This is a genomic window from Promicromonospora alba (assembly GCF_042654905.1).
Classification (GTDB): Bacteria; Actinomycetota; Actinomycetes; order Actinomycetales; family Cellulomonadaceae; genus Promicromonospora; species Promicromonospora alba.
Window position 1 is genome coordinate 280406 of the sequence record NZ_JBHSFI010000001.1, and the last position, 56506, is coordinate 336911.

The 56506-nt window shown below is 72.2% G+C and carries 50 protein-coding genes (2 of these 50 cut by a window edge); 17 read left to right on the top strand and 33 right to left on the bottom strand.

Annotated elements, in window-relative coordinates:
- A protein-coding gene (locus ACFO6V_RS01355) for an NlpC/P60 family protein (RefSeq protein ID WP_377131368.1) crosses the window boundary here: on the top strand, window positions 1-89 show its final stretch. 889 nt of this gene lie to the left of the window's left edge; only the last 89 of its 978 coding nucleotides appear in the window; the start codon falls outside the window, past its left edge; the stop codon is at window positions 87-89.
- A 124-nt stretch (window positions 90-213) separates the two neighbouring features.
- On the opposite strand, the gene ACFO6V_RS01360 is transcribed toward ACFO6V_RS01355, so the two are convergent.
- The 4 genes from ACFO6V_RS01360 to ACFO6V_RS01375 form a co-directional block, all read right to left on the bottom strand.
- Window positions 214-1941 carry an RICIN domain-containing protein gene (locus ACFO6V_RS01360; RefSeq protein ID WP_377131370.1) on the bottom strand — a complete coding sequence of 576 codons (1728 nt, stop codon included), beginning with the start codon at window positions 1939-1941 and terminating at the stop codon, window positions 214-216.
- A gap of 157 nt (window positions 1942-2098) precedes the next feature.
- Window positions 2099-4171: a family 43 glycosylhydrolase gene (locus ACFO6V_RS01365; protein WP_377131372.1), complete on the bottom strand. Its 2073-nt coding sequence runs from the start codon at window positions 4169-4171 to the stop codon at window positions 2099-2101.
- A 411-nt stretch (window positions 4172-4582) separates the two neighbouring features.
- Window positions 4583-5839, bottom strand: a complete 1257-nt coding sequence (gene dinB, locus ACFO6V_RS01370) for a DNA polymerase IV (protein WP_377131374.1) — start codon at window positions 5837-5839, stop codon at window positions 4583-4585.
- Window positions 5840-5903: 64 nt separating this feature from the next.
- Window positions 5904-8444 (bottom strand): DUF1963 domain-containing protein, encoded by a 2541-nt coding sequence (locus ACFO6V_RS01375; RefSeq protein ID WP_377131376.1) that lies wholly within the window; start codon window positions 8442-8444, stop codon window positions 5904-5906.
- A 101-nt stretch (window positions 8445-8545) separates the two neighbouring features.
- On the opposite strand from ACFO6V_RS01375, the gene recQ reads away from it, so the two are divergent.
- The 6 genes from recQ (at window position 8546) to ACFO6V_RS01405 (ending at window position 16222) form a co-directional block, all read left to right on the top strand.
- Complete coding sequence (gene recQ / locus ACFO6V_RS01380) at window positions 8546-10402, top strand: DNA helicase RecQ (protein WP_377131378.1); 1857 nt, start codon at window positions 8546-8548, stop codon at window positions 10400-10402.
- A 118-nt stretch (window positions 10403-10520) separates the two neighbouring features.
- A complete protein-coding gene (locus ACFO6V_RS01385) occupies window positions 10521-11183 on the top strand; it encodes a GntR family transcriptional regulator (protein ID WP_377131380.1) in 663 nt (220 codons plus the stop codon).
- A gap of 140 nt (window positions 11184-11323) precedes the next feature.
- The gene (locus ACFO6V_RS01390; protein ID WP_377131382.1) at window positions 11324-12670 is read left to right on the top strand and encodes an MFS transporter; all 1347 of its coding nucleotides are present in this window, start codon (window positions 11324-11326) and stop codon (window positions 12668-12670) included.
- Window positions 12667-13608, top strand: a complete 942-nt coding sequence (locus ACFO6V_RS01395; RefSeq protein WP_377131384.1) for a dihydrodipicolinate synthase family protein — start codon at window positions 12667-12669, stop codon at window positions 13606-13608. The genes ACFO6V_RS01390 and ACFO6V_RS01395 overlap by 4 nt, the downstream gene beginning before the upstream one ends.
- On the top strand, window positions 13605-14741 hold the full coding sequence (locus tag ACFO6V_RS01400) for a mandelate racemase/muconate lactonizing enzyme family protein (protein ID WP_377131386.1): 1137 nt from the start codon (window positions 13605-13607) through the stop codon (window positions 14739-14741). Before ACFO6V_RS01395 ends, ACFO6V_RS01400 begins: the two co-directional genes overlap by 4 nt.
- On the top strand, window positions 14732-16222 hold the full coding sequence (locus tag ACFO6V_RS01405) for an aldehyde dehydrogenase family protein (protein ID WP_377131388.1): 1491 nt from the start codon (window positions 14732-14734) through the stop codon (window positions 16220-16222). Before ACFO6V_RS01400 ends, ACFO6V_RS01405 begins: the two co-directional genes overlap by 10 nt.
- 4 nt (window positions 16223-16226) lie before the next feature.
- Here ACFO6V_RS01405 and ACFO6V_RS01410 read toward each other — a convergent pair whose 3' ends face one another.
- On the bottom strand, window positions 16227-17216 hold the full coding sequence (locus ACFO6V_RS01410; RefSeq protein WP_377131391.1) for a bacteriocin fulvocin C-related protein: 990 nt from the start codon (window positions 17214-17216) through the stop codon (window positions 16227-16229).
- Window positions 17217-17416: 200 nt separating this feature from the next.
- Between ACFO6V_RS01410 and ACFO6V_RS01415 the strand changes: the two genes are divergently transcribed.
- Both ACFO6V_RS01415 and ACFO6V_RS01420 read left to right on the top strand, forming a co-directional pair.
- Window positions 17417-17719, top strand: coding sequence for a hypothetical protein (locus tag ACFO6V_RS01415; RefSeq protein ID WP_377131394.1), 303 nt, complete (start codon window positions 17417-17419; stop codon window positions 17717-17719).
- A 19-nt stretch (window positions 17720-17738) separates the two neighbouring features.
- A complete protein-coding gene (locus ACFO6V_RS01420) occupies window positions 17739-18392 on the top strand; it encodes a hypothetical protein (RefSeq protein ID WP_377131397.1) in 654 nt (217 codons plus the stop codon).
- A 2-nt stretch (window positions 18393-18394) separates the two neighbouring features.
- Here the strand turns inward: ACFO6V_RS01420 and ACFO6V_RS01425 are convergent, their stop codons facing one another.
- Together ACFO6V_RS01425 and ACFO6V_RS01430 are read right to left on the bottom strand one after the other, a co-directional pair.
- A complete protein-coding gene (locus ACFO6V_RS01425; RefSeq protein ID WP_377131400.1) occupies window positions 18395-19687 on the bottom strand; it encodes a hypothetical protein in 1293 nt (430 codons plus the stop codon).
- 79 nt (window positions 19688-19766) lie between these two features.
- A complete protein-coding gene (locus ACFO6V_RS01430; RefSeq protein WP_377131403.1) occupies window positions 19767-20498 on the bottom strand; it encodes an SDR family NAD(P)-dependent oxidoreductase in 732 nt (243 codons plus the stop codon).
- 177 nt (window positions 20499-20675) lie between these two features.
- Here ACFO6V_RS01430 and ACFO6V_RS01435 point away from each other — a divergent pair, with 177 nt between their 5' ends.
- Window positions 20676-21317 (top strand): RICIN domain-containing protein, encoded by a 642-nt coding sequence (locus ACFO6V_RS01435; RefSeq protein ID WP_377131405.1) that lies wholly within the window; start codon window positions 20676-20678, stop codon window positions 21315-21317.
- Window positions 21318-21341: 24 nt separating this feature from the next.
- Here the strand turns inward: ACFO6V_RS01435 and ACFO6V_RS01440 are convergent, their stop codons facing one another.
- The gene (locus tag ACFO6V_RS01440; RefSeq protein ID WP_377131407.1) at window positions 21342-21830 is read right to left on the bottom strand and encodes a heme-degrading domain-containing protein; all 489 of its coding nucleotides are present in this window, start codon (window positions 21828-21830) and stop codon (window positions 21342-21344) included.
- A 123-nt stretch (window positions 21831-21953) separates the two neighbouring features.
- Here ACFO6V_RS01440 and ACFO6V_RS01445 point away from each other — a divergent pair, with 123 nt between their 5' ends.
- Entirely contained in the window at window positions 21954-22373 is a 420-nt protein-coding gene (locus ACFO6V_RS01445; RefSeq protein ID WP_377131409.1) for an ANTAR domain-containing protein, read from the top strand.
- A 48-nt stretch (window positions 22374-22421) separates the two neighbouring features.
- On the opposite strand, the gene ACFO6V_RS01450 is transcribed toward ACFO6V_RS01445, so the two are convergent.
- Entirely contained in the window at window positions 22422-24347 is a 1926-nt protein-coding gene (locus tag ACFO6V_RS01450) for a glycoside hydrolase family 76 protein (RefSeq protein ID WP_377131412.1), read from the bottom strand.
- A gap of 265 nt (window positions 24348-24612) precedes the next feature.
- On the opposite strand from ACFO6V_RS01450, the gene ACFO6V_RS01455 reads away from it, so the two are divergent.
- Window positions 24613-26484 (top strand): HNH endonuclease signature motif containing protein, encoded by a 1872-nt coding sequence (locus ACFO6V_RS01455; RefSeq protein ID WP_377131414.1) that lies wholly within the window; start codon window positions 24613-24615, stop codon window positions 26482-26484.
- A 54-nt stretch (window positions 26485-26538) separates the two neighbouring features.
- Here ACFO6V_RS01455 and ACFO6V_RS01460 read toward each other — a convergent pair whose 3' ends face one another.
- The 13 genes from ACFO6V_RS01460 to ACFO6V_RS01520 form a co-directional block, all read right to left on the bottom strand.
- The gene (locus tag ACFO6V_RS01460; protein ID WP_377131416.1) at window positions 26539-27633 is read right to left on the bottom strand and encodes a GntR family transcriptional regulator; all 1095 of its coding nucleotides are present in this window, start codon (window positions 27631-27633) and stop codon (window positions 26539-26541) included.
- 88 nt (window positions 27634-27721) lie between these two features.
- A complete protein-coding gene (locus tag ACFO6V_RS01465) occupies window positions 27722-28765 on the bottom strand; it encodes a glycoside hydrolase family 76 protein (protein WP_377131418.1) in 1044 nt (347 codons plus the stop codon).
- Between the two features lie 58 nt (window positions 28766-28823).
- Window positions 28824-30077, bottom strand: a complete 1254-nt coding sequence (locus ACFO6V_RS01470) for an ABC transporter substrate-binding protein (protein WP_377131420.1) — start codon at window positions 30075-30077, stop codon at window positions 28824-28826.
- Between the two features lie 40 nt (window positions 30078-30117).
- Window positions 30118-31065, bottom strand: a complete 948-nt coding sequence (locus ACFO6V_RS01475) for a carbohydrate ABC transporter permease (protein WP_377131422.1) — start codon at window positions 31063-31065, stop codon at window positions 30118-30120.
- Window positions 31062-31937, bottom strand: coding sequence for a carbohydrate ABC transporter permease (locus ACFO6V_RS01480; RefSeq protein WP_377131424.1), 876 nt, complete (start codon window positions 31935-31937; stop codon window positions 31062-31064). Before ACFO6V_RS01480 ends, ACFO6V_RS01475 begins: the two co-directional genes overlap by 4 nt.
- Window positions 31938-31945: 8 nt before the next feature.
- Window positions 31946-33280, bottom strand: coding sequence for a glycoside hydrolase family 125 protein (locus tag ACFO6V_RS01485; RefSeq protein ID WP_377131426.1), 1335 nt, complete (start codon window positions 33278-33280; stop codon window positions 31946-31948).
- Complete coding sequence (locus ACFO6V_RS01490) at window positions 33277-35217, bottom strand: glycoside hydrolase family 76 protein (RefSeq protein ID WP_377131428.1); 1941 nt, start codon at window positions 35215-35217, stop codon at window positions 33277-33279. The genes ACFO6V_RS01485 and ACFO6V_RS01490 overlap by 4 nt, the downstream gene beginning before the upstream one ends.
- Before the next feature lie 145 nt (window positions 35218-35362).
- Window positions 35363-36469 carry an NAD(P)-dependent alcohol dehydrogenase gene (locus ACFO6V_RS01495; RefSeq protein ID WP_377131430.1) on the bottom strand — a complete coding sequence of 369 codons (1107 nt, stop codon included), beginning with the start codon at window positions 36467-36469 and terminating at the stop codon, window positions 35363-35365.
- Window positions 36466-37974, bottom strand: coding sequence for an aldehyde dehydrogenase family protein (locus ACFO6V_RS01500; protein WP_377131432.1), 1509 nt, complete (start codon window positions 37972-37974; stop codon window positions 36466-36468). Before ACFO6V_RS01500 ends, ACFO6V_RS01495 begins: the two co-directional genes overlap by 4 nt.
- Window positions 37971-38909: an alpha/beta hydrolase gene (locus ACFO6V_RS01505; RefSeq protein WP_377131435.1), complete on the bottom strand. Its 939-nt coding sequence runs from the start codon at window positions 38907-38909 to the stop codon at window positions 37971-37973. The genes ACFO6V_RS01500 and ACFO6V_RS01505 overlap by 4 nt, the downstream gene beginning before the upstream one ends.
- Window positions 38910-38953: 44 nt before the next feature.
- A complete protein-coding gene (locus tag ACFO6V_RS01510; RefSeq protein ID WP_377131437.1) occupies window positions 38954-40177 on the bottom strand; it encodes an FAD-dependent monooxygenase in 1224 nt (407 codons plus the stop codon).
- Window positions 40161-42236, bottom strand: a complete 2076-nt coding sequence (locus ACFO6V_RS01515; protein ID WP_377131439.1) for an acetate--CoA ligase family protein — start codon at window positions 42234-42236, stop codon at window positions 40161-40163. The genes ACFO6V_RS01510 and ACFO6V_RS01515 overlap by 17 nt, the downstream gene beginning before the upstream one ends.
- Window positions 42233-43105: a fumarylacetoacetate hydrolase family protein gene (locus tag ACFO6V_RS01520; protein WP_377131441.1), complete on the bottom strand. Its 873-nt coding sequence runs from the start codon at window positions 43103-43105 to the stop codon at window positions 42233-42235. The genes ACFO6V_RS01515 and ACFO6V_RS01520 overlap by 4 nt, the downstream gene beginning before the upstream one ends.
- A 103-nt stretch (window positions 43106-43208) precedes the next feature.
- On the opposite strand from ACFO6V_RS01520, the gene ACFO6V_RS01525 reads away from it, so the two are divergent.
- A complete protein-coding gene (locus tag ACFO6V_RS01525; RefSeq protein ID WP_377131443.1) occupies window positions 43209-44156 on the top strand; it encodes a PaaX family transcriptional regulator in 948 nt (315 codons plus the stop codon).
- 100 nt (window positions 44157-44256) lie between these two features.
- Here the strand turns inward: ACFO6V_RS01525 and ACFO6V_RS01530 are convergent, their stop codons facing one another.
- The 7 genes from ACFO6V_RS01530 to ACFO6V_RS01560 all read right to left on the bottom strand — a co-directional run bounded on the left by ACFO6V_RS01530 (window position 44257) and on the right by ACFO6V_RS01560 (window position 50579).
- A complete protein-coding gene (locus ACFO6V_RS01530) occupies window positions 44257-44511 on the bottom strand; it encodes a hypothetical protein (protein WP_377131445.1) in 255 nt (84 codons plus the stop codon).
- 343 nt (window positions 44512-44854) lie between these two features.
- On the bottom strand, window positions 44855-45226 hold the full coding sequence (locus ACFO6V_RS01535) for an acyl-CoA thioesterase (protein ID WP_377131447.1): 372 nt from the start codon (window positions 45224-45226) through the stop codon (window positions 44855-44857).
- Entirely contained in the window at window positions 45210-46142 is a 933-nt protein-coding gene (locus ACFO6V_RS01540; RefSeq protein WP_464720274.1) for an SDR family oxidoreductase, read from the bottom strand. The genes ACFO6V_RS01535 and ACFO6V_RS01540 overlap by 17 nt, the downstream gene beginning before the upstream one ends.
- On the bottom strand, window positions 46139-46639 hold the full coding sequence (locus ACFO6V_RS01545; RefSeq protein WP_377131450.1) for a MaoC family dehydratase: 501 nt from the start codon (window positions 46637-46639) through the stop codon (window positions 46139-46141). Before ACFO6V_RS01545 ends, ACFO6V_RS01540 begins: the two co-directional genes overlap by 4 nt.
- A gap of 71 nt (window positions 46640-46710) precedes the next feature.
- Window positions 46711-47901 (bottom strand): thiolase family protein, encoded by a 1191-nt coding sequence (locus ACFO6V_RS01550; protein ID WP_377131452.1) that lies wholly within the window; start codon window positions 47899-47901, stop codon window positions 46711-46713.
- Entirely contained in the window at window positions 47898-49571 is a 1674-nt protein-coding gene (locus ACFO6V_RS01555; protein ID WP_377131454.1) for an AMP-binding protein, read from the bottom strand. The genes ACFO6V_RS01550 and ACFO6V_RS01555 overlap by 4 nt, the downstream gene beginning before the upstream one ends.
- 135 nt (window positions 49572-49706) lie before the next feature.
- The gene (locus tag ACFO6V_RS01560) at window positions 49707-50579 is read right to left on the bottom strand and encodes a PaaX family transcriptional regulator (protein WP_377131457.1); all 873 of its coding nucleotides are present in this window, start codon (window positions 50577-50579) and stop codon (window positions 49707-49709) included.
- 97 nt (window positions 50580-50676) lie between these two features.
- Between ACFO6V_RS01560 and ACFO6V_RS01565 the strand changes: the two genes are divergently transcribed.
- The 4 genes from ACFO6V_RS01565 to ACFO6V_RS01580 are packed head-to-tail and all read left to right on the top strand — an operon-like array spanning window position 50677 to window position 54065.
- Entirely contained in the window at window positions 50677-51648 is a 972-nt protein-coding gene (locus ACFO6V_RS01565; protein WP_377131459.1) for an ABC transporter substrate-binding protein, read from the top strand.
- Window positions 51645-52421 (top strand): ABC transporter permease, encoded by a 777-nt coding sequence (locus ACFO6V_RS01570; protein WP_377131461.1) that lies wholly within the window; start codon window positions 51645-51647, stop codon window positions 52419-52421. Before ACFO6V_RS01565 ends, ACFO6V_RS01570 begins: the two co-directional genes overlap by 4 nt.
- An 11-nt stretch (window positions 52422-52432) precedes the next feature.
- Window positions 52433-53218: an ABC transporter permease gene (locus ACFO6V_RS01575; protein WP_377132134.1), complete on the top strand. Its 786-nt coding sequence runs from the start codon at window positions 52433-52435 to the stop codon at window positions 53216-53218.
- Window positions 53211-54065 (top strand): ABC transporter ATP-binding protein, encoded by an 855-nt coding sequence (locus ACFO6V_RS01580; RefSeq protein ID WP_377131463.1) that lies wholly within the window; start codon window positions 53211-53213, stop codon window positions 54063-54065. Before ACFO6V_RS01575 ends, ACFO6V_RS01580 begins: the two co-directional genes overlap by 8 nt.
- An 83-nt stretch (window positions 54066-54148) precedes the next feature.
- Here the strand turns inward: ACFO6V_RS01580 and ACFO6V_RS01585 are convergent, their stop codons facing one another.
- The 4 genes from ACFO6V_RS01585 to ACFO6V_RS01600 form a co-directional block, all read right to left on the bottom strand.
- Complete coding sequence (locus ACFO6V_RS01585; protein WP_377131465.1) at window positions 54149-54649, bottom strand: MarR family winged helix-turn-helix transcriptional regulator; 501 nt, start codon at window positions 54647-54649, stop codon at window positions 54149-54151.
- Between the two features lie 115 nt (window positions 54650-54764).
- A complete protein-coding gene (locus tag ACFO6V_RS01590; protein WP_377131467.1) occupies window positions 54765-55568 on the bottom strand; it encodes a maleylpyruvate isomerase family mycothiol-dependent enzyme in 804 nt (267 codons plus the stop codon).
- 3 nt (window positions 55569-55571) lie between these two features.
- Entirely contained in the window at window positions 55572-56408 is an 837-nt protein-coding gene (locus ACFO6V_RS01595; RefSeq protein WP_377131469.1) for a fumarylacetoacetate hydrolase family protein, read from the bottom strand.
- Window positions 56405-56506, bottom strand: partial view of a cupin domain-containing protein gene (locus ACFO6V_RS01600; protein ID WP_377131471.1) — the end only. Its footprint extends 990 nt past the window's final position; 102 of the gene's 1092 nt are visible here — the last part of the coding sequence; the start codon falls outside the window, past its right edge; it ends in the stop codon at window positions 56405-56407. Before ACFO6V_RS01600 ends, ACFO6V_RS01595 begins: the two co-directional genes overlap by 4 nt.

Below are 56506 nucleotides of genomic sequence, written 5' to 3' on the forward strand. Positions count from 1 at the left end.
ACGAGGCCTCCGGGGTCGGGTACAACCCGGTGAACTGGGCACCCATCCGGGGTGATGGCTCCTACTACCGCATCGTCGGCGTGCGCTGATCGATCCTGGATCGAACCAGCAAACCAGCACCGAGAATGACCCCGCCCCGCGCCGCTCCGTGCCGCGCGGGGCGGGGCGGGGTCATCTCCGAGCACCTGCTGAGGGGCCCGACCGGTGTCGGGTTCAGCTCCTGCCGGCCAGGCGCCAGACCTGGTTCTTCTTGGTGGCCTGGGCAGCGGCGGAGTCACAGGTCCACTGATGGACCAGTGCTCCGACGGCGGTGGAGATCCCGCTGACGTCCACGCACTTGCCGCTGTGCACCGCGACGAGCTGGTAGTCGTTGCCGGCGACGTGCCGCAACGTGAACTGCTGGTTCGTGCCGCCGTGGCAGGTCCAGTGCTGGACCGCCGCGCCGTCGGCGGTGGAGACGCCTCCGACGTCGAGGCACTTGCCGCTGTGCTGGTTCACCAGGGAGTAGGTGTTCGCCACCCCTGACACCGGGCGGAAGTCGAACCGCTGTTCCGCACCGGCGCCACAGGTGTGCTGCCGGTACTGGGTGCCGTCGGCGGTGCTCCGGTCGGGGTCGTCCAGGCAGTGCCCGCTGTGCTGGGCGACGGCGGTGGACGAGAAGGCGGTCTGACCGGTGGCGAACTGCCACCAGTTCATGTTGAACAGGAACCCGCTGCCACCGGCGAAGCGCAGGTACAGGTCGTGGGTCCCGGTCGCACCGGTGACAGGGCACGAGACCGTGCTCCAGGTCTGCCAGCCTCCGGTGCCCTGCACGGTGCATGTCCCGACCGTCGGCCCGGTAGGACTGTCCAGGTGCAGCTCGACCCGGCCGCCACTGGTGCCTGATGCCACCCTGGTGGTGAACGAGCTGGCACCGGCGCCGAAGGCCACGCCCTTGACCTTGATGTAGTCGCCGTTCTCGATCCAGCTGACGTTCATCCCGCCCTCGCTGGAGGGTTCGGTCTCGATGCCGCTGCCCCACGCGATGGTCTCCGCCTCCTGACGGACATAAGGATCGAGCGTGCCGACCTGCGGCGGCCCCTCCGTCGTCATGGTCATCGTCGGAATGGTGCCGTCGGCGTTGTAGCTGAACTTCTCCACCGCGACCGACCGAGTGAAGCCGCCACCGCCCGGGAGGGCGCCGTTGTGGTAGAAGAAGTACGAGCTGCCCTTGAAGTCGGTGATGCCGGCGTGGTTGGTGAAGCTGCTGCCCTGCGAGGGCATGACGGTGCCGCGATACGTCCACGGTCCGGTCGGGCCGGGCGAGGTGGAGTAGGCGATGAACTCGGAGCAGCACTTCGCCGCGAACACGTTGTAGTAGAGGCCGCCTCGCTTGTAGACCCACGGGCCTTCCTCGTACAGCGTGGGGCGGGCCGTATCTCCCGTGCGGGTGCCGAACCCCGCGGTGGTCAGCGGTACCTGCGTCGGGCTGCCGGAGTACGAGATCATGTCGGCGTTGAGCCGCACGTACCAGAGATTCGGGTTGCCGTAGTAGAGGTAGGCCTGGCCGTCGTCGTCGATGAAGACGGTGGGGTCGATCTCGGAGTTCTGGATCAGCGGACCGCCGATCGCGTCGCGGAACGGCCCGGTGGGGCTGTCCGAGACCCCGACCCCGATGGCTCCCGCTCCGTTGGACATACGCACCGGCACGTACCAGTAGAACTTGCCGTTGCGCTGGATGGCTTGTCCCGCCCAGGCGTCCGAGCTGGCCCAGCTGAAGGTCTCCAGGCTCATCGGCGAGCCGTGATCGGTCCAGTTGACCATGTCCGACGAGGACGACACCCGCCAGTCGCGCATCGTGAAGGACGTCGGGGCCGAGTTGTCCTCGTCGTGCCCGGTGTACAGGTAGACCCGGCCGTCGTGGACCAGCGGTGACGGGTCAGCCGTGTAGATGTGTTGCACGATCGGGTTGTCCGCCTGGGCTGCGGGCGAAAGAAATGCCGCCAGGCACAGGAGGCTCAACGTCAAGGCGAGGACGCGTCTCGACGACCGCTGAAGTGTGAGTTTCACTGTTCGATCCCCTCATTCGGATGGATGTGCTGCTGCAGTCGAAAATCGATCAGGGCGTGGTGAGGGAGAACCGATTGACGGTGACGGACCCGCCGAGAGCGACGGTGGCGTGGTTGAAGATCGCAAAGCGGTAGCCCATGAAGAAGTGCGGGCGATCGTCGAGCGTGAACGCAGGTCCGAGCGGCTGGAAGGTCGCACCGTCGGTGCTGTACGAGAAGGTCGCCTGGCGTCCTGAGCCGGGCCGGATGTCCGCGGTGGCGCGCAGCCAGACCCGGCCGCCGGCGCTGCCGCCGCTCCCGCCGTCGACCCGGACGAGCTGCCACTGCTGGTTGCTGCCACCCCAGTCGCCGTACTGCACGACGCCGGCACCGTCATTGGTCGCCGCGTTCTGGACCTCGACCGCCTTGTCGCTGTTGCGGTTGATCAGCCGCACGTAGCCCCCGTCCGAGTCGGCCAGGCGGAACTGCTGGTTGACGCCGCCGTGGTCGGCCCACTGGTGGATGGCGGCGCCGTCGGCCGTCGACCAGCTGGACACGTCGAGCACCTTGCCCGAGTGCCGCGCCTTGATCCGGTAGTAACCGTCACCCGCGTCCACGAACTGGAACTGCTGGTTGTTGGCGTTGGTGCGGGTCCACTGGTGGAGCAGGGCCCCGTCGGCCGTGGATACGCCGCTGACGTCCAGGGCCTTGCCGCTGGTGCGGTTCAGCAGCACGTACCAGGCAGCGGGGGCGAGCCTGGCGGACAGCTCCGCACTCGCGCGTTCGGTGCCGGTGCTGATGGTGCTCCAGTCATCCAGGTCCATGGTGAGGCCGTCGGTCATGGACACCCGGGTGACGCCGTTGTCGCGCCGCAGGCCGATCCAGGCGGAGGTGTTGCGGAGCATCGCGAGTCCGGCCCTGTCACCGTGCGCCATCGCGGACGGGTCGAGCTCGACCGTGGCCGTGGAGCTCGGGCCCTGGATGCGGTGGGTGACGGTGTTGCGGGCCGCGTACAGGTCGTCCGTGACCGTGGCGGTCTGGAGCCTGAGGCCGCTCCCGGTGGACCACTTGGTGTTGTCGGGGTTGTGGTTCCATTCCCACTTCGCGGCCAGGGTCGCGGCGGTGAACGTGTCGGCGCCGGTGAGCGGCGGAACCAGGTGCGGGGTGAGGTTCGGGAACGGGTACGTCTGCCCCCAGGTCCCGTTGACGGTGGTGACTTCCGGCCAGCCGTCCGAGGTCCAGGTGATCGGCGCGAGGGCGGGCATTCGCCCGCCGGGGTAGGCGTCGATAAACCCCATGTAGTGCCAGTCGCCGTTCGGGGTCGAGACGAGTCCGCCCTGGTGCGGGATGCCGCCGCCGGGGATCGGGCCCGGCATGTCGAGCAGCACCTCCCGGACCTCGTACGGCCCCCAGGGCGACGAGGACTTGAGGATGTACTGGCCGTTGGGCGGCCGGGTGGCGAAGATGTAGTAGCTGCCGTTGATCTTGTAGAACCGGGCGCCCTCCAGGACGCCGATGTCCGACGGGGTGGAGAAGACCTCCTGGTTGCGGACCTCGGTCCTGCCGTCGGTCGAGAGCTGCGCGACCGAGATCTGGGTGGCGCCGTAGGCGACGTACATGGTGTTGTCGGTGTCGACCAGCATGCCCGCGTCGTAGTAGGAACGGGGGAACTCGGCGTGGCGGGTCCAGGGTCCGGCGGGGTTGGTCGCCGTGTACATGAACGAGCGGTGGAAGTCGATCTGCCCGAGCCAGTAGAAGCGGTTCTCACTGGCGCGGTAGGTCAGCGAGGAGGCCCAGATGCCGCCCCTGTAGCGGTGGCCACCGTTCAGGTCGTACGCGTCGTTGAAGTCGAGCCTCGGCACGGAGTGCCCGATGAACTCCCAGTTGACGAGGTCCCGGGAGTGCAGGACCGGGGCTCCGGGCGAGTAGTGCATCGTGGACGCGGTCATGTAGAAGTCCGCGCCGACGCGGACGATCTCGAGGTCGGCGAAGTCCTGCCAGATGACGGGGTTCGCGTACGGCGACTCCAGGGCTTCGGCCTGCGTGAGCGGGCCGAAGGTGGTAGCGGCGGTGACCCCGGCGAGCGCGCCGGCTCCGCCGATGAGCAGCCGCCTGCGGCTGATGGGGAACTCGATCCAGGACATGACTGTTCCTTTCGTTGGTCGGGGGCCGGCGTGGTCCGCGCCTGTGCGGACGTCGCGGCGCCGACGACGGTGTCCGCTCTGCGAGTGGCGCCCACGACAGGCCGGCCACTCCCCTGCGGCCCCTGGGGTTGAGCGCACGCTCGTAGAACTCGGAGCCGGACGCCCCTGCGGGGGCCGGCAGCCGCAGTGATCCTCCTTGATCAAGGCCGAACGGTTCACCCGAGAGAGGGCACACCGCGACGCCTGTCCGCACGCGGATGTGAGCGCTAACATTCGCGGGCGGAGCAGACGGTCTTATCCACGTTCCGATGAGGGTGACTCTGCCCGGTAGGTCAGGCTTGCCCCGATTGTGAGCGCTAACAACGTCATACGTCAAGGGTCGAACGTCATACGTCAAAGGTCGACGGCCGGTCACAGATCGTGCTCGGCCAGCTCCCGGAACTCGTCGGGTACGGCGCCGCCGCGGCGCAGCACAACGGGCAGGTAGCCGACGGCGTCCCCGCCGAACCGCGTGCGGATCGCGTCCATCGACTCGTCGACGGCGCGCCGCGCCGCCCCCTGCGCGGACCCTGGCCGCCACGGGTCAGGGGGCTCCAGGTCGAGCTCGAGCTGGATCGCGCGCTGGTCCGCGAGGTTCGAGACGGAGACGCCGAGCAGCGTGATCTCGCACGGTGCGGCGTCCTCGATCGCCGACCAGGCCAGCCGCTCGGCGACCTCGGTGAGCGTGAGCGTGGCCGCGATCGGCACCGGCAGCGTGAGGGATCGCGTCGCCCGGTGCATACCAGCGAACCGCACCGCGACCGTCACGGTGCGGCCCGCGCGCCCCTTCGCGCGCAGCCGCCGCGACACCCGGTCGGACAGGTGCGCCAGGACCGCCCGGACGTCGTCAGGCTCGGGCCGGCGCCGGCTCAGGGCGGACTGCGCTCCGACGGAGCGTGCACTGCGGCTGGTGACGACCCGGCGGGGGTCCTCGTCGTGCGCCATCGCGCTGAGCTTGTGCCCGACGACCTGCCCCAGGATGTGCTCCACCGCCGACGACGGGGTACGCGCCAGCTCACCGATCGTCCGGATGCCCAGGTCGGCGAGGCGCTGCTCGTTCACGGGGCCGACGCCCCAGATCAGGCCCACCGGCAGGGGGTCGAGGAAGGCCCGCTCGGTGCCGGGGTCGACGACGACCAGACCGTCCGGCTTGGCCACCTGGGAGGCGATCTTCGCGAGGTGCTTGGTCCGCGCGGCGCCGACCGAGATGGGCAGCCCCACCTCGGTCCGGACGCGCGCGCGGATCCGCGCGCCGATCGCGGCGGGCGGGCCGAACAGGTGCGTCGCACCGGCCACGTCGAGGAAGGCCTCGTCGATGGAGATCCGCTCGACCGTGGGCGTCACGTCCGCCAGGACGGCCATCACGGCGTCGCCCAGCCGCTGGTACTCACGGAAGTGACCCCCGACGAACACGAGGTCAGGACAGAGCCGGGCCGCGCGCCAGCCGGGCATCCCGCCCTGCACCCCGTGCACCTTGGCCTCGTACGAGGCCGCGAGGACCACTCCCCCGCGCGGCCCGCCGCCGACGGCGACCGGGCGTCCGCGCAGGGCGGGATCCAGCAGCTGCTCGACCGACGCGTAGAACGCGTCGAGGTCGGCGTGCAGGATCGTGGCGCCGGGCCCGGACATGACAGCATTATACTCGAACACATGTTCTATGCCCAGGGTTTCGCCGAGCCCGGCACCCGGTGGATCAGGGATTCGCGTACATCTGCACGACGACCCGGTCGAAGCGCCGCACCTCGAGGTCCCGGCGGTTGATGGTCCAGTACAGGATCCCCATCGGCACCCCTACCCACTGCGCGAGCACGACCCAGTCCTCCGGGCGGGAGAAGTTCTCGCCGGGTTCCTGGTCCGCAGACTCACGGGCCGGGTCGCCCATGCCGTCGAAGTCGTAGGCGTGGCCGCCGAGCTGCCATTCGCCGCCCTCGTCGGACTGCTCGGACCAGACCTCCTGCAGCGTGTCCGCGTGAGGGTGTGCCGCGCTGGTCTCGTCGTCGAGCGGGCAGGACGGCAAGGAGACGCCGGGGACGAGACGGAGATCAGGGCTGCGCCGCAGGGACTCGTCGAGGTCCTCGGGAGAGTCGTAACCGTAGGCCTCGTACTCGACCGAGTTCTCCCGCTCCTCAACTGGCGTCCCCACCGGGACGTACACGGCGCCGCCCGGCAGGAGCTCGTCCTCCAGCTCGACGTTCGCGAACAGGACCACGTGGCCGTCGGGCGGCAGCGGCAGATCGGTGGCGTCCGGCGGCACCGCCGCCAGGTCGAGCGTCACGATGAGCTGGTACTCGTTGCGATAGTCGGGCTCGAACACCGTGGCAGGGGTGGGCACGTCCGGCGGGAGCAGCAGCGGGCTGCCGAGCCGGCCGACAACGGGGCCGCCGCCGTCGGGCGCCGTGCGCAGTGCCGGGCGCGCCAGCCCGAGCCACCGGTCGACGTCGCCCGCCGGGACGCCCCGCTCGCGCGCCTGCTCCCGGAACCGGTCCAGCCACCACAGCGTGGACGCGGGCAGGTTCCGGACGGACGCGGGCAGCACCCCCTCCCCGAACTCCCAGCCGGGCTCCGGCGCGACCGCTCCGGGCTCGCCCAGCTCCGCGAGCCACTCCGCGGCGGACGAGCGCGTGCTCGCGTCGCCGTCGGACGGCTCAGACAGCACAGCCCGCGCGGCGGCCCGGGCGGCCGGGTGGTCGCCGAGCACCCGGCGGGCGGGCAGCCGGTGGCGGTCCGCACCCAGCGCGAACGAGATGAGGCGCGGGACCAGCGCCTCGGGCGTCGCGGGGAACCGTTCGAGGATCGTCAGGATCATCGTCCTCGTGTCGACGGCGTAGTGGTCCGGGTGCCGCTTGCCGTCGCCGCCGTCGAGGTACTCGTCCGCGAGGTGGAGGCGTTCGGCGAACAGCGGCCACCAGCGCTCGGCGCCCTCGGGCGTCAGGGTGGCGCCGATCTTCCGGCCCCAGCCGTCCACGCGGGTGACGAGCAGCTCGGCGGTCCAGCGGTCCGCGTCGTCCGCTCCGGCGGCACGCCGTGCGTCCAGCAGGGCGCGCACGTCGGGCAGCAGCGCGAGCTTGCTCTCGGCGACCTGCCAGGCACGGTCCTCGTCCTTCCCGCTCCCAGGCCGTAGCCCGCGCAGGGCGCGCAGCTCCTCCGCGAGCGCCGCGTCCTGGGGCGCCGCGACGGGAGGCACGGGGACGGCGGCCTCCGCCGAGCGCAGTACCCGCACCCGGAAGACGGCTCGGCGCAGGAGCCGCTCTCGGTCCGGGTCCAGCGGCCCGGTGTCGCTGTCGCCGTCGGCCAGGGCTTCCTCGATCGCGACGACGCCGCCGTCGAGGTCGCCCAGGCGGGCGAGGGCATCCGGGAGCCGGTCCGGCGGCGCGGTCCGCAGGTGCTCTCTGAGCGTGTCGATCTGCCTGGGCCCGTCGAGTCTGGACAGCGTGGCCAGCGCCTGGGCGCGAACGCCGGCGTCCGCGTCGACGGCGAGCTCGGCGACCAGGCTCACGTGCGCTTCGGGACTGCGCGCGCACTGGGCCGCCACGTAGTTCCGGACGTGGAACTCGGACCCCGCGGCGACCTCCGCGAGCGTGTCGGTGTGCCGGGCGAGGTACGCGATGCCCGCGTCGCTCTCCAGCATGTGGTGCCGGCTGCGCGCCCAGTGCTGGTGGTCCACGTACAGCAGTGCCGACAGGGTGGCGTGCGCTGCCGACCGGCCGGGTGCGTCGGCGGCCCGGGCGATCTCCTCGACGAGGTCCGGGTTCCACCGCAGCCGGACGTCTGCCGCGTCGGCCGCGTCCGTGGCGGTGCTCGCCCGTCCCACGTCGTGGGCCAGCGTGCGCAGCCACGACAGCTCGCCGTCCTCCGCCCCCCGGCCCCAGGCCGCGTGCAGCACCTGCCCGAGCCGGGCGAGCAGGTCGACCGGCGCGCCCTTGTAGACCGTGAGCCGCGCGGCCTCGGCGCCTCTCCGGGTCCACCCGGGGTGCAGGTCGACGACGGCGTCCGTCAGCTCGGCCGGTTGGTAGCCGTCCGGCTCGGCGACCATCTTCGTGCCGCGCGGCAGCTCGCGCAGCAGCCCCAGGACACCCGGTCCGGTGCCGCGCAGGACGTGGTCCACCGCGGGGTCGAAGATCTGCGCCACCTTGAGCGGCGCGAGGACCTCCCGCACCGCGGCCGCCAGTTCGGGCGCACCCCCTGTGCCAGTGCCATCGCCCAGACCGGCCACTTCCTCGTCGAATGTGTACATATCGGGATTTTATGGGCGAGGTCTGACACGCCCGTCCGGGACCGCGGCCGGTACCGCCGGCCGTTCGGCCAGTGTCAGCGGTCCCTGGCACACTGGCGGCCATGACCCTTCCGGACGTCGCCCCCACCCCGACCGCCACCGCGCTCGACGTGCTGCGTGACGTCTTCGGGTACGACGCCTTCCGTGGCGAGCAGCAGGACATCATCGACACCGTCGCCGGCGGCGGCGACGCCCTCGTGCTCATGCCCACGGGCGGCGGCAAGTCGCTGTGCTACCAGATCCCGGCGCTCGTCCGGCGCGGTACCGGCGTGGTGATCTCGCCACTGATCGCGCTCATGCAGGACCAGGTCGACGCGCTGGACGCGCTCGGCGTCCGGGCCGGCTTCCTCAACTCCACGCAGGACCCGGGCCAGCGCCGGGCGGTGGAGCAGGCCTACCGCTCGGGCGAGCTGGACCTGCTGTACCTGGCCCCGGAACGGCTCGGCGTCGAGTCCACCGCACGGCTGCTCGACCAGGGCACCATCGCCCTGTTCGCGATCGACGAGGCGCACTGCGTGTCCCAGTGGGGCCACGACTTCCGGCCCGACTACCTGCGCCTGAGCGAGCTGGCCGAGCGCTGGCCAGGGGTCCCCCGCATCGCGCTGACCGCCACCGCCACCCACCAGACCCGCGAGGAGATCGCCACCCGCCTCGGGCTGACCGAGGCCAGGCACTTCGTCGCGAGCTTCGACCGCCCCAACATCACCTACCGCGTCGCGCCGAAGGACAACCCGGGCAAGCAGCTGCTGGACCTGCTGCGCACCGAGCACCCCGGCGACGCCGGGATCGTCTACTGCCTGTCCCGCGCCTCGGTGGAGAGGACCGCTCAGCAGCTGACCGACCAGGGCATCCGCGCCCTGCCGTACCACGCGGGCCTGCCCGCGCACGTGCGGTCGGCCAACCAGTCGACGTTCCTGCGCGAGGACGGCGTCATCATGGTCGCGACCATCGCGTTCGGCATGGGCATCGACAAGCCCGACGTCCGGTTCGTCGTCCACCTCGACCTGCCCAAGTCGGTGGAGGGTTACTACCAGGAGACCGGCCGTGCCGGACGCGACGGCCTGCCGTCCACGGCGTGGCTCGCGTACGGGCTGGCCGACGTCGTGCAGCAGCGCAAGATGATCGCCGAGTCCGACGGCGACCTCGCGCACCGCCGCAAGCTCTCGGCGCACCTCGACGCGATGCTCGCCCTGTGCGAGACCGTCGAGTGCCGCCGCGCCCAGCTCCTGCGCTACTTCGGCCAGAGCCACCCGGGCAGCTGCGGCGCCTGCGACACGTGCCAGAACCCGCCCGAGGCCTGGGACGGCACCGTCCCGGCGCAGAAGCTGCTGTCCGCGGTGTTCCGCCTGGACCGCGAGCGCAACCAGCGTTTCGGTGTGGGGCACGTGGTCGACATCCTGCGCGGTAAGGCGACGCCGAAGATCACGCAGTGGGGGCACGACAGCCTCACGGTGTTCGGGGTCGGCGAGGACCTGTCCGACGGCGAGTGGCGTTCCGTGGCGCGCCAGCTCCTGGCCCAGGGGCTGCTGGAGGTGGACTCGAACCACGGCACGCTCGTGCTCACGGAGGCCAGTGCGGAGGTGCTGGGTCGCAAGCGCGAGGTGCGGATGCGGCGCGACCCGGCCCCGACGGCGCGCAGCGCACGCAAGCCCGCGCGCTCCGGCGGCGCACGCCCGGAGGCGGCCCCGCTGTCGGACGTCGACCAGCCGGTCTTCGAACGCCTGCGGGCCTGGCGCGCCGCGGCGGCCAAGGAGCAGGGAGTGCCGGCCTACGTCGTGTTCCACGACGCGACGCTGCGCGCGGTGGTCGCCGAGCGGCCGGCGGACCTGGACGCGCTGAGCGGGATCAGCGGCGTCGGCCAGGCGAAGCTGGAGCGCTACGGCGAGGGGCTCCTGGCGGCGCTGCACGCGACGGAGTAGTTGCACCCGACGGAGTAGTTGCTCGCGACGGAGTAGTTGCTCGCGACGGAGCACCTGCCCGCCGTAGCAACCCCCTGAGCGGAGGACAGGGCTCAGGCTCGCGCGAGCGTCATATATGATGTACGACGTGACCACGACGCCATCGGCTCCGACCGCCCTGCCCTCACGCACGGAGCACGCCCTCGCGACCATCAAGGAGGGCATCCTGAGCGGCCGCCTGGCCGCCGGGCAGCCACTGGTCGAGGTGGACCTCGCGCAGGAGCTCGCGATGTCGAAGACACCGGTGCGCGAGGCGCTCAAGACGCTGGAGATGAGCGGGCTCGTCGTCGTACGGCCCTACATCGGGGTGCGGGTGCGCGAGCTCACGCAGGCGGACGCGATTGCCATCTACGAGACCCGGCTCCTGCTGGAGCCCGAGGCGACGCGGCGCAGCGTGCTGGGCGGCGTCGACATCGCGGCCGCGCGAGCCGCGCTCCTGCGCGCCGACGAGGCGACGGCGCCCGCGCAGCGCAGCCTCGCGAACCGCGCGTTCCACGCGGCGCTGTGGGCCGCGGCGGACAACCCGATCCTCGTCGGCATCCTGGAGAGCCTCCGCGACCAGGCGGCGCTGGCCGCCGTCACCACCTGGGCGCGCCAGCCGAGCTGGCGCGACGAGGCCCAGGAGCACGCGCAGATCCTGGCGGCCGTTGAGGCGTCCGACGCCGACCGCGCCGCCGAACTGACCCGCCGGCACATCGCCGGCTTCCTCGAGCGCCTGCGCCAAGGAGGTGGGACCGCCTGACCGCCAGCTAGCCAGGACCAGCAAGACAGCGAGGTACGGCCCGTTCACCGCCAAGTTCCCGGGCCGCACCTCTGAAGCGGGTGCTCCGAACCGGAGCACTCACGTCACTCGATGAACCAACCGATGAACAAGGAGCAACGATGCTCAATGGTACTCAGCAGCCCCCGTCCACGGCAGCCCGCGCCCGGCGCAGCCAGATGCGGTGGACGATCGTCGCGTTCTCCGCGCTCGGGCTCACTATCGCCTATCTCGACAGGGCGGCGCTCAGCGTCGCGCTGCCCTTCATCTCGGAGGACTTCCACATCAGCCCTGCCGTGCAGGGTGTGCTGCTCTCGTCCTTCTTCTGGACGTACGCGCTGTTCCAGGTGCCGTCCGGCTGGCTCCTGGACAAGTTCGGGCCGCGTGTCATCTACCCGATCGCCGTCGGCTGGTGGTCCCTGTGGACCGCGCTCACGGCGTTCGCGACAGGTGTCACGAGCCTGATCGTCTTCCGGCTCGGGCTCGGCATCGGCGAGGCCCCCGTGCAGCCCGCGAACATCAAGGTGGTCTCCACCTGGTTCCCGCGCCGCGAGCGGGCCTTCGCCTCCAGCCTGTTCGACATGGGCCAGCAGATCGGCTCCGCGCTCTCCATCCCGCTGGTCACGTGGATCGCGGTCTTCGCCGGCTGGCGGTGGACCTTCGTCGTCATCGGCGCGGTAGGGATCCTCTGGATCGCCGGCTGGCTCGCCATCTACCGCGCCCCGCACAACCACCGGCGGGTCAACGCCGCCGAGCTCGCGCACATCCGCTCCGACCAGGCGGAGATGGTGCGCCACACCGGGGAGCCCGTGCGGTGGAGCATGCTCCTGCGTGATAACCAGACCTGGGCACTCATGCTCGGCTACGTCTTCCGGTCGCTCGCCGGTGCGTTCTTCCTCACCTGGTACCCCACCTACCTGCTCGACGAGCGCGGGTTCACCGAGGCGGAGTTCGGGATGGTCGGGGCCCTGCCCGCGGTCATCGCGATCGGGTCCACGGTGCTGGGCGGGATCGTCTCGGACCGGATGCTCGCGTCCGGCCTGTCCCCGAACGTGGCACGCAAGGTGCCGATCATCTCGGGTCTCGTGCTGAGCGCGTGCATCGGCTTCAGCCCGTTCGTGGAGAGCAACGCGCTCCTCATGGTGGTCCTCACCGTCTCGAGCGCCGCGCACTCGTTTGCCGGCGCCGCGATCCTCAGCCTCCCCGCCGAGGTCTCCCCCAGCCCCGAGCGGGTCGGCTCCCTCGCCGGCTTCCAGAACTTCGGGTCGCAGGTCGGCAACCTCGTCAGCCCCATCGCCATCGGCCTGGCCCTCACCGTCTCCGCCGGCTCCTACCTCTGGCCCCTCGTGTTCGCGGCGATCAGCTGCCTGGTCTCCGCCGCGATCTACGCCTTCTGGGTGCGCATCAAGCCGGTCGAGGAGCTCGACCGGCAGGACGCCGCCGGCCCCCTGCAGAACGGAGAATCATGACCGTGCGCACCACGCACAGCAGCACCGCCGACGTCGTGGCGCGGCTCGGGACGGTGGTCGGCATCCCGGTCGTCCCCTACGCGCCCGACGGCGCCGTCGACCTCACGCGGACCGGCGAGCTCGCCGACCGGCTCGTCGGCTCAGGGCTGGGAGCGATCACGCCGAACGGCAACACCGGCGAGTTCTACGCGCTCTCGCCGCGGGAACGGGCGGACGTCGCGCGGACGGTCACCGGCGTCGTCGGTGACCGTGCGGTGGTCGTCGTCGGCGTGGGGCTGGATCCCGCGACGGCGAAGGCCGAGGCCGCGTACGCCGCCGAGCTCGGCGCGCACGCGGTCATGGTGCACCAGCCGGTGCTCCCGTACATGTCGCGGGCCGGCTGGGTCGAGTACACGGCGGCGGTCGCGAGCGCCGTGCCGCGGCTCGCCGTCCTGCCCTATGTCAGCTCACCGGCCATCCGGGGGTCGGACATCGCGGCGCTGGTACGGCGGGCGCCCAACGTGGCCGGGATCAAGTACTCCGTGCCGGACCCGGTCGCCTTCGCGGAGACCGTGCAGGACACGGACGCGGACCTGCTCTGGATCGCGGGCCTGGCGGAGTCGTACGCGCCGTCGGCGTGGCAGGCGGGTGCGCGTGCGTTCACGTCGGGCCTGGTCAACGTGGTGCCGGAGATCTCGTTCGGGCTGCTCGACGCGCTGCGGGACGACGACACGGAGCGCGCGGCGGCGCTGTGGCGCCGCATCCGCCGGTTCGAGCAGCTGCGCGCCCGGGACCGGTCGGCGGACAACGTCTCGGTGGTGAAGGAGGCGATGCACCAGCTGGGTCTGTGCGACCGGTCGGTCCGGCCCCCGAGCACCACGCTGCCGGACGCCGACCAGGCCGACGTCGCGCGAATCCTCAGTGCGTGGAACAGCGAGGACTGGAAGGAAAAGCCATGAAGATCGACAGGCTCTCCACCTACCTGCAGCGGGTCGGCGACCGGCCGCGCGTGCTGCTGCGCGTCACCACCGACGACGGCATCGACGGCTGGACGGAGATCTACAATCACGGGCCCGATCTCGCCTATCCGGCGATCGTCGAGTTCATCGCCGACCAGATCGCGGGGATCGACGCGTCCCGTGTCACGTTCGTGAACCAGCTGCTGCACCAGTCGGCCCGGTTCCCGCAGGGGGCGCTCGGTCTCGCCGCCATCGCCGCGGTGGACCACGCGCTGTGGGACATCGCCGCCAAGGCGGCAGGTGTGCCGGTGTACCAGCTGCTCGGGGGCCGGGTACGGGACCGGGTCCGCGTCTACGCGGGGCTCTACTCGGCGCCCGACGTCCCCGAGCTGCGCGACCGGACGGCCGAGCTGCACGCGACGCTCGGCGTCGACGCGTTCAAGCTCAGCCCGTACCGGCGCGACCTGCACCGCTCGCGGTTCGGGATCGTCGCGCGGGAGCTCGGCGACTGGTTCGGGGACATCCGGGAGGCGCATCCCGACGAGTGGGAGTTCGCGTTCGACGCGCACGGCTGCCTGTGGGAGCCGCGGCAGGCGGTCGACCTGGCCGCGGCGCTGGCGCCGAACGAGCCGATGTTCCTCGAGGAGCCGATCCGTCCCGAGTACCTCCCGGCGTGGGGACGGATCCGGTCGGAGATGGCGGTGCCGCTCGCGACCGGGGAGTCGCTGTACTCGCCGAACGAGTTCCTCGGCCTCCTGAGCGTGCAGGGCGCCGACATCATCCAGCCGGACATCTGCGTCGTCGGCGGGCTGACGCAGATGCGCAAGATCGCCACCCTGGCCGAGGCGCACGACGTGCCCGTCGCGCCGCACAACCCGCTGGGCCCGCTCGCGACCGCGGCGAACCTGCACTTCGCGGCGGCGACGTGGAACTTCTCGATCCTGGAGTACAAGCCCGACGACGTCTCCTGGTGCCACGACCCGTACGTACCCACGGGCGGGCACCTGGAGCTGCGGCCCGACCGGCCCGGCTGGGGCATCGAGATCGACGAGACGGCGCTGGCGCAGGACGACTGGGTGCACTGGGAACGCAAGGTCCCCGTGCGGAAGGACGGATCGACGGCATGGATGTGACACGCACCGAAGAGACACACACCGAGGAGCCACGGGAGACCACGCCCGACGAGCTCGACGACGTCGTGGGCCGCGCATCAGGGGCGGCGGAGGCCTTCGCCGCCTGGCCGCGCGACCGGCGAGCGCACCTGCTGGACGCGCTCGCCGACGCCCTGGAGAGCGACCGTGACGCACTGGTCGCGGAAGCGGACCGCGAGACCGCCCTCGGTCCGGAGCGGCTCGGCGGCGAGCTCACCCGGACGGCGTACCAGCTGCGCTTCTTCGCCGAGGTGGTCCGCGAGGGCGCCTACCTCGAGGCGACGATCGACCACGCGGGACCCACCCCCATGGGCCCGCGACCCGACCTGCGCCGCATGCTCGTGCCGCTCGGGCCGGTCGCCGTGTATGCCGCGAGCAACTTCCCGTTCGCCTTCTCGGTGCTGGGCGGGGACACGGCCTCCGCGCTCGCCGCGGGCAACCCCGTCGTCGTGAAGGCGCATCCTGGTCATCCCGCGACGTCGGACCGGGTGGCCGGGCTCGCGGGACGGGCAGTGGCGGCAGCCGCCGCACCGCCGGGCGCGTTCGGCGTCGTCCACGGGTTCGACGCCGGGCGCCGGCTCGTGTCCCATCCCTCGATCCGGGCCGCCGGCTTCACGGGATCCCTCGCCGGCGGACGGGCGCTCGCCGACGCGGCGGCGGCCCGTCCCACGCCCATCCCGTTCTACGGGGAGCTCAGCAGCCTCAACCCGGTGCTCGTCACGCCGAGCGGAGCGCTGCACGACGCCGAGGGCTACGGCCCGGGGCTCGCCGCTTCCGTGCTCCAGGGCGGTGGGCAGTTCTGCACCAAGCCGGGACTCGTGCTCGTCCCGGCGGGCGAGGCCGGGGACCGGGTGGTGTCCGCGCTGGCCGAGGCGATGGTGCGGGCGCCGGCGCTGCCCGCGCTGACCGCTGGGATGGCGGACGCCTACGAGAAGGGGGTGGCGGTTCGCTCCTCAGGTGCGGCTCTCCGGGTCAGGGCGGAGGAGGGTGCGCCGGGAACCACCCGACCCACCCTGCTCGAGGTCACGGCCGGGTCGCTCACCGCGCAGCTCGTCGAGGAGTGCTTCGGGCCGCTCACCGTCGTCGTGCGGTACGGCTCCGAGGCGGAGGCAGTCGCCGTCGTCGAACAGGTGGAAGGGTCGCTGACCGCGACCGTCCTCACCGGCGGGACGTCCGACCAGGACCTGCCCGCCGCACGGGCCGCGCTCGCGGCCCGCGCAGGGCGCGTGCTGTACGACGGCTACCCGACCGGCGTCGCCGTCAGCTGGGCACAGCACCACGGCGGACCGTGGCCGTCGACCAACACGCTGCACACCTCGGTCGGCGCGACGGCGGTCCGCCGGTTCCTGCGGCCGCTCGCCTGGCAGCAGGCGCCTCAGCACGCTCTCCCGCCCGAGCTGCGCGACGGTCCCCCGGTCGTGCCCGTCCGGATCGACGGGAGGCTCGTGCTGCCGGAACGCTGACCGCCTACCGGCAGACCCCGTTGCACTCGTGCACCCAGAACGTGCCGCAGCCCGAGCTGGAGCAGACGCACTCCGGGCACGGGCACTGGGTGCAGCCGTAGCAGTAGTTGCTGCACCACACCCCGTAGAGGATGTTGCACCCGCAGTCGACGGCCTGGGCCTGCTGCGTCCGGCCCTGCTGGACGGCCTGCGGCTCCGGGCCGAGCGTCGCCAGCAGCGCCCGTCCCTCGTCGAGGCCGAACGCCGCGATGGTGTCCTCCGTCAGGGTCTCGAGCTCGTCCGCCAGGGCGGTCTTCGGCTGCACGCGACGCACGAAGACCGTCTCGTCCTTCGCGATCCGGAGCGCGCGGTCCAGCACTGCCCGACGGTCGACGGGCAGGTCGGGGTGCGCGCTCCGGTAGCGCTGGAGCTGCTCGGTCCAGAGGCGGCTGCGGGTGGCGGCCGACGACTCGGCATAGATCGCCTTGCGGTAGGCGGGGTCGTGCGCGGAGAACGCGGCGTAGTCCCGCGGCAGGTCGTTCTTGTTGGCCGCGACCCACCGCTCGGCAGCGCTGGGCGCCGCGGCCGCGGGCTGCGCACCGGCGAGCGCGAACACTCCCGCTCCGACGAGGGCCAGCCGCAGGAACTGCGCGCGGCCCAGGCCGCCGCCGCCCTCCGGGATCGTGGAACCCTTGCGCAGGGCGCCCAGCGCCCCCAGCAGGCGCAGGCTCAGCCGGGGCCCCAGCCGTGCCGCGACCCGAACCGTCATGGCGACGCCGGTCCAGGCGCGCACCGTCCCGTCGCGGCCCACCTTGATCAAGGTCGGCGCGTGCGGTGGCTGGTCGCCGAACACCTGCTCCCGCCACGCCCGCACGTCGGGCCGTTCGAGCGGCCGGACGTCGAGCCGGCCGTCCCCTGCACGCTCCACCTGTTCCGCCACCTGGCGGCACTGGCAGCAGGAAGCGTCGAACGCGAGGATCCATGTCGTCGGGTCAGTCGAGGTGGTCGAGTCCACGGGGCCATCCCTCCGTCGTGCCGAGACCCCCCTGGCCCCGGCTGCCCGTCACGCTAGGCGGGGCCGGCCAACACGCCCACGACTTTCGCCCAGTGCCGAAGGTGCCCGAAGCCCTCGGGGAGAATCCCATGGCCATTGCTGCCGTGGCGACCTACGCTGGTCGTGTCCCCAGTCCTACGACGACGTAGCGGTGACACATCATGACCTGGAACTTCCTGCCCCGTCCGCCGCGAGCGCCCGACCCGCTCGTGACTCTGCGCCTGCAGATCCGGCTCGGGGAGCTCGCGGCCGAGCTGCGACGCGTCGAGGAGGACCCCGACGTCTACGCGCGGGCCCACCACTGGTTCGCCGTCCAGGGCGCCTACGACGCGCTGCTGCGCGAGGCATGCCACCTCGCGGGGCTGCCCACGGAGACGGCACCGCTGCGCGCGGACGAGCGCGCCGGCGCCGGCGAGCGCCTGCGAGAGGAGCTGGAGCTCAGCTCGCGCGGCTGGTCCTGGTGAGAGCGCCTAAGGTCAGGGAATGTTTCCCTGGCTCGAGATCGCCGGGTGGACCGGTTCCATCCTCGTCGTGCTCTCCCTCACGCAGGCGCGTGTGCTCCGCTTCCGCTGGCTCAACCTCATCGGCTCGCTCGTCGCGACCGCCTACAACGCGATAGTGGGCATCTGGCCGTTCGCCGCCATGAACGCCGCGATCAGCCTCATCAACATCTACTGGTTGTGGCGCCTGAACCGCGAGCGCCACGACGCCGCGGTGTACGAGGTGATCGAGGTGGCGCCCGACGACGCGTACCTGCTGCACGTGCTCCGCACCCATGCCGCGGACATCGCGGGCGTCGCACCGGGGTTCGTGGCGGTGCCCGGGCCTGGTGAGGAGCGGTCGGCGTTCCTGGTGCAGCGCGGCGACGAGACCGTCGGGGTCGTGGAGGTGCGCGACGCCGGGGACGGCACGGGCGTCGTCGAGCTCGACTGGGTGACCAAGCGGTTCCGCGACTTCACTCCCGGGGAGTTCGTGTACCGGCGCAGCGGGATCTTCGCGGCGAAGGGTTTCCGGCGCGTCGTGGTGCCGCAGGTCGGACCCGGGGAGCTCGCGTACCTGCGGAGCGTGGGCTTCCGCCCCGAGGGTCCCGACGGCGGGGCGTGGGTGCGGGACGTCGTGGCGGAGGGCGGGCGCTGACGTCAGTGCTCGGCAGGTGTCATTCCGGACGGCGCCGTCCCCGACGGCGTCGGGACCGGCGGGAACGTGACTACCAGGGGGCGCGGCACGGCGATCGCACGGTCGGGCTTCCCCGACCCCGCGGGCCTCGCACCGCCCGGCATCCACACCAGCGCCGGACGGGCGGGTACGTCGCCGGTGCGATCCCGGAGCCAGGCCGCGCCCTCCTGCGCCCACGTGAACCCGGGTCGGCCGAGGGCTGCGCGGTAGATCTCGCCGGCGCGCACGGGGTGTTGTTCCGCGAGGTCGCGGAGTGCGAAGTCGGGGACGTCCCCCGTGTCCAGGAGCTCGGCGACCTGGCGCACGGTCGCCGGGCTGATCGGCGACGTCGAGCCGTGCAGGTCCGCGAGCATCCCGTAACCGGCCCCGAGGATACGTAGCCCCTGGACGGGGTGGTGCACAGGGAACCACGTCCCGCCGTCGGGCGGCCCCTGGTCCAGTGCCTCGCGGAGGTCGCAGAGGTCGCGCTCCAGCGGCAGGCTCGGCCACCACGTCTCCCAGATGCCCGACGACTCCCAGAACTGATCGAGGTCCTCGACGAGCCGGGAGCCCACCCTGGCCACGCCCTGCCCGCCGAACAGGCGCAGGAACTCCTGGTGCTGCGCGGCGAGGGCCACGTGTGCCCGCTCAAGGATCGCGGGGTTGCGGAACGGCAGTGCCGGCGCGCCCCGGACGAACTCGGCCTGCAGGCCGAGCATCGCGTTCCGCTCACCCTGCGCGTACAGCTCGACGGCGCCCACCAGCATCCAGAGCTCACCGACCGGGAGGGCCTGCCCGGCCAGGAACCGCCCGGTCCGCAGGTCCGTGCGGGGCAGCGGAGCCTCCGGGTCGACGTGCAGCGTGTACTCCAGATCGTCGCCGAGGCAGCGGACCCGCACCCCGCCGCCGGCGCGGCGCACGATCTCGAAGACGGCGTGGACACCGCCGGTGCGCCACGTGTCGAGCAGTCTCCGGTCCCGGTCGGTCAGGTCCGCGGACCAGTCGGCGTAGCGGTCGATCAGGCGCATCCCCAGCGGGGGTGCGTCGAAGACGATCTGTGCCGTCGCGAGGGCCTGCGCGCGACCCGCGTGATGGTGCCCGCACAGCTTTCCGCCGTCGTACTGCTCGGTCATCGTCGTCACGCGGCGGAAGTTGGCGGCGGTGCGCTCGCCGAACGGCGGGCTCGTCGCGTACTCCAGCAGCCTCGCGTACAACCCGGACGCGTGCTTCAGCGCGGATTCGGTCGGTGCGGACTCGGTGGTCTCTTCTGATTCCATACGAACATCATCAGACACCATCCATACCAACAGGCATCTTCGTCCACAGTTCTAGGGGACGCACTCGTTGCCGACCGCCTCAGGTGGCCTCCGGGTCCGCACCCTGGGCCGCCCGCCCGCCGTCGACCGGCAGGACGGCGCCGTTGACGAACGCCGCCTGGTCGGAGAGCAGGAACGCCACGGCCTCGGCTACCTCGCGGCCCGTGCCGACCCGACCGAGCGGGTGGAGGGCGGCCATCTGGCGGTCCACCTCGGGATGCTCGCGCCGGTACTCCTCGTAGCGCGCGGTCTCGATGGACCCGAGGGCTACCGCGTTGGTGCGGATGGCGTCCGGCCCGTGGTCGACGGCGACGGCACGGGTCAGGGCCTCGACCGCACCCTTCGCGGTGGCGTACGGCAGGGCGCCACGCACGGGGCGCTGGGCCTGGTGGGACGAGACGTTGACGATCGCTCCGGCCCGTCCGTGCCGCAGATAGTGGCCGACGGCGGTGTGGCAGCCGGTGATCGCGAGCGACAGGTTCGCCGTGACGGCCGCGAGGACGTCGGACGGCGGGGCGGTGACGGGCGCGTCCCGGAAGACGGCGGCGTTGTTGACCCAGCCCGCGAGCGGCGCCCTGGCCTCCGCCTCCTCCGCGGCGCGGCGAGCCGTCCCGGGATCGCCCGCGTCTCCGCTGACGAGCGTGACGTCCGAGGGCGCCCAGACCAGCGTCGCGGCCAGGTCGAGCACCACGACGAGCCCCTCCGTGGCGAGCCGCTCCACGATGGCGCGCCCCACGCCCTGGCTCCCGCCGGTCACCACGAACGAACGCACGGCCCTTCACCTCCGACGACGCGTACCCGGTGCCCCCGGTCGTCGAATCTACAGTCGCCGGCAACCCCCTGTCGGGTCAGGCGGTGTCCGCGACCCAGTAGGGTGCGGCTCGTCCATGCTGACTCCGGCGGGCGGTGGCGCCGTCGGGCCGGGACGCCGTCGGGCACGAAAGGAAACGTGAGGGTGTACGACCAGGTCACACCGCGCCGGCGCATGCCGGTGGCAGTACTCGTGTGGGCGCTCGCCGTCCTGCTGGGGCTCGCGGCGGTGATCGGCACGGTGGGGGTGCTGACGCGCGACGTGGCCGACCCGCGAAGCGCGCCCACGCAGAGCCCCGCCCAGGGCACGACGGCGTCCGCGCCGGGCCCGAGCCCGTCCGAGGCCTCCGCGAGCCCGGACCCGTCGCCCACCCCGAGCGAGCCGCCCCCGGAGCCGACGGTCGTCGCTGTGCGGGGCGCCGCGTCCGGCCGGTGTCTCGACGTGCCAGGGGGCGCGGCCGTCGACGGCGCCGCCCTGCAGATCTACGACTGCAACGGCAGCGCGGCCCAGCAGTGGACCGCGTCCACCTCCGGAGAGCTGCGCACCCTCGGATCGATGTGCGTGGACGATCCGAGCGGCGGAGCGGCCGGCACCGCCGTCGCCGTCTGGACCTGCCACGGCGGCGCGAACCAGCAGTGGGTCCCGCAGGCCGACGGCACGGTGCGCAACGTCGCGACGGGTCTGTGCCTGGACGTGTCCGGGGCGGGCACGGAGAACGCGACGCCCGTCATCGTCTACGACTGCCATGCCGGTGACAACCAGCGGTGGTCGACGTCGTGATCTCCCGCGGCCCACGGCCGGTGGCTACGCCGCCGACTGGGACGCCGCGAGCTCCCGCAACGCCTCGACGACGAGAGCGTGGTCGTCCTGCTGCGCCAGACCCGACACGGTGACGACGCCGACGATCCCCACCCCCGCGACGCGCACCGGGAACGCTCCGCCGTGCGCGGCGTACTCCTGGAACAGCAGGCCCTGGTCGGCGTTGAAGTCGGTCCCCTTCGCCCTGGACCGCAGCCCCACCAGGTACGACGACGCCCCGAACCGGTAGACGACCCGCACCTTGCGCTTGATCCAGGAGTCGTTGTCGGGCGTCGTGCCCGGCCGCGCCGCGTGGAACACCTGCTGCGTGCCCTTGCGGATGTCGACGACGACGGGCAGGTCCCGCTCGGTCGCCAGCTCGACGAGCCGGGAACCCAGGCGCCAGGCCTCGTCGTGCGTGAACGTGGTCAGGACGAGCTCGGCCTCCTGGGCCTCGACCTCGGCGACGGCTGTTTTGACATCTGATTCGGTCATGCCCCCATACTGCCGAATACCCGCGAGCAACGAGGGCCTGTCCGAATCGTCCGAAGTGCTCTATGCTCGAAGCGTCGGAGTCATGAAGCGGCTCCCGGTCCGCAGCGGATCTGGGAGGTTCACATGGGATTCATCGACAACACTCGAACCGCCTTCGCCGACGGTGCCGCTGGCGGCCTCGAGTTCGACAGCAGCTCGCCGAGCCGCGTGGACGACGTCGTGTCACCGGCCCTCGTGGGCGAGGCGATGATCGAGCGAGCCAAGAGCTTCGTGGTCGTGGCCAAGCGTGTCGACGACGACGAGGCGGCCCAGATCCTGCTCGACGCCGCCGACAAGGCCAACGTCCCGATGCGTGTGGCAGCCGATCAGGTCATGACGGCCCTGGAGCACGACGACGTGCGCGGCGGCATCACGCCGGACATGCTGGTGCACGCCCTGGACTGCGTCCGGCCGGTGGAACCTGCGCCGAGCTGGGATCCCGTGCCGGCCGGACCGGCAGACCCGGCCGACCCGACGGGCCACCCGGCACCCCAGGCCGCCTGACCCCATCCGGGGCCCGTCACCGGGCCGACCGGATGGCGGCCAGGTCAGTCAGGACGTACCGAACTCCGCCGCGACGTGGTAGACCCCGCCGCCCCAGCCGTCCTCGGGAAAGGCGTCGGTCACTTGGATGTACACGGCCTTGTCCGGGCCGAGGTGAGGCGTCAGGTCGAGGGTGTGGTCGGCCTTGTTGGAGCTGTCCCTGATCGGCTCGTCCTCGGTCAGCACGGTGGTCCAGCTCTCGCCGTCGGGCCCGACCTGGACGACGTACTGGTTGTCGATCGTCAGGGTCGCCTCGGCCGACGTGGCCTCGGCGGGGAACGGGAACCGGTAGACGAAGTGGCTGGTGCCGTCGGCGAACCGGCTCCCGACGTGGCTCAGCCCTGAGCCGCCCGCGTCCCAGAGCCAGGCGAGCTCCTGCGTCGACCCGGCGTCGAAGTCGATGGTGCTCGCCACCTGGATCGTGACCCGCGTGGTGTAGCTGAGGCCGGGCCTCGCGGTGACCGTCACGGTCAGCGGGTAGCTGCCGTCCGGGGTGTTCGCGGGCACCGTGACGTCCAGTGGGATGCTGGCCCGCGCGGGCCTGCCGTCGCCCGGCGGGACCAGCCGGACCCGGCTCCGGGCCGGATCGACGGTCCAGCCGCGCGGACCGCTCACCCGCACGTCGGCCCGCACGGGCCGGCGTCCCTCCGACGTCGCGGCCACCTCCACGTCGGTCCGCGCCGACGACGTGGCCCCAGGGCTCGGCATCACCACCAGCTGCGTCGGCGACATCGTCGCGGACAGCGACCGGCTCGGCGCGTCCTGGGGAACGTCGGCGATCAGCGCACTGAGCGCGCTGGCCTGGGTGCGCCAGTCGAAGACGTTCGGCGAGGCCGCGGTGCCAACGCCCGACCAGCGCAGGCCGAGCCGCTCGGCGGAGTCGCGGTCGTTCGCCCAGATCGTCGCCGCCTGCCGGTCCACGAACTGCGCGTAGCGCGCGTCGCCGGTGGTGTCGGCCAGCTCCGTGAGGTAGCGCATGAAGATGCCCTTGAACTGCTTCTGGTTGTCGTCGCAGGTACGGCCGAGCGGATCGCAGGACTCGGTGAGCACGCCCTCCGTCGTCAGCGCGTCGGAACCGAGCGCCGCATCGGCCAGGCGCCGCGCGGCGGCGAGCAGCTCGGCGTCACCTGTCGCCCGGTACAGCTCCAGCGCCGCGCCGATACCGAGGCCCTGGTTGTAGCTCCACACCGTGTCGCCGTTGTTGGCGCAGGCGTCGGTCAGCCCGTCGTTGACCAGGCCGTCGGAGTTGATCAGGCCGCTGGCGGCGTACCAGTCCCAGGCCTCCCGGGACCGGCTCAGCCAGGCGGTGTCGCCGGGGATGCGGTTGTGCAGCTCGGCCGTCAGCCGGATCCACTGGCCGTTGGTGACGGCGTTCTTGTAGGTGCGCTCCTCGTTCCACCAGATCCCGCCGCCGCACGTGCTCGGGTCCCAGAACCCGTGCATGAAGTCGGCGATGGTGCCCGCCATGTCGAGGTACTTCTGGTCGCCGGTCAGATCGTAGGCGGTCACCCAGTTCAGGGCCCACCAGCCGGCGTCGTCGATGGCTCGGCTCGTGAAGTTGCCGTAGATCTCGTCGGTGGAGCGCTCCCCGGCCGGGAACGGGCCCTTGTTGGTCTCGAAGCTGTGGTCCAGCACGTCGAGATAGCTCCGGTCCCCGGTGCGCTCCATGTAGTCGCCGATGATCTGCAGGGCGACCGCGGAGTTCCACCAGCTCGACGGGAACCACGCCTTCTGCTCGTCGTAGGAGTCCAGCAGCACCTCGGTGGCGACCCGGGCACGGGCCACGGCGGTCGCGCTCTCGTCGGCCGCGCGCGTATCGGTCGAGCCGGCGGCCACCGAAGCTTGCGGAGGCGGGCTGGCCTGGACGGCGGCGACCGGCTGGAGGCCGACGACCACGGCAAGAGCGATCAGGACAAGTCGGATCCGACGCGGCATCAGGTGTGCTCCTCCCCCGGGCGCGACGTTGCACCCGGATTCACCTCAAAACGTACATTAGTAAAAGGCGCAATGCACCCATCTGTCCGATCTCGCCGAAAATGGCATGGCATACCGGTAAGCCCCCTGTCCCCATGTCCGTACGCGGGTGGCAGACGGCCGGGCGGGTGTCAGTGGCTCCGCATAGGATCGAACAAACGTCCGCAGCAATGAGGCGTATCCATACACTTATGGTTGGCGATGAGAGTGGAGGAGGTGTGCTCGCATGAGCGGAGAACGGTGTGACGACGGCGGGCACGGCGCGCTCCGGTACGACGCGTTCCTGGCCGGTGGTTCCAGAGCTGGCGACGACGAGGCGGTACCCGACGACGCGCCATTCGACGATGTGACGCCGCTCGACGATGTGCTGCCCGCCTGGGATGCGGACGCGAGCGCTGCCCTGGACGGGCCACCCGGCGGACCACCGCCCGACTGGCCGCCGGATGTCGTACCGATCGTGTTGTGGCCGGTCGAGACCCTGCGCACGGCGTTGAGCGGGGCGCCGGGCGTGCAGGTGGCGCGGGTGGTGGCCGAGGTCACCGACTTGGAGAACGGTCTGCTGGGCGACCTGTCGGACGACGCTCTGGGCGATCTGGTCATGGCGTTGGGCCGGTTGCAGTCCTGGTCCGCGGGCTTGCAAGCGAGGGTCGTCGCCGAGCGTGCCGCGCGGGAAACTCACCCGTTGGCACACAGCTCGCTGGTCGGGCAGGTCACCAGCGAGCTCGTCGTGACCGAGCCCGAGGCCGTGGAGGTCGTGGTCCGGGCCGAGTCCGGTACCCAGCACCCCACCGTCATCCAGGCGTTGGTGGCGGGGCGGATCGATGTGCGCAAGGCGCACACCCTGCTGCGGTCCGCCGCGCAGCTCACGGTGACCGAACGCGCCGAAGCGATCCAGAGATACCTGCCCCTGGCGCCCCGGCGGACGTGGAGGTGGCTACGGAACAAGATGCTCGCGTTCGCCAAGAACCGGCACGGCGCCGCGCAGACAGCGAAGGCAGAGACGGCCCGCCGCAGTGTGCAGGTGGACCGGGCGGAGAACGACATGGGCTGGCTGTCCGCGTACCTGCCCGCGACCGACGCAGCGGCAGTCTGGGGCGTCATCGACGACATGGCCCACCAGCTCCGCCACACCACCGGCGAGGACCGCACCCTGGGACAACTCCGTGCCGACTCCCTGACCGGCATCATCACCGGCCGCATCCTGCCCGCCGACCGCCTCACCGACACGGACACGGACACAACTGGCGCTGCCGGCTCCAGCAGCGGCGACACGAACGCCGCCGGCCTCGGCACGGCGGCGTCTGATGCCACGGACGTGCCGGTATGCACCTGCGGCGGCAAGACACCCGTCCAGCAGATCGTCGTGCAGCAGATCGTGCGGCCGGTGCGGATCACGCCCACCCGACCCGTGGTCCGGGTCACGATCCCCGCCACCGCGCTGCTCGGCCTGGACGACGCCCCAGGATACCTGGCGGGGTTCGGCCCCATCCCGGCCGAGACCGCACGGATCATCGCGCAGGACGCGACCTGGCAACGCCTGCTCACCGACCCCGTCACCGGAATCCTGACCGACTACTCCACCACTACCTACCAACCTGGCAAAGTCCTCCGCGCAGCCATCGAAGCCAGAGACGAGACCTGCACCTTCGGCTGGTGCGACACCGCCGCCAGCAGATGCGACCTCGACCACATCCGACCCTTCGACCACCAGCACCAGAACAGAAGCACGGGCACGGGCACGGGCACGGGGAACGCTCCCGGGCAGACCCGCGCGCAGAACCTGCACGCCCTGTGCCGCAAGCACCACCTGCTCAAGACCCACGCCGGGTGGGGTGTCGTCCGCGACCCTGCGACCGGGGTCACCACCTGGACCACCCCGACAGGCCGGACGCAGACCCGGCCACCGACCGTGCTGGACACCCACATCGAGATCGACGACATCGACCCCGACACCAGTCACGACCTGACCCTGCGCGCCCTGACCGGGCAACGCCTACCTCGCGCCTACACCACCACAGAACCCGGCACCGTACCGAACCAATCGACCGACTCGACCCACGCGACAGCCGAAACTCAACCCGATGAACCACCGTTCTGAGCGAGTGTCAGCGGTCGATGCCGGGACATCCGGCTCGGCAGACGAGGAACTACCTCAGCGCGTCGAGCTCCCCGGCACCAGCTCGGTGGGCAGCGTGACCTTGGTGACCTGCCCGACCTCGCGGATCTGGGCGAGGACGAGGTCCACCGCCTCGTGCCCCATGCGCGACTCGTCCTGCCGGATGTGGGTGAACCGGTAGCGCGCCTTGTCGTAGAACGCGTCCGGGTGGTCGAAGCAGACGATGCCGAGGTCACCGGGGACGGTCCGGCCGGCCCGCTGCGCGGCCTCCCGCAGCAGGACGGCGATGTTGTACTCGGTCGCGACCAGGCCCGTCAGGCCGGGGTTGGTGGCGAGGAACTTCTCGAGCTCGGCGATGTCGTCGTCGGGCGCGACGCCGCTCCCGGGGACCGTCGAGCGGACCTGGCGGAACTGGTGCGCCGGGTCGAACGGGATGTGCCGGGTCGCGTGCGCGGCGACGACGCCGTCGAGCCGGTCCTGCACCGTCGAGACGGTGCTCGCCGCCGACACCAGCCCGACGTGGTCGTATCCCGCGGCGAAGAGGACGTCGGCGGCCTGGCGGCCCGCGGAGACGTTGTCGGAGCAGACCGACGACACCGGGACGCCGTCGAACACGCGGTCCACGATGGCTACCGGGAACGACTGGGTGATCAGCTCGAGCACCGCCGGGGGCACGTACTGCGACGAGCTCGGCTCAAGGATCAGCCCCTGGACGCCGTCGGCCACCAGCGCCCGGACCATGTCGTCCTCCGCCTCGCGGTTGCCGAGGCTGCGCTTGACCACGAGGTTCGCGACCGTGCTGGACGCGTCGAGCAGCCCGGCCAGCACTCGCGTGCCGAAGGTGTCGTCGAAGTCGGTCAGCACGCACCCGATCAGCGGGGTGGGCCCGCTCCCGGTGCTGACGGCGTTCGTGGCGGTCTCGCTGACGACGACGGTGCCCAGCCGGGGCCGGCGCGTGATGTAGCCGTCGGCGCGCAGCAGGTCCATCGCCCGCTTGAGCGTGATGGCACTGACCCCCAGCTGCTTGGTCAGCTCCGCCTCTGCGGGCATCCGGTCGCCGACACCATAGGTGCCCGCATGGATGGCGTCACGGAGCTTCTCGTACACCTCGAGGTAGAGCGGCTGGCTCACTGATGCCCCTTCACCGGTCGGACGTGGCCAATCAGTATGACCAATGATTCCGCTGAACCCAGCATGGCCCGCCGTATGCGGCAGGTCATCACCGCGCCTCGAGCGACGCGCGCAGCTCGAGCGCCATGACCGCGCTCAGCTGGGTCGAGTAGAACACCGGCAGCTCGGCCGGACGGCGCCAGTCGCCGCCCGCCAGCAGGTACCCGTCCCGCAGGCTCGTCTCCCACAGCCGGTCGGTGCTCGTGCGGACGAACTCGACCAGCGGAGCGGCGTCGGGCGACGTCGTGCCCAGCCGGCCCAGGAGCGTGCCCAGGTAGCGGTAGAGCACGCCCTTGAACAGGCCCTCGTCTCCCCCGCCGCCCTCGCTGCCGACGACGCCGTCGGGCGCGAGCTCGCGCAGCGCCGTCGTGGCCGTGCGCAGCGCGCGGGCGACGAGCTCCGGTTCGTGCACCACCGCGTCGAGCGCGACCGCCGCCCCGATGTACAGACCCTGGTTGTAGGTGAAGCGCCACTGCGTGTCGATCCGGCCGTCGCCCTCGCGGTTGATGCCGTCCTCGACGAACCCGTCGGGCCCCACGAGCGTCGCGGCGATCCAGTCGAACGCCGCGACGCCGTGGTCCAGGTACCGCGGGTCGGGGTCGTGCTGGTGCAGGCGGGCGGACAGGATCACGAACGGGCCGTTGGCCGGCGTGTTCTTGTAGTACAGCTGCTGCTTGCGCCACGCCACGCTCGCACCCAGCGTCTCGTTCCACCCGTGCTCGACGACGTGCTCCCAGAGGGCGCGGGCGTCGTCCAGGGGTTCCTGCCGCCCGGTGGCACGCGCCAGCCGTTCCAGGGCCAGCGCGTACCAGAGCATGTCGTCGAAGTAGTCGTTGAACAACGACTCCCCGTTCCGGCCGCGCAGGTTGGCGCTCGTCGCCTCCGCCGCTGTCAGCCACGCCTTGTCCCCGGTGCGCTCGAACGCGTCGAGGCGCACGTCGATGACGTGGGCGAGCCACCAGTAGTTGAACGTCGAGTTGTCCCCGACCGGGTAGGTGTTGTCGAGCAGCTGCGGCTCGGCAGTGCCGAAGAAGTGGTCGAGACTGCGCTGCGCCAGGTCGGCGCGGTCCGGCCAGGGGTTCGGGGTCGTCATGTGGCTCCTTGGGTCACTGCGCGTCGGGCTACTGCGTCCGGTGTTACTGCGTCCGGTGTTACTGCGCGTTGTCGGCGAGGATGCGGTCGCCGAGCTCCTGGGCCTCGGCCAGCGCCGTCCGCGCGTCGGTCTCACCGCCGAGGAACTTCTCCAGCGCGGGGATGAGCGCCTTGCCCTCGACGTCGGAGGCGCCGGGGATGTTGGAGCGCACCTCGGCGTACTCCATGGTCTCGATGAAGGCCTGGTACCTGTCGTCCTCCGTGAAGTACGGGTCGTTCGCGGCCTCGACGTTCGCGGGGATCCAGCCGGAGATCTTCGCGAAGTCGACGCCGTTGGCCGGCTGCGTGGTCCACCACTTCATGAACTCCCAGGCCCCGTCGGGGTTCTCGGCACCCTCCGGGATGACCAGGCCGAAGCCGCCCATGCCCGCGCCCTGGTCGCCGTCCGGGCCAACCGGCGGCTGCACGATGCCGTAGCTCACGTCGGCCTCGTCCAGCGCGGTCAGCGCCCACGGGCCGTCGTACTTGATCGCCAGCTTGCCCTCGGCGAACGAGTCGACGCCCTCGCCGAAGCCGGGCTCGTACACGCCCGCGTCCAGCAGGCTCTGCCAGAACTCGAGCACCTCGAGGCCTTCCGGGCTGTTGAACGCGGTGGCGGTGCCGTCGTCGCTGAACATCTGGCCACCCGCCTGCTTGAGCCAGATGTTGAACAGACCCGGGTCGTCCAGCGCGAAACCGGCGACGCCCAGCTTGTCGCCGTCGCGCTGGGTGGCCGCCTCGGCGGCCGCCTTGAGCCCGTCCCAGTCGGTCGGGGGCTCGACGCCCGCCTCCTCCAGTAGGTCGGTGTTGTAGAACAGCGACCGGTTGTCGACGAGCAGCGGCAGGCCGTACGTGCCGCCGTCGACGACGAGCTCGCCCATCGCCTGGTCGTAGAACTGCGCGGTGTCGACGCCGTCGGCCTCGATGTACTCGTCGAGCGGCGCCAGCGCGTTCTTGGGCACGTACAGCGGGGTGTTGTAGCGGTCCCACAGGACGACGTCGGGCACGCTGCCGGACGCGAGCGCCGTGAGCAGCTTCTCCTCGACGAGCTCCTGGCCCACGTACTCGACCTCGTACTCGTCCTGGGACTCGTTGAAGGCGTCGGCCTGCGCCTGGAGCTGCTTGGCCTGGTCCCCGGACCAGGAGCCCCAGAACGTGACCTCCTCCGGGCCGCCGCCCGAGCCGCCGTCGGACGCGCTGCCGCAGGCGGTCAGGGTCCCGGCCAGTACCGCCGCCGCGGCGAGGGCCCCGGCCATTCGTGTCGCACGCTTCATGACGCTGCTCCTTTGCAGATGTCCTGCTCGCTGGTGTGGCTCACTTCGTTCCCGAGTGGGCGAAGTTCTCGATGATGTAGCGCTGGGCGAAGATGAAGACGACGAGGACCGGCAGGCTCGCGAGGATCGTGCCGGCGAGCAGCGGCCCGTACTCCGTCTGGTACTCGTTGACGTATCCCGCCAGGCCCACCTGGACGGTGAGCATCTCCGGGTCGTTGAGGGCGATCAGCGGCCACAGGAAGCTGTTCCAGCCGGCCTGGAACGTGAGCACGCCGAGCACGGCCAGGCCGGCCTTGGCCAGTGGCAGGTAGATGTTCCAGAAGATGCGGAACTCGCTCGCGCCGTCGATGCGCGCGGCGTCGCCGAGCTCGTCGGGCAGCGCCTGGAAGAACTGCCGCATGAAGAACACGGCGAACGGTCCGGCGGCGAACGGGATGAGCACGGCGCCGTAGCTGTTGATGAAGCCCGCGCCGCCCTCGCCGAACAGGTCGTTCCCGCCGACCAGGGGGAACCGGCGCAGCACCAGGAAGGTCGGGACCATGGTGATGATGCCCGGCACCATCATCGAGCCGAGGAACAGCGAGAACACCACGCCGCGGCCCCGGAAGCTCAGCTTGGCCAGGGCGTACCCGGCCAGACCGCCGAAGAACAGGTTGGTGGCGACGCCGCCGAGCGCGATGATCGCCGAGTTGGCCAGGTACTGCCCGAAGGGCCCGTCGGTGAACAGGGTCACGTAGTTGGCGAGCGTCGGATTCTCGGGCACGAGCTGCAGGTAGGACGAGAGGATCTCGCCCTCCGGCTTGAGCGACGTCGACAGGGTCCAGACCAGCGGCATCACCGTGGTGAGGCTGATCAGCACCACGGCGAGCGTCCACACCAGCCGGCCGAGCACCGCACGGGCGGTCGGGGGCCGCTTCTGGAGCACCGGCGGGGCGGCGGCCCTCGCGTCGGCCGGCACGTTCGCCGGCGCGTTCGTGACGGCGCTCATCGGTCCCTCTCCCGTCCGGTGGCGCGGGCGTTGGCGACAGAGAACACGAGGATGACGAGGAACAGCACGAACGAGAGCGCCGAGGCGTAGCCCATCTCCAGGCGGCCGAACCCGCGGTCGTAGATGTAGTAGACGAGGGTCAGCGTCGAGTTGCCCGGCCCGCCTTTGGTGAGCACGTAGGCCTGGTCGAACACCTGGAAGGCGGCGATCAGCAGCAGCGTGAGGATGAGGAACGTGGCCCGCGAGATCGACGGCAGCGTCACGTGCCAGAAGACGCGGAACGCCCCGGCGCCGTCGACCCGTGCGGCGTCGACCAGCTCGCCCGGCACGCCCTGGAGCGCCCCGAGGTAGATGATCATGTTGGCGCCGAACCCGGCCCAGACGCTCATCATGACGATGGCGATCATCGCCCAGCGGGACTCGTACAGCCAGGCCGGGCCGTCGATGCCGAACCAGCCGAGCACCACGTTGAGCAGGCCGTACTGCGGGTTGAGCAGCCAGAACCAGATCGCGGCGGTGGCGACCGTCGAGGACACCACCGGGATGTAGAACAGCGTGCGGAACACGCGCGACGTGCGGCTGCTGCGGTTGAGCAGCAGGGCGGTGCCGAGCGCGACCAGGACCCCGGCCGGCACATACAGGACGGTGTAGAGCGCGGTGTTGCGCACGGCCACCCAGAAGATCGGGTCGTCGACGATGCGCGCGTAGTTGGCCAGGCCCACCCACTCGAAGTCGCCGATCACCGCGTAGTCGGTGAGGCTCAGGCCGATCGCCATGACCACCGGCAGCAGCAGGAAGACCGCGAACAGCGCGACGGGCACGGCGAGGAAGATCCACGCGCTGATGGTCTGCTGACGGCGGGTACCGCTCACGGCGGCACTCATCGCGGACGCCGGTACGTGCGCAGCCCGGCGGTCTCCAGGGCGAGCTCGCAGAACATCGCGTTCGCCCAGGAGAACCACTCGCGCGTGTAGGTCGCGGGGTCGTCCACGTGGAAGGACTCGTGGACCGCGCCCGTCCCCGCGTCGGTCGCCAGGATCAGGTCCAGCAGCTCCCGGCGCTCGTCGGGATCCGTGCTGGTCAGCCCCTGGATCGCGAGCGCGATGGGCCAGACGTGCCGCTCGGGCGTGTGCGGGCTGCCGATCCCGGACGCCGCCGAACCGCTGTAGTAGTAGGGGTTCGCGTCGCTGAGGATCATCGCGCGGGTCGCGGTGTAGAGCGGGTCGTCGGCGGCGCACCAGCCCAGCAGCGGCAGGGACAGCAGGCTGGGCGAGTTGCCGTCGTCGGCCAGGAGCACTCCCCCGCGCCCGTCGACCTCGTACGCGTACACCGGCTCGCCCGCGGGTCCGGGGACGACGCCGTGCACCCGGATGCCGCGCTCGATGTCCGCCCGGAGCGCGGCGGCGTCGCCGGCCAGGACGTCGTCGTGCAGCACCTCGGACGCGAGCGTGCCGACGTAGCCGAGCACCACTACCGCGAACGCGTTGCCCGGCACGTTGTAGCCGTACCGGCACGCGTCGTCGCTCGGCCGGAAGCCCGCCCACGTCATTCCCGTGAACGCGACCTCGGGGCCGCGCCCGTCGCGCACCAAGGTGTCGGACGGCGGGCAGTCGGTCCGCTCGAACGTGTACGCGGACGTCTCGTGCCGCTGCTCGGCACGCCACAGGTCGACGACGGTGCGGGCCACCTCGTCGAACCGCGCGAGGTGGTCGGTGCGGCCGGTGATCCGCCAGAGGTCGTGGGCTAGCTGCACCGGGTAGGCGAGAGAGTCGATCTCGTACTTGCGCTCCCACACCCACGGCGACTGGCCGGTTCCCGGCTCACCCGTGCGGTCCCGGTGCCCGGCCCCGGTCGGGCCGTCGTTGAACGCGTTGGCGTAGGGGTCGTGCAGGATCGAGTCCTGCTGCCGCCGCGAGACTGCCGCGATCGTGTCGGCCAGCCGGGGGTCAGCGCCCACGAGGTGCAGGAACGGCGCGAGCTGCGTCGTGGAGTCGCGGAGCCACATCGCCGGGATGTCGCCGGTGATCACGAAGGCCGTGCCGTCCGGGTGCGGGGTGATCGTCCGGGCGAGCGTGTCCGCCATGCAGCGCTCTACGGCGTCCGCCACCCGGTCGCCCAGCCGGTCGCGCACTGCCGCGACCAGTCCTGCGAGGACGTCCGGGTCGTACAGGGCGCCGGCCGCGGGCGCGCCGAGCGGAGCTGGTGTGCTGGTCATGAATCGGTTCCCGTCGTGCGGCCGGTGTCGTCGTCGAGCGTGTAGCGGAGCGTCGCGTGGTCGAGGTCGAGATGGGTGGCACCGCCCCGCCCCGCGGTGACGACCACGGAGACGGTGTTGCGGCCGGCACGCAGCTCGGCTCCCGGCATGGTGACCGTGCGCCACGTGCCCCACGAACCCGTACCCGGGAAGGACTGGTTCGCCACGCGCGACCCGTTGACCAGCACGTGCCGCGACGCGTCGCCGGCCCCCGCCGCGTACCGCAGCGTGACGTCGTAGGCGCCGGGCCCGCTCACGGTGACGGGCAGGTCGATCCGCTGCGTGCGGGCGTCCCTCCCCGCGACGTAACCCGTCCCGGTAAAGCCCGGCTGGGTGGTCTCGACGCGGACGCCGCTCAGGCGCCCGGACTCGGCCTCCAGCTGCCGGGAGACCGTCATCCGGTCGAGGTTCAGGTAGTTCGCGCTCCCCGCGGCCGACGAGTACTCGACGGTCACGCTGTTGTGGCCCGCGCCGAGGTGGACGCCGTCGAGCACCACCTCGGACCAGCTGGACCAGGCGCCCGTACCCGGGAAGGTCAGCGCGTCCGCCACCGGGACGCCGTCGACCAGCACGCGGCGTACGGCGTCGCCGGCCGCCCCGGCGTAGCGGAACCTGAGCTGGTGCGGCCCGCCGGAGGCCGCGACGACGTCGAACGTCACGGCCTGGCCGTCGGCGTTCCAGCCGGCGAGGTAGCCGCGGCCGAGGAAACCCGGCTGGCTGCTCTCCGCGCCGAACCCGGCGGCGCGGCCGTTCTCGGCGTCGTGGATGCCGGTGCCCGGCTGGGGACCGGACCACCGGTTGGGCGTGACGACCTGGAGACCGGACACGGCGGCGGCCGCCGTCAGGCTCTGGAGCGGTTCGGCGCCGGTCGGGGCGGACCAGTTCGGGCCCACGAGGTCGTCGGACGGACGGCGGTGCGACCACGCCTGGGTCACGTTCGCCTGGAGCATGGGCAGGTACTGGTCCTGGCCGTGCTCGTTCACGAGGGTCATGAGGGTGCGCACGAGGATCGGCTTGAACCCGCCGCCGTCATTGATCCCCTCCGAGACGAAGGTGCCGCCGTTCGTCAGGTGCTCGGTCGACCAGTCGGCGGCCGCCGTCGCCTTGTCGAGGTAGGTGTCGTCACCGGTCACCGCCGCCAGCTGCGCGGCCGCCCCGATGTAGGTGCCGAAGTTGTAGGTGAAGTCCCACTTCACGAGGCGTGCGGGGTCGCCCTCGAAGTGGTCGTAGACGTGGCCGTCCTCGTGCAGGTGGGTGTCGACCCAGTCGAAGAGGGTCTTGGCCGCGGCGAGGTAGTCGGCGTCGCCGGTGGCGTCGTAGAGCCACGCCGCCGTCCAGGCAGCGGTCGCGTTGGTCGCCACGTTCTTCTGGTCGCGCACCGACTTGCGCCACCAGATCCCGCCGCCGTAGGTGTCGTCCTGGTCGGCCCAGATCGTGGCGAACAGGTCCTCGGCGCAGTCGAGGTAGCGGTCCTCGCCGGTGATCTCGTAGGCGCGCACGCACCCCTTGGCCCACCAGCCCTGGTCGTCGTTGAAGTCGTTCTCAAACGTCGGGTAGTACGCGACGAACCCGTCGTAGACGTCGTCGAGCATCCGGCGGTACTGCTCGTCGCCGGTGCGCTCGTAGGCGTCCATTACCAGGTCCCAGAGCTGCGCCTCCCACCAGAAGTCGGTGTACAGGCCGTCCTCCGGCCCGTGCGCGTGCTCCTCGTGGACCTGGCGGTCGCTGTAGGTGAAGAAGTAGTTCCGGGACGGGTCCCAGAACGCCTCGACGAACGCGTCCATCGCCGCGTCCGCGTCGCGGTCGGTCGCGGCGGTCGCGGGTGTCGTCCCGCCGACCGCCGCGCCCAGCGCGAGCGCCGTCGCTGTGAGCGCAGCCGCCAGCCTGCCGAACCTCATCGTCCGAAATTGTCCGAACCTCATCGTCCGCTCCTCCTCGTCGCGCCGACGCTGGCCCGACCTGTCGTGCAGCGTAGGAGGCAATTACACCTATGTCAACGTATTGCAATAGGTGTAATAGAAATAGTGAGCGGACGGCGGTGGGTCAGTACACGATGACCGGCTTGACGGTGGTGCCGTGGTGCATGTCGGCGAAGGCCGCGTCGAGCTCGGACAGCTGGTACTGCTTGATGAGCCGCCCGAGCGGGAGCCGGCCGGTGGCGACCAGCTCGACGAGCTGCGGGATGAGCACCTTCGGGTCGGCGTCGCCCATGGTCACGCCGCTGACCGACTTCCCGGGGAGGATCCCCTGGAAGTCCACCGGGATCTCGGTCCCGGGCGGCGGGGCGCCGCAGGTGACGAGGTGGCCCCGAGCGCCGAGCGCCTCGATCGCGGACCTGGCCACGGCCGGCACGCCCGTGGTGTCGAACGCGTGGGTCAGGCCCGCGCCACCGGTGAGCTCCGCGATGCGGGCGACGACGTCGGACTCCCGGCCGTTGATCGCGTGCGTGGCCCCGAGCCCCAGGGCGAGCTCCAGCCGTTCCGGCACGACGTCGACGGCGACGAGCAGGTCCGGCTCGCGCAGCGCGGCGGCCACCACGCCCGACAGCCCGACGGCGCCGGCGCCGAACACCGCGACCCGCGCGCCCGCCCGCACGTCGAGCGCGTTCCACACCGACCCGAAGCCCGTCATCACACCGCACCCGAGCGGGGCGAGGCTCACGAGGTCGGCGGCGGCATCCACGACGACGACGTTCCGCTCCTCGGCGATCGAGTGCTGGGCGAACGAGGACTGCGCGAAGAAATGACCGCCGAGGGGCGCACCGTCCGCCAAGAGCGTCGCGGTCCCGTCCTCGCGCGCCCCGGCGAAGAGGTTCCGGGCCAGCCAGGTGGCGCAGTAGGCAGGATGGTCGTCCAGGCACGCCGGGCAGTCGCCGCAGGACGTGTAGCTCAGCACCACCTTGTCCCCCGGGGCGGTCGTGGTGACCGCCGAGCCGACCTGCTCGACGACCCCGGCGCCCTCGTGACCGATGACGCCGGGCAGGGGGAACGGGATGCCGCCCGCCCACACGCCGAGGTCGGTGTGGCACACACCGGTGGCGACCATGCGCACGAGGATCTCGTGCTCGCGCAGGCCGGCCAGCTCGACGTCCCGCACGGTGAACGGCGCCTGAGGCGCTGTCAGGACGGCGGCCCTGGTGGTGACACTCATGACGGGTCCTCCCCGAGGTCGATCACTATCGACTTGGTGCGCTGGTAGGACGCCAGTGCCTCCGGGCCGTACTCCCTGCCCCACCCGGACGACTTGACCCCGCCGAACGGCACCGCCGGGTCGAGCACGGCCCAGCCGTTGACCCAGCAGATCCCGGCGTCGAGCCGCTTGGCGACGCGGTGGATGCGCGCGATGTCCGAGCTCTGGATGCCGGAGGCCAGGCCGTACGCCGTGCCGTTGGCCATCGCGATCGCCTCCTCCTCGGTGTCGAAGGGCTGGACGGTCAGCACCGGACCGAACACCTCCTCGCGCACGCACTCGGCGTCCGACGACAGGCCCGCCAGGACCGTGGGCCGGTAGTAGAACCCGCCCTCCAGGTCCCCGCCCAGATCCGCGGGCTCGCCGCCGCACACCACCTGCGCGCCGTCCCGGCGCGCGGTCTCGACCATGGCCGTGACCTTGTCGAGCTGCTTCTGGCTGGCGAGCGGCCCGACGACGGTGGCGTCGTCCGTGATGTCACCGAAGGGCACGCCGGGGACCGCCTGGCCGAGGATGCCCAGCACGGTGTCGTAGACCGGCCGCTCGACGAGCAGGCGCGGGCCGGCCATGCAGAACTGGCCGGCGTTGAACACGAACGCGCCGATCACGGTGCCGATCGCCTTGTCGAGGTCGGCGTCGGCGAACAGGATGTTGGCTGCGTTGCCGCCGAGCTCCGCGGTGAACGGCTTGAGGGTGCGCGCCGCGAGCGCCGCGGCGTGCGCGCCGACCTCCGTGGACCCGGTGAAGGCGACCTTGTCGACCTGCGGGTGGCCGACGAGGTGGTCGCCCAGGCTCGCGCCGGAGCCCGTGACGACGTTGAAGACGCCGCCCGGGACGCCGGCGTCCTTGAGCACCTGGGCCATGAACAGTGCGCTGAGCGGGGTGTCGCCGGCCGGCTTGTGCACCACCGAGTTCCCGGCGACGAGGGCCGGGGCGATCTTGGTCGAGGACAGGATCAGGGGGAAGTTGAAGGGCGTGATCGCCGCGACGACGCCGATGGGCTCCTTGCGGATGTACGCGTGGGCGTTGGCGGGGATCTCGCGGACCGAGCCGTCGAGGTGCTGGCCGAGGCTCGCGGCGTACTCGAACTGCAGGATCGCGTGCTCGACGTCGACGATCCGCGCGAACGTGATCGGCTTGCCGACGTCGTGGCTCTCGAGCTGAGCGAGCTCCTCGCGCCGCTCGCGCAGGATCTCGACGGCCTTCAGCAGGACGCGCGAGCGCTCCCGGCCGCTGAGGCGCGACCAGACGCCGGAGTCGAAGGACTCGCGCGCCGCGGTGACGGCCGCGTCGACGTCGGCGGCCGCAGCCCAGGCCACCGAGGAGATCACCCGGCCGGTCGCCGGGCTGATGACGTCGCGGCGTCCGCCGTCGGCCGCCTCGCGCCACTCGCCGCCGATGAAGAGGCGCCCGGGCGGGAACTGGACGCTCTCGGTGACAGCGGCGGGGTTGTCGGTGATGGTCATGATGACTGTCCTCTCGTCATTGAGAATGTCTCCCGGAGGCGCTCCGCGATGAACGCGTACGTACGCCGGGCCGTGTCGAGGTCGTTCATGTCGTAGCCGTGGTCCACCCCGGGGATGTCGACGTGGGTGACCAGGGAGCCCGCCGCGCGCAGCCGCTCCGCGTAGGCCACTCCGTCCCCGCGGAGCCGGTCCAGCTCGCAGGTCAGGACCACCGCGGGTGCGATACCGGTCAGGTCGGCCGTGTCAGCGGCGCCCGCCGGGGAGGCGAGGCGGTCCGCGCGCATCGCGGGGTCCGGGATGTAGGCGTTGTCGAAGACGTCGCCCATCCAGGGCTTGATCAGCGGGTCCGCGCCGGCCGCCACCTTGTCCCGGGCGTGCGTGACCAGGTCGAGCGGCGGGTAGTGGAGCACCTGGAGCGCGATCCGCGGGTCGCCCTGTTCCAGGGCCTGGCGCGCCACCGCTGCGGCGAGCGCGCCGCCCGCGCTCTGGCCCCCGACCGTGAGCCGGCTCCCGTCCCAGCCGTGGGCGTCCCCGTGCTCGGCGACCCACCGCACGACGTCGTAGGCCTGGTGCGGCGGGGCGGGGAACCTGTGCTGCGGCGCGACGGCGTAGTCGACGTTCACGACCACCACACCCGCCTCGGCGGCGAGGTAGCGGCACAGGGGGTCGTCGAGCTGGACGTCGCGCATGACGTATCCGCCGCCGTGGAAGTTGACGTGCACGGGAGATCCGGGGCCGCACGGGCCCGCGGGCCGGTAGACGAACGCCCGGGCCGGGCCGAGCGCCGTCGGGACACTGATCTCCGCGACGTCCGCCGGGTACTCGGGGAACGGCGCCGGCTTGCCGCGCGCGGCCAGCTTGATGCCGACGGCGGACAGCCGCTGCATCCCGAGCGCCACCGCCGAGGCCACCTGCACATTGCTGAGTACGGACATCTTCGCCACCTTCTCTTCGTGGACCTCTTCGTGGACTCGGTAGCTCAGTACCGGTAGACGGTCTGCGCGGTGTGGACGCCACGGGGGCCGTACGGGGCCTTCTCGAGCCAGTTGGACGCCGCCTCGTTCTGCGGGGCGACCTCGGCGGCGGCCCGGACCTCCTGGGCCTTCTCGGCAGTGGGGCGCAGGTGCGCCAGCGCCTCCCCTGCGGCGTCCCGGTTGAACAGTGCGGCGGACCGGCGGGCCAGGGCGAACGACTCGACCGCCGTCCGCCCGGACTCCCGGGTGCCGGCGGCGAGCGCGAGGACGACGGCGGACGCGGCCGCCTCGGCGTCGGGCACTCCCGAGTTGAGGCCCCGCGCGCCGAACGGCGCGAACAGGTGGGCCGCCTCCCCCACCAGCAGCACCCGGCGGGCGGGGTCGGCGAAGTCGTGCGCGACGAGCTGGAGGAACTGGTAGGTCGAGACCCACGACGTGTGCTCCGCGTACCCGGGCGGGAGCACCGCGTCGAGCCAGGTGCGCGCGCCGTCGGGCGAGGCGAACTTGTCCGGGTCGTCGCCGTCGACGAGCTGCAGGTCGACCCGGTAGCCGCCGGCGAACGGCACGACCAGGACGTTGCGGCCCTGGACAGCGGGGTGGGCGTAGTGGAAGTGCCGCTCCTGGGGCAGCGCCGGCTGCTCGATCTCGTCGACGTCGACGACGATGTACCAGCCGTCGTCGCGCCCGCCCTCCATCCGGGTGCCGATCTGCTTGCGGACGGCGGAGCGTGAGCCGTCGGCGGCGATCACGTACTGTGCCTGCCAGCGGTCGCCGCCCGCGGTGGTGACCCCCACGCCGTCGTCGGCGGCGACGACGGCGGAGACCTCCTGCTCCCACGCGAACTCGACCCCGGCCGCGACCGCGCGCTCGTAGAGGTACCGCTCGATCTCGACCTGCGGCAGGCTCGTGAAGTGCGGGTACGTCCCCGCCGCGGGGTCCGGGTAGGTCTTGGCGTAGACCTCCTTGCCCTCGTAAAAGGTGCGCTGGGTGTTCCAGTAGACGCCGTGCTCGTACAGCTCGGCGCCGAGCCCGGGGCTGAGCCGGTCGAGGATCTGCAGCGTCTGGCTGTGCGTGAAGATCGCGCGGCTGCCCGGCCGTTCCCGGCCGTCCGGCCCGGCCTCCAGGACGGTCACGGGCCGGCCGTAGGACCGCAGCGCCAGGGCCGCGGTCAGGCCGACGGGCCCGGCACCGATCACGAGGGTCTCGCGGACTTCAGGCGTGCTGGCCATGGTTCTCCTCTTCTGGGGTCCGGACGACGACGGCGTCCAGGACGACCGGACCGCGGGCCGTGACCCGTACCGGGTTGAGATCGATCTCGGTGATGTCGCGGTGCTGCGTGAGCACGTCGCTCACGGCGAGCAGGGTCGCCGCGAGCGCCGCGCGGTCGACCGGCGGCGCGCCCCGGAAGCCGTCGAGCACGGCGGAGGGCAGTGCGTCGACCATCTCGGCGGCACGTTCGGCGGACAGGGGCGCGAGGCGTAGGACGGGTTCCGAGCCCAGCTCCACCCCGACGCCGCCGAGGCCGAGCAGGACGACCGGCCCGAAGACCGCGTCGCGGACGCCGCCGACGATGAGCTCGGTGCCGGACGGCGCCTGCTCCTCTACGAGGTAGCGCCGTCCGGAGGTGCCGTCGATCGCGTCTATCGCGTCGAGGGCCGCGTCCAGCTCCGCGTGGCTGCGGACCCCGACGTGCACGCCGCCGACGTCGGACTTGTGCAGCACCGTCGCGTCGAGGACCTTGACGACCACGGGGCGGCCCGGGCCACCGAGCGCGTCCAGGGCCTCGTGGGCGGCGGCCCGGTCTTCGACCGCCCTACGGCCCATCGTGCGCAGGCCCTGGGCCTCGAAGAGCGCCTTGGCCTGGTCTTCGTCGAGCGCACGGCCTTCGTCCAGGTCGCCCCCGAGGGTCCGCGTGGCGGTGACGGGCGGCGCGTCGGGTACCGCGCGGGCGGCGGCGTCGCTGACCAGGGCGGCGAGCCCGATCGCGAGGTCGCCGGGGCTGGCGTAGAGCGGCACTCCGAGCTTCTCCAGCCGTGCCCGGTGCTCCTCGACGGCGGCCGCCGGTCCGCCGGTGGCGTAGAGCACCCGCCCGGCGACGCCCTCGACGGCGCTCACCGGGTCCAGGACGCCGGGCTCGTCGAGCGCGTACACGCCGACGGCGGCGATCCCTGGCTCGGCGGCGACGAGGCGCAGCACGTCGGGGAAGGTGGCCGAGGGCCGCCCGGTGTCCACCGGGTTGCGCTGGTAGGTCAGCGGCGGCAGAAGTTCGCCGAGCCTGGCGAGGGTCGCGGGGGCCAGCTCGGGGACGCGCACGCCCCGGGCGCCAAGCGCGTCGGCGACAACGAGGCCAGGCCCGGCCTGGCCGGTGAGCACCGCGACGCCGGTCGCCGACGGGGGCGCGGCGGGCAGCCGGACGGACCGCAGGGCCGCGACGGCGGCGACCATCTCGTCGAGGCCGTCGACCACTACCGCTCCCGCCTGCGCGAGCGCGGCGCGGGTCAGCGCGTAGGAGCCCGTGAGCGAGCCGGTGTGGGACTTGGCGAAGTCGCCGACGTCGGAGCGCCCGACCTTGAAGGCGACCACGGGCTTGCGGGCCGTGACCCGGCGCAAGGCCGCGACCAGGGCGGCGCCGTCCGCGACACCCTCGACATGCAGGCCGACGGCGGCGGTCGTGTCGTCGTCCGCGAAGAAGTCCAGCATCTCGGCGAAGCCGACGTCGACCGCGTTGCCCAGCCCCACGCCCAGGCGCAGGCCGATGCCCGCGCGCTCCAGCAGGAAGGCGATCGCGAGGTTGACGCCGCCGGACTGGGCGACGATCCCCACCGTGCCCGGCCGCAGCCCGGCGGCCGCGGGCATGAAGTTCGCGAACACGCCGTCGACGGGGTTCATGAAGCCGGACGTGTTGGGACCGAGCAGCCGGACGCCGCCGCGCCGCGCCGCCTCGACCGTCTGCTCCTGCAGCTCGAGGCCCTCGGGGCCGCTCTCGCCGAAGCCTCCGGCGCAGACGACGGCGGCCCGCACCCCTGCTGCCGCTGCCTCGTCGATCGTGTGCGGGACGGCCTTCGGCGGGACCACGAGGACGGCAAGGTCGACCGGACCGGGCAGCTCGCCCAGGCCGGCCAGGGCGGTGCGACCGAGGATGGCGCCGCCGCGGGGGTTGACCGGGTACAGGTCGCCGGCGAAGCCGTCGAGCGCCTGCATCATCGCGTGCCCGGCCTTGTCTGGGCTGGCCGAGGCGCCGACGACGGCGATGCTCCGCGGCCGGAACAGGGGGTTCAGCGCACTCATCGCGCACCCGGCCGGCTGCCGTAGGGGATCGCGCCGTCGTCGGTGACGGGGATGTCGAGCCGCCCGAGCCGGTCGATCTCGACAACCACGCGCTGGCCGGCAGAGATGGGCCCGACCCCCGCGGGGGTGCCCGTCGCGATGACGTCCCCGGGGTACAGGGTCATGACGTGACTGGTGTACGCGACGAGCTCGGCGACGTCGAAGATCAGCTCCTTGGTCGACACCCGCTGGCGCAGCTCCCCGCCGACCCAGCAGCGCAGCTCCAGGTCCCCGGCGTCGCCGACCTCGTCGGCGGTGGTGATCCACGGACCGAACGGCGTGAACGTGTCGAACGACTTCCGGGTCGAGCGGTCCTCGGTAGAGCGCACCGTGATGTCCAGGACAGGGGCATAACCGAGCACGTGGTCGAGGGCGTCGGCGGCGGCCACGCGGCTCGCCGTCCGCCCGATGACGACGGCGAGCTCGCCCTCCTGGTCGGTCCGCACGTCGGTGTACGGCAGCCGGATCGCGCCGTCGGGGCCGATCACCGAGGAGCTCGCCTTGAGGAACACGCCGTACTCGGCGATGGTCCTCTGCTCCCCCATCTCGGCCTTGTGGTCCAGGTAGTTGACCGGGGCGCCGACGACCTTGCCCGGGCGGGCGATCGGCGCGGCGAGCCGGGCGCCGTCCAGCGGGCGGGTGGGCAGGCCGTACAGGGGCAGGGCGGCGAGCTCGGCGAGGGTGCCGCCGCGCTCGAGGAACGCGAGCAGCGGACCGCCCGCGCCGGAGCCGGCGACTTCCACGCTGATTCCCAGGGCATCGGTCAGGTCGACGAGACGGTCCCGCACGACGGCGTGCAGGCGGGCGTCGACGGTGCTGGCTAACCTCATCGTCAGATGCTCCTTCGGTAACGTGACACAACCATCGGCGGTCGGTGTACGGTATGTCAAGCATCGAGTTCTGGCCCGAGCTCTGAACCTGGGAAGGCGACCTATGACGAAGGCGACCACAGCGAGCAGCAAGGCCGACGCCCGAACCGGCAGAGACCACCCTCGCCTGCCCCGCACCCGCCAGGGCTCGCCGCCGAGCCTGCTGCTGACCCTGCTGGGCGACTACTGGTGGGGCCGCGGCGAACCGCTGCCGTCGGCCGCGCTCGTCGAGCTGCTCGCCGACTTCGGGGTCAGCGACGTCGCCGCCCGGGCCGCCCTGAGCCGGATGGTCAAGCACGGGCTCCTCGCGACCACCCGCTCCGGCCGGAACACCTTCCACGGCCTGACGCCGCGCGCCCAGGAGGTGCTGAGCGACGGCGCCGCCCGGATCTTCAGCTTCGGCGCCGACGACGGCGCGGCCTGGGACGGACGCTGGAGCGTCGTCGCGTTCTCGGTGCCGGAGGCCAACCGCTCCGTCCGCGAGGCGCTACGCACGCGCCTGCGCTGGCTGGGCTTCGCGCCGCTCTACGACGCGCTGTGGGTCTCGCCCCACGAGCACCACGCAGAGGCGCTCGCCGAGCTGGTCGGGCTCGGCGTCACGGCGGCCACGGCGTTCGTGGCGACCGCACCCGACCTGCCCTCGACCGTGCCCCCGCAGAGCGCCTGGGACCTCGACGGCCTGGCCACGATGTACCAGGCGTTCGTCGACGAGTGGGAGCCGACCCACGCCGCGCTCGGCAGGGGGTCCATCGACCCGGTCGACGCGCTCGTGCGGCGCACCGAGCTCATGGACGCCTGGCGCGCCTTCCCCGGCCTCGACCCCGAGCTGCCGACGTCGCTCCTGCCCGCGGGCTGGCCCCGGCCGCAGGCCCGCGAGCTCTTCCTCGACACCTACGAGCGCCTCGGCGTACCCGCCTCGGCGCGCGTGCGCGAGGTCATCGGCCGCCACGCGCCCGAGCTCGCCGACCACGTGGCCCAGCGCTCGACGCCGCCGGTGCTGCCGACCACGTGAGCGGGCCGGGCCACAGCGCGTAACCTCCCGGGTCAGGCGACCCTGTCACCGCCTACCTCCCTGGTACCGGGTTCAGCGTCATGACGACGCACTGAGTTCTCTATGACAGGCTGCGGCACACCGGGGTCTCGGCGTGCCGCAGCCCGCCGCTCTCACAGAGTTCTTCGAGACGCGCAACGAGTGCCCCTGCGTCATCGGCCAGAATCTCGGCGCCGATGTCGACCCAGTGCTCTGCCGTCTCGCAAGCGACCAAGCTGTCGAACTCGGCCTGCTGACGTAGCTGCTGGTCGTCGACCTGTGATCCCTCGAGGGCCGTCCGGCAGGTCGGGGGCGTGCCGATCAGAGTCGGGAGCACGGGCCGATCCGTCAGTTCGCTCGCTGGTGCCTCGCTCCCGCATCCAGCACAAAGTGCAGCGAGTACAAGGGTCAGTACCCCTGCATGAATTGATCTCATCGCCTCCCGATCTCCAGCCGGCCGTCACGGTTCACCTCGCGATAACGCTCAAGAAGACCGGCGCAGACGAACCGCGACACCCCTCCCATCCAAGCTGTGTCTCGGCACCACCGCAGATTGCACCGGACCACACATCGCTCTCGGTAGACAGTTGGGCTCGCGTCCCCACCGGGGGTGCGTTAGCCGCTCGGCGCCTAGCACACTGATTGCGGCCGGCCCCCGAGCCACGATCGTGATCGGCCCGTCAGCTGAGCGCCACCCGCAGCTCGGCAGGCACCAGGCAGGGCCGGCCGTCGTCGTCCACGTGGACGCACGTCGTCGTGCCCTCGACGCAGCTCACGCCGTCCCGCAGCACCTGCCAGCCGTAGGTGATGGACGTCCGGCCGACCGCCGTGGCCGCGATCTCGACGACCACCTCGTCGCCGAACCGGAGCGGGCCGAGGAAGTCCACCTCCAGCCGGCGGCGCGGGAACCGGGTGAGCTCTGCCCAGCCGAGCGAGCGGAGCAGCTGGTGCTCCGCCCGCTCCGCCCACCGCAGGGCGGCCGTGTGATGGATGCGGCCGCCCGCGTCCGTGTCGGCGAACTCGACCCGGACCGGCTCACGGTGCGACGGCATCAGCGTCCAGCGGCGGCAGCGTGATGCCGCTCGGCTGCCCGGCCGGGGCGAAGGTCGACGGCCAGGCCTCGGCGATCGCCTCGGCCGACCAGCCGCCCTCGCGGTAGGTGACGGCGAGCTCCTCGGAGTACGAGTACAGCGACAGCTTGTCGCCGCCGACGCCGATCGCCTGCCCGGTGACGCCCGCGCTGCCGTCCGAGGCGAGCCACACGATCAGCGGCGCCACGTCCTCCGGTCCGCCGAGCGCGTGCTCCCGGCGCACGACGCGCGGCAGGGCCTCGCCCCGCTCGTACGCCTCGGCAACCTCCTTGTACACGGGGATGGTCGCGGTCATCGCGGTGATCGCGGTGGGGACCACCACGTTCACCGTCACCTGCGCACGCGCCAGCTCCAGCGACCACGTACGGGCCATCGCGACGACGCCGGCCTTGGCCGCCGCGTAGCTCGTCTGCCCGAAGTTCCCGTGCTGCCCTGCCGGGGACCCGATCACGACGATCCGGCCGCCCTCGCCCTGCTCCCGGAGGCGGATCGCGGCCGCGCGCACCGTGGTGAACGTGCCCCGCAGATGCGTGCCGATGACGTCGTCGAAGTCGGCGTCCGCCATCTTCCACAGCACCCGGTCGCGGAGCACCCCGGCGTTGGCCACGAGCACGTCGAGCCGCCCGAACTCCTCGACGGCTGTCGAGACGAGCAGGTCGGCGGTGCTCGTCGGGCCCACGGGGGCGACCACGGCGACCGCCGTGCCGCCCGCCTCGGTGATCGCCGCGACGGCGCGCTCGGCGGCGGCGGCGTCGACGTCGTTCACCACGACCTGCGCGCCCGCCGCGGCGAGCGCCTTCGCGTAGGCCAGCCCGAGGCCCTGCCCGCTGCCGGTGACGATCGCGACCTTGCCTGTCAGGCCGATGGGCGCGCTCATCCGAGGAACCTCAGGACCATCACGGCGACGACGCCGGGCTTGGCCTGGCCCTCCACCTCGACGACGTTCTCGAAGACCGTCTGGTATCCGCCGGGTACCTCCGTGACCTCGCGGAGCGTGGACAGCACCCGGACCCGCGCCCCGACCGGCACCGGCGCCGGGAAGCGCAGGCGGTCCAGCCCGTAGTTGATGCCGGTCGCCACGCCCGTGACCTCGAAGATCTCGGCCATGAGCGGGACGAGGAGGCTCAGCGTGAAGTAGCCGTGCACGATGGTCCCGCCGAAGGGAGACCGCGCGGCGGCGTCGGGGTCGACGTGGATGGGGTTGTGGTCGGCGGTGAGGTCGGCGAAGTCGTTGACCTCCTCCTGGCTGATGCCGCGCCACGGCGACGGGCCGAACACGGTCCCGGCGTGCTGGGGCAGGTCGGCCAGGGCCACTCTCGTGGGGGCCGGCGCCGTCTCTGTCTCTGTCGTAGGCGGTGTGGGTACTGGGGTCATCGGCTCGCTCGCAATCGAGGTCGTTGGTTCGTGCGGAAAGGTCGGGTCGGGCTGGCGGGCTCAGGGGCGGGCTAGCCGTCGACCCGGACCACGACGGCCCCGGCGGAGTCGCCCGCCGCACAGCCGGTGAACAGGCCGGTGCCGCCGCCCCGGGCGTGAAGCGCGTGGATCAGCTCGGTGATCGCCCGGGCGCCGGTCGGCCCCTGCGGGTGGCCGTAGACGAGCGAGGACCCGTACGGGTTCATCCGCTCGAGCGGGTAGCCCGTCTGGTCGGCGAGCCACAGGTCGTTCACGGCGAACGGGTTGTGCGTGGTGACGACGTCGACGTCGGACATCTCGATCCCGGCGTCCGCGAGCGCCACGCGCGCCGCCTCGACGGGCGCCTTGGGCATGTACGCGGGCTCGGCGCGGCCGAACCCGGTGGCGAGGATCTGCGCGGTGACGCCGTCCTGCCCGATCTCCCGGGCGCGCTCGGCGGTCGCGACGACGACGCCCGCGCAGCCGTCGGCCGGATGGGTCTGCGCCCCGTAGGTGACCACTCCCCCGGGTTTGACGGGTGACAGCTTGGCCAGGCCCTCTGCGGTGGTCGGGAAGACGCCGTGGTCCTCCTCGACCCAGCTCTCGCCCCTCTTGGTGGGGATGCGCACCGGCACCATGTACTCCCGCTGGATCGCGCGGTCGTCGGCGAGCGAGCTCACGTACTGCTCGTAGCGCAGCAGCGCGACCTCGTCGACCTGCTCGCGCGTGTAGCCGCCGTCGACGGCGGTGTTCTCCGCGGTGTCGTTCATGCTCTGGCCGGTGGTCGGGTCGAGCTTCATGGGGTCGAGCACCCAGTGCTCGGCCAGCGGGGCGCCGCCGGTGCTGCGCTGGCTGGAGTACAGCATGAGCGGGCCGTTGCTGGTCCGGTCGGTGATGACGCCGATGGTCGTGGCGTGCGCGCCGAGCTCGACCTGGGTGGCCAGGTGCTCCACGACCACCGCCGACGTCGCGCAGGCCCGGGAGAGCCACGGCCCGCCGTACCGGCCGGCGCCCAGCCGCCGGGACACGAGGGTCACGCCGTAGAACCCGTACTGCTGGGGCACCGTGCAGCCGAGCGTCCACTCGGTGATCTCCTCGGGCGGCAGCCCACGAGCCTCCAGCGCCCGGCCGGTGACGTCGACGGCCAGGTCGAGGCTGTTCACCTCCGCGAGGGGGCCCTGCCACTTGGCGAACGGTGAGGTCCAGCTCAGGCCGAAGGGGATGTGCGCGTCGTGGAACCTCATGCGTGCTGACCCGCCTCTCGTTCGGTGGCCTCCAGCTCGGGGACCTGGGCGCGCAGGGCGCGCATGTCGAGCTTTCCGCTCGGGCTCCGGTGCAGGGCGTCGACCAGGAAGACCTTGCGCGGCTTCTTGTAGCCGGCGAGCCGCCGTCCGACTTCCTCCTGGATCCGTTCGGTGGTGAGCGACGAGCCGGGCGCGGTCACGACGTACGCGGTGACCACCTCGCCCCACCGGGGGTCGGGCGTGCCGAAGACGACGGCGTCGGTCACCTCGGGTATCTCGACCAGGACGGTCTCGACCTCACCGGCGAAGACCTTCTCGCCGCCCGTGTTCACCACCGCCGACCCGCGACCGAGCAGCTCGACCAGGCCGTCACCGATGACCCGCACGTGGTCCCCCGGCATGACGTACCGGACGCCGTCGATCGTGGGGTACACCTCCGCGGTCCGTTCCGGGTCGCCGTCGTAGCCGAGCGGCATCTGCCCGCGGTAGGCGAGCACGCCGGTGGCGCCCGGGACGTCCTGGACCTCGCGCAGCCCGGCGTCGAACACGACGGCGCCCGGGGCCAGCCGCGGATGGCAGGGGATGTCCTGCGGCCCGCGGACCACCCCGTACGCGAACGGGCCGCCCTCGCTGGAGCCGAAGATGTCGACGAGCGTCGCCCGGGGCGCGTGGGCGATGAGGCGCAGCTTGAGCTCGTCGGACCAGGCCATGCCCGAGCTGAGCACCGTGGTCAGGCTGGACACGTCGAGCCCGGCACCCTCGGGCGAGTCGAGCACGTCGACGAGCGGTCCGACGACGGCGTTGCCCGCCACGATCAGCCGGGTCACGCGCCGCTCGTGGATGGCCCGGGCGGCGGCGAGCGCGTCGTGGCCCACCGACGGCAGGAAGATGACGCACCCCCCGAGCACGAGCGCGTTCATCACGTTGAACAGGGCCAGGGCGTGCATGAGCGGGGTCAGCGGCAGGGTCACGGTCGGCGGGAGGTCCGTCCGCGCGGCGATGCGCGTCACCTCGTCGAGGTCGCCGGGGACAGCGACCGGCAGCGAGCCGTAGATCGAGAAGAGCTGGCTGTCGAACAGGTTCCCGTGCGTCCACGCGACGGCCTTGGGGGTGCCCGTCGTGCCGCCGGTGAACATGAAGATCTGATGGTCCGGCGACAGGGGCTGCGGGTCGAGCGGCTCGGCGTCCAGCGCGGTGGCGAACGGCCGGCCGGGTTCGGTGGGTCCGTCGTCGTCGGGCACGGCGAGCACGAGGCCGGGCAACGGGACGTGCCGGGCGGCGTCGCGCACGTGCCGGCCGAGGCTGGTCGGGTGGACGAGGGCGTCGGCGTGCGAGGCACGCAGCAGGTCGGCGAGCTCGCGGCCCTGGTAGCGGAAGTTGATGTTGACCGGGATCGCGCCGATCTTGTACGCCGCGTACACGGTCACCAGGTACTCGACGCGGTTGTACATGAAGATCGCGACGCGTGACCCGGCGCCGAGTCCCTCGGCGCGCAGGGTCCCGGCGACACGGGCCGCGGCGTCGTCCAGGTCCCGGTAGGTCATGGCGCGGCCGGCGACGACGACGGCGGGCCGGTCGGGGCACGCCCGGGCGACTGACTCCCAGATGGTCGCGTAGTTGGCTCTGCTCAGGTGGTTGCTCTGTGCTGGCTGAGATGGCGGCTGGTCCACTGCTCACATCCTCGTGGGCGGGCCGCGACAGGCTGCTGTCTCAGGCAGCCCACCGTCGGCGAGGCCTCGATCGTGCCCCACCACGCTCCACGACGTCAAGCATTTCCGTGACGCCCGTCAAGAATCAGTCGAATGTCACGTGGGCGACGGAGCGCCCGTCCGGCCCAGCAGGCCCGCGAGGTCGGCCCGCGCGGCGCCGACAAACACCTCGCGCAGCCGGCGGAACGTGGCCGCGGAACGCCCGGCGGGCCAGTCGGCGGTGAGATGCTCGGCGGGCAGCCGGGGGTCCGCGCGCAGCAGCGCGAGCCAGTCTGCGCCGAGGGCCGTCATGTCCCGCAGCGGCCGGTCCGAGCTGTCGACCCCGGTCCCGACGTCAGCCCACGTGGCGAGGAACCGGAGGTGGTGCGCGCGGATCTCGTCCAGCCGCCAGGCCGAGCGGACCGCCCGCGTCGCCGAGAAGCCCTCGATCTCGTACGCGCGGAACGCGGACAGCTCGACGCCGGCGAGGTCGCCGTCGAGCGGGCCGAGCGCCGACGCGACGTCGACCTCGCCGGGGGCGATCCACAGCCCGTCGCGCAGCAGGCCGAAACCCGCCCAGGTCAGGGCCGCCCGCACCCGGTGCCGCGCGTCCCGCTGGCTCTCCGGCACCGAGAACGTCACGAGGGTCCAGCCGGTGCCGACGGGCGCGAAGGGCTCGTCGGCGAGCACCCGGCCGCGCGCCTCGCGGAGCACGGACTCGCCGGCCGGGGCGAGGCCGTACGCGACCTCCCGGCCCGCGCGGACCTTCTCGAGCAGGCCGCGGCGGCTCATCCGGGCGAGCGTGGCGCGGGTCGCGGCGTCGCCGGTGCCGAGCTCCGCGAGCAGCCCGATGAGCACCGCCGAGGGAACGTGCTCGACGTCGGCGTCGAGCACGAACTCCCCGAGGAACGCGAGGAGAAGCTGCTCGGGACGACGCGACGACGACATACCCGGAGTATCCCAGAACGCGCGGCCGGAGCCCGTTGACATGCATGACACGAAGGCTGCACGCTGTACACGCAAGTGTCATGCATCTCGCACAGCCGCACTGTTCAGCTTCACCATTCAACGACGAATCGGGGAAATCATGAGCCGACGACGCCCGGGCGTCCTGGCCGCCGGTGCCGCGCTGCTGGCCCTCGGCCTGGCCGCCTGCACGGCCGACGCACAGGACCCGCCAGTGACCGGGGAGGACGGGAACCGGGCCGTGACGATCGGGGCGCTGAGCATCAGCGAGACGGCGCCGCTGTGGGCCGCGGTCGAGGCAGGCGTGTTCGCCGAGCACGGGCTCGACGTGACGGTCCAGCCGATCCAGGGTGGGGCGCAGGCGATGCCCGCCCTGGTCAACGGCGACGTCGACCTGATGATCGGGCAGCCGTTCGGCGCCCTGCGCGCGACGGAGCAGGGGCTCCCCGCCGCGATCATCGCCGGCTACGCCGAGAGCTACGCCGAGGGTGACGACATCAACGCCGTGGTCGCGGGTGCGGACACCGGCATCACGCGCCCGGCCGACCTCGCCGGCGCGAAGGTCGCCGTCAACTCCCTCGGCGCGGCGGGAGACCTCACGATCCGCGCCGCCGTCGAGCAGGACGGCGGGGACCCCACCGCCATCGAGTTCGTCGAGGTGGCCTTCCCCGACGCCGCGGCCCAGCTCGAGGCCGGGAACATCGACGCCGCGTGGGTCCCGGAGCCCTTCGTCTCCATGATCGCCGGCGCGGGCGGCACCACCGTCGTCTACCCCTACCAGGCGGTCATCCCCGGGCTGCCGACCCTCGTGGTCCAGGCGACCACCCAGACCGTCGAGCAGGACGCCGAGCTCGTCGCCGACGTGCGCGCCGCGCTGGAGGACGCGTTCGTCTGGGCGGAGGAGAACGACGACGCCGTCCGCCAGACCCTCGTCGACAACCTCGAGCTGCCCGAGGAGGCCGCGGCGAGCCTGCCGCTGCCGCGCTTCACCACCACCGTCAACGCCGACGCCATCCAGGCGCTGGCCGACCTCGGCGTCGAGCACGACTACTTCCAGACCGCGCCCGACGTCGACGCGATCATCGTCGAATGACCGCGGCGCGGACGCGCGTGCTCGGCCTGCTGGGCATCCTCGGGTTCCTCGCCGCGTGGGAGGCCGCCGCGCTCTCGGGCGCGGTCAGCCGGACCTACCTGCCGACCGCCTCGACGACGCTGGCGCGCCTCGGTAGCGAGCTCACCACCCCGGACTTCTGGACCACCCTCGCCGACACCGTCATCACGTGGTCGGCCGGGCTGGGGATCGCCGTCGTCGCCGCGATCGCGCTCGGGGCCGTCGTCGGGCTCGTGCCGTTCCTCGACCGGGCCACCCACAGCAGCGTGGAGTTCCTGCGGCCGATCCCGTCGGTGGCGATCATCCCGCTCGCGGTGCTCGTCGCGGGGCTCTCCCGCGAGGCCGCGCTCATGGTGGTCGTGTACGCGCCGTTCTGGCAGGTGTTCGTCCAGGTGCTGCACGGCGTGGCCGACGTCGACCCGGTCGCCCAGGACACCGCCCGCAGCTACGGGCTCGGGCGGCTCGACCAGCTGCGCCACCTCGTGCTGCCGACGGCGCTGCCCTACGTCATCACGGGGTTCCGGCTCGCCGCCTCGGTGGCCCTGGTCCTGACCATCACGGCCGAGCTGGTGATCGGCAACCCGGGCCTCGGGCGGCAGATCGAGCTCTACCGGTCGGCCCCCGACGCCCCGGGCCTGTACGCGCTCGTGCTGGTCACGGGCGGGCTCGGCATCCTCGTCAATCTCGCGACCCGGCTGCTCGAACGGCGGCTGCTGCACTGGCACCCCTCGGTGCGCAGGGAGGAGGCGCTGTGAGACTCCGGTCGATGCTCGGACCGCTGCGCGCCGTCGGCTACGCGGCAGGGCTGCCCGCGCTCGCGCTGCTCGCCTGGGCCCTGGCCACGGACCGGTCGGCCTCCATCTACTTCCCGCCGCCGGCGACCATCGCCCAGGCGTTCGCCGACACCTGGTTCGGCCCGGCGCTGACGACCGACGTGCTGCCGAGCCTCGGCCGGTTCGCGATCGGCGTGCTGCTGTCGATCGTCGTCGGCGTGGCCGCAGGCACCGCCATCGGGACCACCCGCTGGCTGCGCGACCTGCTGGAGCCGCTGCTCGAGTTCTTCCGCGCGGTGCCGCCCGTCGTGCTGGTGCCGGTGCTCATGCTGATGCTCGGCATCGGCGACACGATGCGGATCGCCGTCATCGTCTCGGGGTGCGTGTGGCCCGTGCTGCTCAACACGGTCGAGGGGGTGCGCGGCGTCGACCCGGTGCTCACCGAGACGTCCCGCTCCTACCGCGTGCGGGGTGGGCTGTCGCTGCGCTACGTCGTCCTGCCCGCCGCGAGCCCGCAGATCATGGCCGGGATCCGCCTGTGCCTGTCGATCGGGCTGATCCTCATGGTGATCTCCGAGATGTTCGCCTCGTCCTCGGGGCTCGGCTACCGCATCGTCTACTTCCAGCGCAGCTTCATGATCGCCCAGATGTGGAGCGGCATCCTGCTGCTCGGGCTCGTCGGCGTCGCCGTGGCGGGGCTCTACGGGATCGCCGAACGGCGGGTCCTGCACTGGTACCACGGAATGAGACAGGGCATGAGAGAGGTGGCACGTGGCTGACATCAGCACGCACGAGAAGCCGACGGAGGCGCCGAGCACCACCCTGCTCTCGGTGCGGGACCTCGGCAAGACCTACCCGGGTTCAGCGGGTTCCGACGCGGTCGAGGCGATCCGCTCCATCAGCTTCGACGTCCGGGCGGGCGAGCTGGTCTGCATCGTCGGCCCGTCCGGCTGCGGCAAGACGACGCTGCTCAAGTGCCTGTCCGGGCTGCTCGCCCCGACGACCGGTTCGGTGGCGCTCGACGGCGAGACCGTGCTCGCGCCGCCCAGGAAGATGGCCGTCGTCTTCCAGGAGTACGGGCGCAGCCTCTACCCGTGGCTCAGCGTCCGGGACAACGTGGGCCTGCCGCTCAAGTCCCGCGGGATGCCGCGCGGCGAGCGGGACGACGTCGTCCGCGCGGCGCTCGAGGAGGTCGGGCTGGGCCAGGCCCTCACGACGTTCCCCTGGCAGCTCTCCGGCGGCATGCAGCAGCGGGTCGCGATCGCCCGGGCCATCGCCTACCAGCCGGAGGTGCTCGTCATGGACGAGCCGTTCGCCGCGGTGGACGCGCAGACCCGGGCCGACCTGGAGGACCTGGTCCGGCGCGTCTGGCAGGACCTCGGGGTCACCGTCCTCTTCGTCACCCACGACATCGACGAGTCGGTGTACCTGGGCGAGCGGGTGCTGGTGCTGTCGAGCTCGCCGACCGTGGTGCAGGAGGACCTGGTCGTCGACCTGCCCGCCGAGCGCGACCAGATCTCTACCCGCGCCCTGCCGCGGTTCACCGAGCTGCGCACGCACGTGCACCAGCAGATCCAGCGCGCCAAGCGCGGCGACCGGACGGGGTTGCCGGCGACCCCTCGTTGAGCTGTCAGACGCCTCGGGACGTGTCAGACCCGTAGGTCACCCGGGTGACCTGTGTGTCTGACACGTCGGGGGCGTCTGACAGCTCAACGAGGGGTGGGGTCGCTCGCGTGGTGGCCGTGCGCGTCGAGGACCCGGGTGAGGAGCCGCCGCAGCGTGGCCCGCTCCTCCTCGCTGAGCCCGGCGGTGAGCGAGGCGTCCACCTGGGCCGCGTGCGGGACCAGCCGGCGCAGCTCGGCGCCGCCCGCCTCGGTGAGCCGGACGAGGTTGCGACGGCGGTCGGCGTCGGCCCGCGCGCGCTCGACCAGGCCCCGGGCCTCGAGCCGGGAGACGAGGCCCGCGACGGTAGAGCGGTCGAGGTCGAGCGTGTCGCAGAGCTCGCGCTGGCTGGCGCCGCCGGTCCGGTGCAGCACGTTGAGCACGCCGAACTGGACGTTGCTCAGGCCCTGGCCCGCCTCCTCGGCCCACACGGCCAGGTGCACCTGCTGGGCACGCCGGATCAGGAAGCCCACGTGGTCGGGCAGGTACAGGGACTGGCGCGCGCCGACGCCGTCGGCCGGGGCGGCCGCCGCGCTGTGCTGAGTCATTGACTGATCATCACAGACCGCCCACCACCAGCGAGCCGGCAGTCGTTCAGCACAGCAGTTGCTGCCGGACGACGGCCGATCTGGCAGCAAGTGCTGTGCTGAACGGCCGGGTTCATCACAGCCAGCGCGGCGGTGCGGGCACCGCACCGCCGTCCGAGGCGACGACGCCCGCGTCCCCGCGGCCCGTCGCCCACCGCGTCAGGTCGGCGGCGGTCCCGCGCAGCGCCAGGGTCTCGGAGGACGCCGTCCCATCCGCCGTCGCCCCGTCCGCCGTCGGCCCATCCGCAGCCGCCCCGAGCCCGGCAACCGGCACCGGCCGCTCCCGGTCGACCGGCTCCAGCACGAGCGGCGGCGCGTCCGGTCCCAGCCGGCGTCGCCACGCCCCGACCACGTCGGCGAGCAGCGCGTCGAGCAGCTCGGCCGGGAAGTCGTCGAACGAGCCGCCGTTGTCGAGGTCGACGGCGTGCACCCAGACCTCCCGGGTCCGCATCCAGACGGTCTCGGACGCCGGCACGACCCGCCCCAGCGCCGTGCGCACCGGGGCGCGCCAGGCCTCCTCGGGCAGGTCCCGCCACTCGACGTCGAGGTGCACGGCGGCATGGGCGCACAGGTTGCGCAGCGCCCGGGCGGGCAGCGTCGCGGCGAGCTCGATCTCCCGGTCACGTTCCGCGGGCGAGGCGTACATCGGCGTCTCGACGCCGGTCGCCGCCCACTCGGTGAGCCGGGTCAGCGCCCGCGCGTTGAGCCCGACGTGCGCGACGACGTGCCGCCGCGTCCAGCCCGCCACCAGCGACGGCGCGTCGAGCCGGCCGCCCGGCAGCTCGTTGAGCTTGCGCGAGAAGTACGCCTGCCCGCGGCGGGCGAGCAGCAGACCCGCGAGGAGCTGCGGGTCGGTGGTCCGGTCGGTACGGGCGGGCACGGTTCAGCCCTCCTTGACGACGGCGTTGCGCAGCGTGCCGAGCCCGGTGACGGACGTGACCAGCTCCTGGCCGGGCGCGAGGTAGCGCGGGGGTTTGCGGGCGTGGCCGACGCCGCCCGGCGTGCCGGTGGCGATGACGTCGCCGGGGTGGAGGGTGACGATCTGCGAGATGTAGGCCACGAGCGCGGCCGGGCCGAACACCATGTCGTCGATCGGCGTGCGCTGCACCGCTTCACCGTCGACCTCCGTGACCAGCTCCCCGCCCGGCTCGACGGCGTCGAGCGTCGTCAGCCAGGGGCCGAACGGCGTCGTCGCCTCGAACGTCTTGCCCTGCAGCCACTGCGGGCTGCGGTACTGGAAGTCGCGCATCGTCACGTCGTTGAGCACGGCGTAGCCGGCGATGGCCTCCCCGGCCTCGACGGCGGTGAGCCGGCGCGCGGTCCGGCCGACGACGACGGCGACCTCACCCTCCCAGTCGACGGCGTCCGCGGCGTGATCCGGCAGGACGACGGGGTCGTACGGGCCGATCAGGGCCTCGGGGAACTTGGCGAAGAGCGTGGGGTGCTCGGGCAGCTCGCGGCCCATCTCGCGGATGTGGTTGCGGTAGTTGAGCCCGACGCAGACGATCTTGGCCGGCCGGAGCACCGGCGGCGCCCACGCGCGCGGGTCGAGGCCGGCGAGGTCGTGCGCCGGGCCGTCCGCGGCACGCGCGACCGAGGCCCACCGCGGGTCCTGGAGCAGGTGCCCGACGTCGGCGTGGCCCGGCACCTCGACCGCCACCCCGTCGTCGACCCGGACGGCGACGGTGCCCGTGCCGAGCCGGAGCGTCCCGAGCCTCATGCGAGGTCCTCGTTCCGCTGACCGGGGACGAAGGTCCGCGTGAAGTGCAGCCGGTCGACGATCGGGCCGTCGTTGAACCGGAACAGGTCGAACTGGCT

Coding starts and splice junctions, on each gene's coding strand:
- ACFO6V_RS01365 (WP_377131372.1), bottom strand. CDS start 4,171: ATGTCCTGGATCGAGTTCCCCATCAGCCGCAGGCGGCTGCTCATCGGC.
- dinB (WP_377131374.1), bottom strand. CDS start 5,839: ATGTCCGGGCCCGGCGCCACGATCCTGCACGCCGACCTCGACGCGTTC.
- ACFO6V_RS01375 (WP_377131376.1), bottom strand. CDS start 8,444: ATGTACACATTCGACGAGGAAGTGGCCGGTCTGGGCGATGGCACTGGC.
- recQ (WP_377131378.1), top strand. CDS start 8,546: ATGACCCTTCCGGACGTCGCCCCCACCCCGACCGCCACCGCGCTCGAC.
- ACFO6V_RS01385 (WP_377131380.1), top strand. CDS start 10,521: ATGTACGACGTGACCACGACGCCATCGGCTCCGACCGCCCTGCCCTCA.
- ACFO6V_RS01390 (WP_377131382.1), top strand. CDS start 11,324: ATGCTCAATGGTACTCAGCAGCCCCCGTCCACGGCAGCCCGCGCCCGG.
- ACFO6V_RS01395 (WP_377131384.1), top strand. CDS start 12,667: ATGACCGTGCGCACCACGCACAGCAGCACCGCCGACGTCGTGGCGCGG.
- ACFO6V_RS01400 (WP_377131386.1), top strand. CDS start 13,605: ATGAAGATCGACAGGCTCTCCACCTACCTGCAGCGGGTCGGCGACCGG.
- ACFO6V_RS01405 (WP_377131388.1), top strand. CDS start 14,732: ATGGATGTGACACGCACCGAAGAGACACACACCGAGGAGCCACGGGAG.
- ACFO6V_RS01415 (WP_377131394.1), top strand. CDS start 17,417: ATGACCTGGAACTTCCTGCCCCGTCCGCCGCGAGCGCCCGACCCGCTC.
- ACFO6V_RS01420 (WP_377131397.1), top strand. CDS start 17,739: ATGTTTCCCTGGCTCGAGATCGCCGGGTGGACCGGTTCCATCCTCGTC.
- ACFO6V_RS01425 (WP_377131400.1), bottom strand. CDS start 19,687: ATGGAATCAGAAGAGACCACCGAGTCCGCACCGACCGAATCCGCGCTG.
- ACFO6V_RS01440 (WP_377131407.1), bottom strand. CDS start 21,830: ATGACCGAATCAGATGTCAAAACAGCCGTCGCCGAGGTCGAGGCCCAG.
- ACFO6V_RS01445 (WP_377131409.1), top strand. CDS start 21,954: ATGGGATTCATCGACAACACTCGAACCGCCTTCGCCGACGGTGCCGCT.
- ACFO6V_RS01450 (WP_377131412.1), bottom strand. CDS start 24,347: ATGCCGCGTCGGATCCGACTTGTCCTGATCGCTCTTGCCGTGGTCGTC.
- ACFO6V_RS01455 (WP_377131414.1), top strand. CDS start 24,613: ATGAGCGGAGAACGGTGTGACGACGGCGGGCACGGCGCGCTCCGGTAC.
- ACFO6V_RS01465 (WP_377131418.1), bottom strand. CDS start 28,765: ATGACGACCCCGAACCCCTGGCCGGACCGCGCCGACCTGGCGCAGCGC.
- ACFO6V_RS01470 (WP_377131420.1), bottom strand. CDS start 30,077: ATGAAGCGTGCGACACGAATGGCCGGGGCCCTCGCCGCGGCGGCGGTA.
- ACFO6V_RS01475 (WP_377131422.1), bottom strand. CDS start 31,065: ATGAGCGCCGTCACGAACGCGCCGGCGAACGTGCCGGCCGACGCGAGG.
- ACFO6V_RS01485 (WP_377131426.1), bottom strand. CDS start 33,280: ATGACCAGCACACCAGCTCCGCTCGGCGCGCCCGCGGCCGGCGCCCTG.
- ACFO6V_RS01490 (WP_377131428.1), bottom strand. CDS start 35,217: ATGAGGTTCGGCAGGCTGGCGGCTGCGCTCACAGCGACGGCGCTCGCG.
- ACFO6V_RS01495 (WP_377131430.1), bottom strand. CDS start 36,469: ATGAGTGTCACCACCAGGGCCGCCGTCCTGACAGCGCCTCAGGCGCCG.
- ACFO6V_RS01500 (WP_377131432.1), bottom strand. CDS start 37,974: ATGACCATCACCGACAACCCCGCCGCTGTCACCGAGAGCGTCCAGTTC.
- ACFO6V_RS01505 (WP_377131435.1), bottom strand. CDS start 38,909: ATGTCCGTACTCAGCAATGTGCAGGTGGCCTCGGCGGTGGCGCTCGGG.
- ACFO6V_RS01510 (WP_377131437.1), bottom strand. CDS start 40,177: ATGGCCAGCACGCCTGAAGTCCGCGAGACCCTCGTGATCGGTGCCGGG.
- ACFO6V_RS01515 (WP_377131439.1), bottom strand. CDS start 42,236: ATGAGTGCGCTGAACCCCCTGTTCCGGCCGCGGAGCATCGCCGTCGTC.
- ACFO6V_RS01520 (WP_377131441.1), bottom strand. CDS start 43,105: ATGAGGTTAGCCAGCACCGTCGACGCCCGCCTGCACGCCGTCGTGCGG.
- ACFO6V_RS01525 (WP_377131443.1), top strand. CDS start 43,209: ATGACGAAGGCGACCACAGCGAGCAGCAAGGCCGACGCCCGAACCGGC.
- ACFO6V_RS01535 (WP_377131447.1), bottom strand. CDS start 45,226: ATGCCGTCGCACCGTGAGCCGGTCCGGGTCGAGTTCGCCGACACGGAC.
- ACFO6V_RS01540 (WP_464720274.1), bottom strand. CDS start 46,142: ATGAGCGCGCCCATCGGCCTGACAGGCAAGGTCGCGATCGTCACCGGC.
- ACFO6V_RS01545 (WP_377131450.1), bottom strand. CDS start 46,639: ATGACCCCAGTACCCACACCGCCTACGACAGAGACAGAGACGGCGCCG.
- ACFO6V_RS01550 (WP_377131452.1), bottom strand. CDS start 47,901: ATGAGGTTCCACGACGCGCACATCCCCTTCGGCCTGAGCTGGACCTCA.
- ACFO6V_RS01560 (WP_377131457.1), bottom strand. CDS start 50,579: ATGTCAACGGGCTCCGGCCGCGCGTTCTGGGATACTCCGGGTATGTCG.
- ACFO6V_RS01565 (WP_377131459.1), top strand. CDS start 50,677: ATGAGCCGACGACGCCCGGGCGTCCTGGCCGCCGGTGCCGCGCTGCTG.
- ACFO6V_RS01570 (WP_377131461.1), top strand. CDS start 51,645: ATGACCGCGGCGCGGACGCGCGTGCTCGGCCTGCTGGGCATCCTCGGG.
- ACFO6V_RS01575 (WP_377132134.1), top strand. CDS start 52,433: ATGCTCGGACCGCTGCGCGCCGTCGGCTACGCGGCAGGGCTGCCCGCG.
- ACFO6V_RS01585 (WP_377131465.1), bottom strand. CDS start 54,649: ATGACTCAGCACAGCGCGGCGGCCGCCCCGGCCGACGGCGTCGGCGCG.
- ACFO6V_RS01595 (WP_377131469.1), bottom strand. CDS start 56,408: ATGAGGCTCGGGACGCTCCGGCTCGGCACGGGCACCGTCGCCGTCCGG.